The following is a 57,671-nucleotide window of genomic DNA, read 5'->3' on the forward strand; positions in this document are numbered from 1 at the left end:
CCTTCACGACGAACTGAAAGATAGGGTTTTAAGATACCTTGAATAAAGTGTACTTACACACTTTATTTGACAAACCCGAGCCCTCTTGATAAACAGCGAAAAATCGATCCATATTGCAATAGGTTCCATTGTACGTTGGTACTAGCCAGGTTCGTGGAAATTCTTCCAGCTGTTCAGGAATACTAGCCAGGTTGATCTAGATGCTGGCCAACTTCGTGGAAATACTGGCTAGATTTATACCGATACTGTCCTGCTTCATACTCTTACTGGCCAGATTCACTGAAATACTTGTTACTTTCTCAGAATACTATCTAGATCTACGCTTTTCCTATTCCTATTTCGGGTATTTACTATCTATGTTCTTGCAAATTTCGAAGTACTATCCGAGATTCAAACATACAATCCAGTTTCCCAAAATGCTATCCACTTCATATTCATACAATCCAGTTCTCAATATGACTATCTATTTCAGGTTTCATGCGCTCCGAAGTTAAACATATTTTTCTCCAACTCTTTACTCATCTTCCCCAACATAATGGATATATAAGTCTTCATTCGTCGATTTAAGCTTCAGGTCTTTTGGAATCTTTAAATAAAGATAATCGATTTCCATGAAACCGCCGTAGTCCGTCATGCCTTTACGTTCTCCAGAAAACTGAGTAATAACAAATTCTTTTTCATATATCGTAAATTTAAGGTCTTTCTCTTCCCATTTTCCCTTTACATGCATCGTGTCTTTTTCCAAAGTCACATTCAACGGTCGATACTCGTTCGTTATATCAATTCCCCCAACAACAGACTTCGAGTAATAGGTTCCTTCAATCATTCCGTCATTTTCAGTCTTCCTTTCCACAATCACCGATCCATCAAACCAGTCTTGATCTTCTATGTCGAGCTCTTTTCCACTGTATTTCCATTGCCATTCATTTTGGACATACCTAGAATCAACTTCATTCGTACGCCCATCAAATAGAGCATCAAACAATCGGTCCATTTCTTGATTCAGTTGTTCATCAGAGGACTGATTAAAATTGAGTTCTTTTTCACCGATTGGCAAAGCTTCAAAAATAAATACCGCGGCTATCAGCACAAGTCCATAGCCGATTAATAGCAGTTTTACGTACTGTTTATTTTTCAGGACATTCCGCTGCATTCCCTTGATTCCCCATATCAGAATACCAGCAAACCCTACAAGCACCAGTAAACCAGTCATGCCCATTATTTTCTGACCTCCATTCGATTCGAGAGGAACATAGATGCTGCAAAAAATAGAGCTGATAAGACAAGTACTTTAACAGCAAATAATAACAAAGATGATTCAGCAAAAATAAAATCAAAAACGATCTTTGCCAGTTTCACATTGCGGATTCCTGAATAAACGGCGAATCCGACAAAAAGCGTTGGCAGCAAAAAGATAAAAGCTTTATTCACCTGAACCATCATTCCGGTTAAATAACCAAGGGAAGCAAACAAAATCATATATAAAATGGCTGCGATCACAGCAATGAAAAATTCCGCAGGTGCTCCCATTAAGCTGGTTCCTGTACTATATTGGATATCCGTAACAAAGAAAATGATAATTTTTAGCAGGAAACCTGCCAAGACAGCTGCTGCCCCTCCTATAACACTCGCAGTCAGCAAAAATAATATATTCGCTAAATTGCTGCTTAAACGATTGGCCACGAAAGTAAAATCATCATACCTAACCGACTTTGTAGTGATCAGTATGCCAGTAATGAATATCCAAACCATCGTAAAAATAACAATTATATCGGCAGAATAATAAGAAACATCTATTGATATTCCCGTACTCGAGCTTGTTCCAGAAGAACTCATACCTCCGAGTGAAAACAGAAGGCTAATTAGATGAACCCCGACCATCGAAATAAATACACCCAAAAAAGCCCGCATCTTGAACTCATATTGTCTTTTTACGACATCAGACAAACTCATTTCGGTTAAAGACACTGTCAATTCCCCCTTTTTGTCTGCTCGTCAAATAAACGCACACATCACTTGCCGACACCTGAGACACTTTTATTCCATCAAGCTTCATTTGATTGACCTGCTCTTCGGAAAAATCATTTTTTACAACAGTAAAAGTCCGGCCAGGCCCTGCTTCCTTCTCATGAATGATTTCCTTATTCTCGCTCCATTTCGCAACAGCGGACATCTTTCCAGTAAGACCGACTGCCCACTCCTTCAGATCGGAAACAGACAAATGCAAACGAACTTTCCCATTATTAATCAGCAGGACATCTTCCAGCACATCCTCTATCTCGCTTAAATGGTGGCTCGAAACAATGATGGTCCGCGGATGGGCGAGATAATCCTTTAGCAAAGCCCGGTAAAAATCTTTACGAACTGCAGCATCCATTCCCGTCGTAGGCTCATCGAAAATCGTCAAAGCGCATCGGGACGCCAGCCCCAAAATCATATTGAATGTGCTCTTCATCCCTTTTGATAAGTTCCCATGATAAAAGTTAGGATTGAAAGAAAAGTAATCAAATAGTCCTTCCGCCAGTTTCTCATCCCATTTTTCATAAAAGCGCCCTGCTTCTTCCAATATTTCTTTTAAAGTAAGTGCTGGCGGCAACCCCATCTGATCATCTATGAAAATGCTATTGGCAGAGACCCGCAGATTGTTAAAAGGATTCTCCGAAAAAACTTTAATCGTTCCGGAAGTTGGATGAATGAAGCCGGAAATCAGCTTTAACAAAGTCGTCTTGCCAGCTCCGTTTCTTCCAACAAGCCCAGTCATTTTATTCTCACCAATTGCCAATGACAGTTGATCCAGTACCTGATGTCGTCCGTATTTTTTCGTCAGATCCGTACATTCGATGATATTCACGCTCTGCCCCTCCCCTTGTTCACTTCCTTAAGCATATCAATGAGATCGTTTTCCGAAACATTCAATCTTTCAGCTTCAAGCACAAGCTCCTGAATCAACCGTTTTAATGTCTCATTTCTTCGTTTGCTTATAACCTTTTCTTTCGCTCCTTCTGCAACGAACATGCCAAGCCCCCGCCTTTTATATAAAATACCTTCGTCCACCAATACATTCAGCCCTTTCGCGGCAGTTGCCGGATTAATATTGAACATATCTGCCAGTTGGTATTGGGAATACACTTTGTTATTCACTTTAAAACGGCCGCTAATAATCTCGTTCTCCAATGATTCCGAGATTTGAAGATAAATCGGCTTCGTATCATTCGGATCAATCAACATACACATCCTCCTCTCTGGATGGGTGCATTACTGTTGTAATGTAGTATATAATATAATATTAAAAATAGCAATAAGAAAAACGATGATTTTTGATGAACCATCGGTTTGAGTTTTCCACTGAATTTTTCGATAATATAGACATTTGCGTATAGATCTTTTAATATATTGATAATACCATGCCCTAAAACAGACATTCTTTGCGTGAAAAAGGTTTAGATTCATTGCAGGAAAGGGGCAGGAAGACGTACAAAATAGGAGATTCACAAGGAAACCCTATGACTATCGCGACGTTTCTTAAAAATCATGCCGAAAATAGGAGGAGATATTAGTACGCATGACCTTCTAAAAGTTTGCTTTCACTGGTTGAGAATGATTGAAACGAGGCTACAGTTGATTGAGATTTACAACCTTCATATGAAGCAGATTTCACAAGACTGATCCACATGGCCCCAATGCTTGGTGTAAAGCTAAGGAAATTCTAAAGAAAGAGGATGATCAAACATGAAGAAGAAGGGCTTGTACCGTGACTTTTTCCTGTTTTTCGATATTACCATAATGCTATTCATTTTAGCGGCATTGGGTATTTTCGTATGGTTCAAGGGCGATATATGGATTCTAGCTATCTACTTTTTTCTCGGACTAGTTGCGTACATGTTTACTGAATATGCAACTCACCGATTTCTTTTCCATCTTAAAGCACCTAAAAACCGGCTTTTTTTAATGCTCCTCAAACACCCTACATTACGACCACCACAAAGACCCCAATAATCTGAAACTTTTATTTCTGCCGCTCTGGTACACCCTTCCAAATCTCGTTATCGCTGCCAGCATCTTTTATCTTATCGAATCAACCTTAACAGGAGCTTTTTCCTTCCTTATGGGGATCATTGTTATGCTGCTTATTTACGAGTGGAAGCATTACGTTGCACATCGTCCCATTAAACCGATCACTAAGTTCGGGGTGTGGGTGAAAAAGCTCCACTTGCTGCACCACTTCAAAAATGAGAACTATTGGTACGGCGTCTCTACCCCTTTTGTGGATATATTGTTTGGTACGCTGAAGGATGAAAAGAAAGTCCAAACAAGTAAGACCGTCAGGGATTTGGAAAAAAGGGAGAAATCTTCATAACAACAGATTCATCCAAGAGAGATATTAATTTTATTCATCAAACGTTTGGTTTGTCCATTGCTCTTTTCTGTCGCTGTCGAAATAATAAGGAGGGACTGTTCCTTCCTCTCCCTGAGATTGAAAATAATTTTCCTCGACCACATATGATACCGACCTCACACCCGTTTCTCCATTACCTTCCCATGTCTCAGTAAAAACCACTAAATATTTCTCCTTCTCTAACTCAGATGCCTCTGTCTTCATCGTTACACGATAATCATTAATGGTTCCTTCCCTTTGGCCAATTTTATCCGGAAATGTCCCCAGTGCCCTTCCCTCATCTGTAGCGGCGATTTTCACTGCCGCTTCCTTTGTAAAAGGGGGTATTTTAGGTGAGGTGTATTCAAGAGTGACCCAAGCTATTAAGGATAACAAGAGAGGAATTAAAGCAATAAAATAAATTTTCTTTCGCTTGGAACCCTTGTTTACTATTAGCAAACGGTCGATGAGAGCATACAGCAAAGCAGCCGCCATTCCAATAATTGCAAAACCAACCTGTTGAAACAATAAACCACTAGCCGAACCAAATACAACATGTAATAGAACATACAACCATTGGTTTTCTTTAAACCATTTCTTTTGCGCATGTTCTAATGCTAGAGAAATCAAACTTCCATAAACCAAGATAATGGGGCAGCTATACATCAAAACCCCGTACGACCACCCTATGAATTGATTCCCTTTATGGTAAGGTCCGTCCACGCCTATGGAAATGGCGCCCATGACAAGAGAGAAAAACAAAGCCGTAAAGACTGTGGTCAATAATTTCCGCTTTAAGACTTCGGTGAAATTGCTTTCTGTCCTCATGCTATCGCTCCTCTGTTTAATTGGAGTTAGCTTTTTATTAATCAAACAATTGATTAGTGCGAGTACTACTATTTAATCCACCTTTATTGGGCAGCCGCTTCAACATATCATTCTTCAATCAAACAGTTGATTAATAACCCCTCATAATCATATTATTCGATAACACCCTGTCGTACTCCTGCTTAAACAGAGAGAGTTCTTTACTTTAACGCGTTAATTGGGCGGGGGTCAGACCCCTTAAAAAGACCTTTAAAAAGACCTTTAAAAAAACCGCCCTGACGGGCGGTTAGCTTAAGGGGTATTTTGTTTCCCCTGCAACTCTAAGATGATTTCACGTTTATATTCAATAAATTCTTTTGCTAATTGCATATCCCATTCACGGGGCTGCGGCAGTTCAACTTGGATTTCTTTCGCAATTTTTCCAGGTCGTGCCGACATGACATAGATTCGGTCTGACAAGTAGACTGCTTCATCTACGTCATGGGTGACGAATAATACACTGCACTTTTCCTCTTCCCAAACGCTTAGAAGCAGGTCCTGCATTTCTTTTCTCGTTTGAGCATCTAGTGCACCGAATGGCTCATCCATGAGCAGCAAGCTTGGCTTATAAACAAGCGCCCTCGCAATAGCCACACGCTGTTGCATCCCACCGGACATTAGGGAAGGATAATGGTTTTCAAAGCCTGCAAGACCGACAAGCTTCAGAAAATGCATAGCCATTTCTTTCTTTTGAGCCTTATTTAATGTGTTGTCTTTTTTCAATGCAAACGCGACGTTTTCCCATGCATGGAGCCAAGGCAGCAAGCTGTATTGCTGAAAAACAACACCGCGATCTCTTCCCGCTCCAATAATTTGTTTGCCGTCCAATTGAAGATCACCTGCGGTATATGAGTCCAACCCCGCCACCAGTCTAAGAAAAGTCGATTTCCCGCATCCCGAGGGACCTAGCAAGGAAACAAACTCTCCTGTTTTGATATTCAGGTTAACATCTTGGAGGGCAACGACTTCTTTTTTATTACTGATAAAAATCTTATTGATATCTTTGGCTGCTAAACGAACTTCTTCCATGATATCCCCTCCATCATTCTTTTACCTTAGCTGATTCCTTCCACGGGAATAAACGGCGATACAATAATTTGAACAACATATCCGTAATGAGACCAAGGAGCCCAATCACAAGAATTCCGAGAATGATCCGGTCCGTTGCAAGATAACGCTGCGCCTGCATAATCCGAAATCCGAGACCTTCGGAAGCCGCAACAAGTTCAGCAACAACAAGATAGGTCCATGCCCATCCCCATGTCGTCCGAAGTGTATCCATAATTCCTGGAAAAGCCGCTCTGAATACTATATCTTTGATAATCTCAAATTTTTTCAAACCAATGGTCATCCCGACTTCAACCAAGGAACGATTGACCGTTTTACAATTGTCGGCAATCATAATCACTTCTTGAAAGAATACACCCAGGAATAGGATAAAGAACTTTTGAGTATCAGTTGTGCCAAACCATAAAATGGATAATGGAATGAAAGCAACGGCTGGCATGTATCGAACAAGCCCGACAACCGGCTCCCAAATGGATTGCCACGCTCGAGATGTCCCCATCATGATTCCGATTGGCAAGGCGAACAATGTTGAAATGAAAAAGCCCATGAAAATTCTGTAAAAGCTGACACCGATATCTTTAAAAAAGATACCTTCTTCAATTTCCTCCAATGCCGCGCGGACTACGTCACTCGGAGATGGAAGGAAAAGGGGGTCTACGTATCCCCCATACGTCACAATGCTCCATACAGCAAATATAAAAAATACACTGATTGTTGAAATGATTGGATATCGCTTCATTTTGTACCAACTATTCCATATCAAATATTTCGTCTAAGTTGATTTCATTTTTCATGCTTCCGCCTTCAAGCATAAGCTTCTGAATGTTTTCCGCCGCCTTTTTCAATTCACCGGAGCTGACTTTTTCGGACTGTTCTTCACTATTGTAAAATTTCAGCCCACTGAGGATAGATGGCAATTCATCAGCAGAGATGCCGCTTCCTGTTGCCACGATTTTATTCCCCTCTTCTTCATGGTCTCTCCAATATTGAAGGGCTTCGTCCCATACTGCGCGTAAGTTTTCTTTTGCTTCAGGATTGTCTTCGAAGAATTTTGTTTTACCAACAACAATATCACTGATCAAACCAGGTGAGTTATCACCAGTATAAAGAAGATGCACTCCCTCATCCTTCTTCTTATCCAATACTTCTTTAATATATGGGGCATAAGTTACAGCTGTTTTTACATCACCCGAAATCATAGAAAGACCTGCCTGCGGAGCTGGCATAAATACCGTTTTAATATCATCCAGTGTCATGCCCTCTTCACTCAACGCCTGCTGAAGAAGAAGCTCTGACGTTGCACCCTCTTCAAAAGCAACCTTCTGCCCTTTAAAATCTTTGACTGACTGAATGTCTTTTGTAGCTAAGATAGCATCTGCATCATGGGATTCGTCCATGAAAATGATGGCTTTCATGTCCAGATCCTGGTTGGATTTCATCCGAATGGTTGTATGAGTTGCGAGGTTCGCTACATCCACTTTGTCAGAAGCAAAAGCCGCATTCATATCAGAGTCTTGTTCAAAGGAAACTGTTTCAATTTTAATGCCATGTTTCTCATCAATACCTTTTTCTTCAGCAATCCAGAACGGCCCGTTACCAACCCATGGCTGAACAGCCACTTTGATGGTCTGCGTATCTCCTTTTGCATTTCCGCCGTCATTTTCTTTTGCTCCTTTATTGGAGCTATTAGAGCATCCAGCAGCAATTAGCATGAAGATTGCGATGCTGATGGCTAGAATTCTCAACTTCATTTTACTTCCTCCTCATCTTTGAAAAAACTTTTTCGCTCTACCATACTAAAGTGTCAGTACGTCAACGATCGTTGAAAAAAGTCATTTGTCACCCTAAAGGGGTCAAAAAAACCAGTCCGCCGGACGTACTCCACTCCAAACGCACTAGCTCTATTTTAAATCAATTATGAGTATAAAGAAATAGCTTTTACCTGGTAGATAATGAGACAATTGTGGAACTTTTATGAACAACTAGGAGTTTGCTAATACAACGTAGATGGAAAGTGGCTTATCACCAGTATTCTCAATCTCTAACATCTGTTGATCTTCACAGTGAATAACATCCCTTTGCGAGGCAGAAAGTTCTTTTTCATCAATGATGAAAGTGCCCTCTCCTTCAACTATATACATATAAACATGTGCGTTAGGATGCGGATGTGGGGGGACTGACTGACCGGGCAAAAGATTCAAGACGAATGCATCAGTCTTTCCCTCTTGAAAAAGCGTCTTCCTGACAAATCGGCTTTCGTTGAACTCCTGAAATTCTTTCATGTTTTTTTGCATGAAAACAACTCCTGTCACAGATATCTGCCATCATTATATCAGATAGTTCTGATATAATGATGGCAGGTAGATTCGGAATCAAGAGAACACCTTTATAAGGAGATATATAGATGAATCATTTTACGGAAAAAGTGATAGACACCATCTTGCAAATTCCAGCGGGATGCGTTGCTTCTTACGGACAGATTGCAACCATTGCAGGAAATCACAGAGCTGCTAGGCAAGTTGGCAGAATTCTGCATTCTATGAGTGAGAAATATAATTTGCCGTGGCACCGGGTGGTTAATGCGAGAGGAGAGATTGTCCTTTTTAAAGCAGATATGCAGAGGAAGCTCCTTGAGCAAGAAGGGATAGAGCTAAATAAAAACGGCCAAATTGACATGAAAACATTCCGCTGGGAGGGACCTGCCGGAGAGGGTATGGACTGGATGCGGGGGTAAATACTCTATGGAACACGCTTACAAATTATGCTAGGATACTTGTAAACTACTATGGAGGTGGAATATATCGTTATCAAGCATAGAGGAAGATCGCTTTCTTTAGAAGGTGTACAGGCTTCTATCAAACGTCTGCACCCGAGACATGCAGTAATTCCTATTTTAACCACAAAAGAGTTTTCCCTCACAGTTGGCATTTCTGGTGAAATCAAGCTAGCTGAAACACTTCACAAACACTCATTCCCATTTGAACACAGAGTGATCCATGACCTTTCCTTAGTATCTGCTACTCCGTTTCAAATAGACTCTCTATTCCTAACCCCTTTTTATGCTCTTGTGCTTGAAGTGAAAAATATTGGAGGTCAATTGGAATTTAGGGACAACCCTCCCCAATTGATTCGAACTCGCGAGACAAGGGGGTCGATGGATTTGAAAGCCCAGCTTCCCAAGTAGAACGCAACGGAGACCTGCTCTAAGATTGGCTGAAGTCGAAAGGAATCGATATCCCTCTATTCCGAGCTGGCGTATTAGCGTATCCAAAACAGATTCTGGATCGGGCCCCAACAAAGACCCCAGTGCTATTCCCCAACCATGTTCCTCGCTATATTATGGATTTGCCCCGCAAAGAAACGTTGCTCGATCGAACAACGTTCAATTGGTTAGCTGAAGAGTTACTTGATCGTCATATCAACTATGTTCCAAGGCCTATCTGTGAAACTTATAATATTCCAAGAAAGGACATTCGGACCGGGATCATCTGTCTCAATTGCGGTGCGACCAAAATGGTTAAAATCAAAAGGAGCTGGCACTGTCGTTCATGCGGATGTCTCGATCATAAAGCGCATGAACGCGGGGTTAGGGAGGTTTCTTATAATCGGACGGGAATGAAAAATAAAGATTACAGGGAGTTTCTCGAGGTTAATATGAATATTGCTTCTAGAATATTATGTTCTATAAACTTAAGCAGCATCGGTTCCTGCCGCTATCGTAAATATACCTTATATTTTTATAAAAATGACTTATAAGAGAGTTGGAGCGCGCCATCGCCCCAAAAGGCCCGGCGCGCTCCAACTTTTCATATTCTAAGCATCGTCCACAATGATGTAGGTAGCATGGACAGGCCCATGGACGCCAACAACAAGGCTCATTTCGATGTCAGCAGAGTTGCTCGGCCCAGAGATGAAGTTGATACAGGAGGCGACGCTCTCCCCCGCTGCAATCCTCCTATCGATTTCGGCCGCAGCCTGAGTAATCCTCGGAACGATGGTGCTTTTTGGAATGACAGCAATGTAGTTCCTTGGCAAGAGACTCACGGAACGGCCTTTGCCATCGCTTGAAAAAAGGACGACTGTCGCAGATTCTGCAAGTGTGATATCGCTGAAAGTGATGCCGACATCAGCCTGCTCGGCTGCAGCAATACTCCCGGCCCGATCTTCAGAATTCCACTCACTCACCTTGTACTGCCCTAAAAATCCGTTCAATCCGAACTCTGCAAATCTTGGATCCTTCCACGTAACGATCGATTGACAATCATTTCGATCCAGCGCTTCTTTTAAAGCGGCTCCGAGCTCTGCCTTCTCCGTTTCAATGACCTCCGTGTAAACGAGGAGGCACTGATTTTTCAGGACTTCGACAAGTTCATCACTCGTCAAGCCGGAAAAAACCTCCCATTGAGGCTTGTACTCCCGATTGGGCCGGGCAGGCTTCTCCGTTACACGATCCCGTCCAAAACTATTAGCCAGCCGCTCAAGGAACTGCTCCCGATTGACAATTCGGTTATTAAGCTCGTCTTGTGTACTCATTCACCCGCCCCCTTTTTCCGTTCCTTATACAGATCACGGAATCGCTTTTTCCCGACGGAAGGCAGGTTTCGTGATTGCGTCCAGCCTAGAATTGGCTTCGGTCCGCCCTTTGACATGCCTGCAATCACTCCGCGTACAACCGTGGCGGATTTTGTACTAACTTTATAAAGCCGGCTGGAAGATGTGACCGTCCGGAACGTTTTCATCGCTATTTTTTCCCCTGCTGGTGCAAGTCCTTCTTCCTGAACGATTTGCTGACGATGCTTATAGAGCAATTCGTGCAGCGGTATGCGCACCGGGCATACTTCCGTACAGGCAGCACATAATGAAGAAGCATACGGAAGTTCTTTATATTCCTCGTATCCGCCCAAAAGCGGGGTCAAAACAGCTCCGATCGGTCCCTGATAAATTGAACCGTATGCATGTCCGCCGATATGGCGGTATACTGGGCACACATTGACACAGGCTGAACAGCGGATACAGTGCAAGGCCGATTGGAATTGCGTTCCAAGAATACCGGATCTGCCGTTGTCGACGATCACCAAATGGAATTCCTCCGGCCCGTCTGCCTCTCCTTCCAGCCTCGGCCCGCTCACAGCTGTTACATACGTCGAAAGCTTTTGCCCAACTGCGCTCCGGCAAAGTAGAGAAACCATTACTTCGAAGTCTTCCCACGAAGGAACCAACCGCTCCATTCCCATAACGGTGATCTGCGTTTTAGGCACCGTCGTTGAAAGCCGCGCATTCCCTTCGTTCGTCACGATACCGACCGTTCCCGAATTGGCAATGGCAAAGTTGCAACCGGTTATGCCGATATCAGCTGATAAAAACTCCTTCCGAAGCTGTTCGCGGGCAAACTGGGTGAGCTCTTCCGGCTCTTCGGTACCAGTGTATCCTCTTTTTTCTGAAAAAATATCCTTGACCTGCTCCCTTGTTTTATGAAGAGCAGGTCCGAGAAAATGGGAAGGGTGGTCATTATCTAGTTGAATAATGTATTCTCCAAGGTCCGTTTCAATGACCTCACAGCCAGCTTTTTCTAACGTTGGATTCAATCCAATTTCCTCTGTGACCATCGATTTTGATTTTACAATCTTTTTGGCCTGCTTTTTCCGAACGACTTCTTCAATGTAACGATTGGCGTCTTCAGCAGTTTCTGCAAAAAACACATGCCCGCCACGCTTTGCCACGTTATTACTTAACTCAGTCAAATAGTAATCAAGGTTGTCTATCGTATGCGAACGAATTTCTTCGCCTAGGTCGCGCCAGCGTTCCCAATCATCTAGCTCACTAACCGCCTTTAATCGGACAGATTGAAGCCGTTCCTGTGCAGACGGGACTGCCCTCTGTACATTCTGATCTCGGAGCGCTTCGTCCGCACGCTCGTCAAAGGCAGCATTACCGATTTTAATCCCCAATTAACTCTCTCCCTTCTATTCCAACATCCATCCTAGAGCCACCAAGCGCCCCATAAAAAAACAAGTGGCTACGCTTTTGTCTTATTTAAAATTTCAGCAAGGTGCATCACTTTGATTGGCAATCCTTCCCGTTTGATTCTTCCTCCAATATTCATCAAACATCCGCAATCTCCACCGACCAGCACATCTGCACCTGTTTCTTTAACATGCTCCACTTTTTCTTCCACCATAGCTGATGAGATGTCTCCCATTTTCACTGAAAAGGTTCCTCCGAACCCACAGCAATCCTGGCTCCGTGGTAAAGGCTCAAACCTAAGACCCTCCACATTTTTTAAGAGAGTAATGGGAGCCTCTTTCACCCCAAGCAGGCGGGTCATATGGCAAGATTTATGATAAGTGACACGCCCCTCAAAAGCTGCACCAACGTCTTCCAGTTTTAAAACATCTACGAGAAACTGGCCGAATTCGTATGTTTTATTCGCTAAAACCTTTGCCCGGCTCTCCCATTCCGCATCACCCTTGAAAAATTCAGGATATTCTTTGAACATATAAGCACAGGAGCCAGATGGTGTTACAACGTATTCCGAATCTGCAAATGTCGTTATCATTTGCTTCATCGCCTCTTTAGCATCCTCCAAGTATCCTGTGCTGTATGCAGGCTGCCCACAGCACGTCTGCGTTTCTGGGAAATCTACTTCACAGCCAAACCGTTCCAAGACTTCAACAACATCCATTCCAACTTCCGGGTAAAAAACATCTGCCAAACATGTAATAAATAATGAAACCTTCATCTTTTCCCTCCTATCACAACAGGTTTATCCCCATATACTTACAGAGAATAACTGTTAATAAAAAATTGGACTAACCTTCTATAAAACATGATAATGTAGCTCTGCAGGACTGTAAGCCAGGCGACAGGTGTTGGCCTCATGAGCAGCATGACGTGTTCCAGGAAGCTATCAGCAAAGAAAACTATTGAACTCCTGCGACATAGCTCATTCGAAAAAGTCATTGAAGCATGCACAACGTCCACATTGCTTCGTTTGCGTGGCGGCAAAAGACTCCTTCATAAACCTTGTAGCCTAACGCCTTGCGCTTTTCTAAAAGATTATCACGTTATTCAGCAACTATCCAACGGAAAAGCCCCGGAAGTATTTTCCCGGGGCTCCACTCCATCCTTCAGATACTAAACTTAAAAACCTTTCGACCAGCCAAAGATTTCCGACATTACCACTATGTTTCATTAGTATCCTAAGTAGGCAGCTTTGATCCGCTCATCGCTAAGCAGTTCCTGTGCTGGCCCGTTTGTTACCACACGTCCGGATTCCAACACATAGCCATAATCCGCTATCCGCAAAGCCTGACGGGCATTTTGCTCAACAAGCAGAACCGTTGTACCAGATTCATTGATCTCTTTGATGATTTTAAAAATCTCTGCAACAATAAGCGGTGCAAGACCCATGGATGGCTCATCAAGAAGAAGCAATTTTGGCTTGGACATAATAGCTCGAGCGATCGCCAACATCTGCTGCTGTCCGCCAGACATGGTGCCACCAAGCTGGGACTTTCTTTCCCGTAAAATAGGAAAACGCTCCATCACCATTTCTAAATCCGCCGACACCCCTGAATCCTTTCGGTGATAGGCACCCATCTCAAGGTTCTCAAGAACGGTCATGTTCGACAGAATACCGCGTCCTTCAGGTACTAGGGCCAATCCCCTTCGCAAAAGCTGATCGGGACGAAGCTTCGTGACATCTTTTCCAAGAAACTCAATCTTGCCTGTACGCGGCTTTAGTAATCCAGCAATAGTTTTCATTGTGGTAGTTTTTCCAGCACCGTTTGCCCCCAAAATGGTCACAATACTTCCCTGCTCCACTTCGAGATCAATTTCTTTAAGAGCCTGAATATTATCGTAAAAAGTACTAACGTTTGTGACTTTAAGCAAGGTCATCCTCCTCTTTCCCGAGGTATGCCTCAATTACTTCCTGGTTGTTCTGAATTTCTTTAGGCAACCCTTCAGCTATTTTCTTTCCGAAGTTCAATACGACAATCCGGTCGCAAACCCGCATGACCAGTGGCATATCGTGTTCAATCAATAGTACGGTAATGTTGAGCTTTTTGATTTTCTGAATCAGATCAAACAGCTCGTTCGTTTCTCTTTCATTCATCCCAGCAGCCGGCTCGTCAAGCAGTAAGAGCGATGGATCACTTGCCAGCGCGCGGGCGATTTCGAGGCGCCTCTGCTGACCGTATGCAAGGTTTTCCGCCAAAGTATCTACATGCTCGGCTAAATCGACTGTCTCCAATAATTGTCGCGCCTTTTCCTTTAAAGCTGCCTCTTCTCTTTTCTGAAAACTAGTCCGAAACACACTTCTGAGAACGCCTGAATCCAATCGGCAATGATTGCCGACCATCACATTTTCCAACGCGGTCATTTCAGGAAAAAGGCGGATATTTTGAAATGTGCGGCAGACTCCTTTTTTGGTAATTTCATGGGGCTTCAAATTTGTCAATTTCTCCCCTTGAAACGAAATTTGTCCACTGGAAGGAGGATACATTGCAGTAATCATATTGAACATGGTCGTTTTTCCGGCACCGTTTGGGCCTATCAAACCTAGTACTTCTCCCTTTTCGATGGAAAAAGATACATCTGTCAGTGCCTGGATGCCGCCAAAGTTTTTACTTATTTGATCAATCGCAAGTATCATGAAGCTTTCCTCCTTTTTCCGCGCCCCCGCTTTTTGAACCAATTGACTACTTTCGTATCAATAAGTCCCTGCGGACGATATGCCATCATGATGATCAGGAGCGCACCATATACCATGAAACGGTAATCGCTGATGAATCGGAGTGCTTCCGGCATGGCCGTCAAAAAGATGGAGCCGAAAATAGGTCCCCAAATGACTTCGCTGCCTCCAAATACCGCAAAGATCAATATTTCAACGGCACGATGGTACGCAAAGTCCGACGGGCTTATGTAAGCGGTGATATGTGCATATAATGCCCCTGCAAAACCTGCGATCATTGCTCCCTGTCCAAATGCGAGGATTTTATAATACGTAACGTTTACTCCCATCGCCTCAGCCGCTCTTTCGTCCATCTTGATTGAAGCATAGGCACGGCCGACTCTGGAATGTTCCTGTCTGATGAAGAAGGCGACAACTGCCACAACGATGATTAGTAAAATAAGAAAGACTGCAAGACTGATAAATTGGTTATTTTTAAGTCCTAGCATATCAGGTGTAAAACCAATGTCTTTACTAAAAGCAAGAACTTCTCGCCCTAAATGCGGGATACCTGAAATACCAACTGCCCCTTTTGTAAGGGACTCCCAGTTGATAAGAAGCACTCGAATGACTTCACCAAAACCAAGAGTGGCAATCGCCAAATATACTCCCTCAAGTCTAAGCGCCGGGAATCCTACAATCACCCCTACGATACACGCGAGGACCGCTCCTGCAACAATCCCAACAATCATCGGCATTTCATAGTTCAATGTCAATATCGTCGTCGTATAAGCCCCGATACTCATAAAACCTGCATGTCCAAGTGAAAGTTGTCCGGTTGAAAGAGTCACATACATGCTGACACCCAGTAAAATATTAATTAATACGAAAGATCCAACCTGTAAGTAATATGGATTAATAAATTCTAACATGTCCTCACCGCCTATCTCCTGACGCGGCCTTGCCAAAGATTCCTTGCGGCCGTACGATTAAAATAACAATAATGGCAACAAATGCGATAGCATCCCGGTAACCTGAATTCCCGAAAGCAACTACCATTGTTTCCGAAAGTCCCAGTATCAGCCCGCCAGCCATGGCGCCATTGACACTTCCCATTCCACCGAGAATAATGATAGCCAATCCTTTTAAACCAATAGATAGGCCCATTTGGGGTGCAACAGAGTTAAATGCTAGTCCAACGAGCACACCAGCGACCCCACCCATTGCCGAAGCAATGACTACAGTGAGGGTAATCATTTTTTTCGTATCTACTCCAAGCAAGCTGGCAACTTCTAAGTTTTCAGCACTTGCTCTTAATGCCTTTCCTGCTTTTGTCTTTGAAAGCCAGAATGACAGTCCCACCATCAAAATAATAGCGATGATAAATATAACAATTTGCACATAGTATACGGAGACTGATCCGACCTGAATACTCATCTCGGAAAGCTGCGTTCTGAATGGTTTATTTCCGGCACCAAATAAGTGATGCGCGAGGTTCTCCAAAAAGATGGATACACCAATTGTACTGATTAACGGTGCCAAGTGCGATACGCCTTTTTTCCCCCGCAGCGGACGAAGTGCTAAGCGCTCCATTAGATAACCTATTACCGCGGTTACAATGATGGCCGCAATGAAAGCGACATAAAGGGGCATACCTAATACACTTGTAACTAATACTCCCATAAAGGCTCCGAACATGAAGATTTCTCCGTGCCCCATATTAATGATATTCAACACACCAAACACGAGAGTATAGCCGAGAGCAACGATCGCATATATGCTACCGAGAGTCAGACCGTTGATTATCTGTTCAAGTAACAAATTATTTTTCCTCCCGTTTCAATTCTGATTTGATTTTTCGGCATACAAGCCCCCGTTCAGGAACGGAGGCTTAATCATCAAATTCGCCTTGGCGTATTTGCGCCCAGATTTTATTGAGCTTTCGCTCGATAAATTCCCTCTAAAAATCTGTGGCATCCGCCGGAGGCTTTAACTTTATTCAGCCGAGGTTTGTGCCCCCACTGAATGGAACATTCATCTCACCACTTACAGAAGTGAGAGACTTCTGCTGGATCAAGTTTACACTTACTCAAACTCTTTGAACTTTCCATCTTCAACAATTAATACTGTAGGCTCCATGACAATGTCCCCGTCTTTATCAAAAGACATTGTTCCAAGAATTCCTTCGAAGTCTTTTATTTCTGCCAAACCGTCACGGATGTCATCTGAATCGTCGCCGCCAGCTGTTTTAATGGCTTCAGCCATTAAGTAAAGTCCATCATAAGCTTGCGCAGCAAATTGGTCAGGGTCTTTTCCATAAGCGTCATTATATTTTTTTACAAAATTTTGTACTTTCTTATTATCTTTTCCAGCAAACCACGGTGTAGCAACAATAAGTCCATTGGCTGCATCTCCAGCAATATTGATAATTTCTGGTGAGTTGAATCCATTTCCACCTACAAATGGTACATCAATGCCCATTTTTCTTGCTTGGTCCAAAATCACGGCACCTTCATTGTAAAGTGCGGATGCAAGGACTATATCAGGTTTCAAATTTTTAATTTTGGTCAACTGTGCCTTATAGTCGGACTGTCCAATCTGGAACGTCTCAGTTGTCAAAACTTCGAGCCCCATATCTTCCACTGTTTTTTTCATGGTGTCATAGCCAGACTTCGTGAACACGTCATCATTTCCATAAATAAGTGCGACTTTTTTCGCACCATATTCATCAACAGCTTTTTTTACAGAAGCTGGAATTGCTACCGCCTCTGGAATGGAGTCACGGAATACGTAATCTCCAATCTGCGGGATTCCCTCTGCCGTTGTAGACGTACCCATAATCGGAATACCGTTCAAATCGGCTTCAGGTCCTACAACATTCATCTCTGTACTCAATGTTGGTCCTATAATAGCAGAAACATTTTCATTATTCATTAATTTCTGTGCAGCAGATAACGCTTGGTCCTGGGCTCCTGCAGAGTCTTCTATTAAAAGGTCGATTTTTACCTCTCCCTTTTCTGTCAGTTCTTCGTTAGCCAGCTTGAGTCCATTTGTGATGGCTTCTCCATAGCTTGCGCCAGAACCAGTCATCCAAGCAATAACCCCTACTTTTGCCTCAACCGGCTGGTCGCTTCCCTTATCATTATTTCCAGATTCTTTGCTTGTAGAGCTACCGCCTCCACATGCCGCAAGCAAAAAAGCGCTGAATAGTGCGACAAATGAGAATGTTCTTTTTAAAGACATCTTTCTTCCCCCTACTTTAATAAAATCATACATTTATTAATAATACACAATATTATCTGTAAATAATAGAGTTATTTACAAAAATGCTATTTATCAAAATTTATTACCTCTTAAACTAGGGTTGAAAGATTTCTCAGATGACTTTTTAGATTGGTGAAGCCCAACCTCTTGCCTAATGATGGGGAACAGGAGAAAATAGAGTTTGATTAAATGATTGAGGTGTTTATTGTTAATGCGCATATTTGTGTACATCATTATCTTTTTTTCTTTTTTTGATTTATTTTCACAATTACCCATCATGACACCGCTGGCGAGTTCACTCGGGGCTACACCATTTATAACCGGCCTCGTTGTTGGGATGTTTTCTTTCTCAAATATGATAGGTAATGTCACTTCAGGCATTTTGACAGACAAGAAGGGACCTTTCCTAATTCTCTTGTCAGGACTGCTTCTAACGAGCGTTTCCTTATTTTTATATCAGCTTGCTTTTGATCCGTTGTTATTGCTGTTTGTACGCTTTATCCACGGCTTGCACGCTGGTCTAATTGTCCCGGCAGCTTTTACATTCGTTGCTAACTCGACTGCCAAACATCAAAAGGGGAGGAGTGTAGCTCTTTCCGGAGCATTTATAGGCATGGCTGCCATCATAGGCCCAGCTTTCAGCGGCATTTTAGCCAGCAGGACAAGCGAAGTAGCAGTGCTGCAGACAACAGGAGTTGCCATGCTGATACTGGGAGTGCTTACCTTTTTCACTCTGAGGAAAAAAGCCATTTCCGTCCAAACCGCCGCCCGAAAAAGGACACAGCATCCCGTACACCAGCTATTCAGAAGCCGCCCGGTTATCAAAGCATTCGCAGGTGCTTTTTTCCTTATGTTTTCTCAGGGGGTACTTGCCTATATGCTCCCATTGAAAGTGGAGAATTTGGGAAACGATACGCAGATGAGCGGAATGCTGCTAAGTACGTTCGGCATTGTAGCAGTTTTAATTTTCATCCTGCCGACCAACCGTCTATTTGATCGTTTGAAGCCGATCAATACCTTAGTATTCGGCATGCTTACAATGTCTGCCAGTATGATTTGTATCAGCTTTTCCGAAACCCTGCCTCTTCTGTTTATATTCATGGCATTGTATGGTACTGGATTTGCCTTTCTCTTTCCTTCAATCAACTCTCTGCTCATTGAGTCGACGACAGAAGGAAATCGTGGGAAAGCATACGGTTACTTTTATGCTTTCTTTTCCATCGGAGTTGTTGCGGGTTCAAGCACTACAGGATTATTGGAACTCTCAGCAAATGGAGGGTTTTTGTTCACCGGGGTGTTACTTTTGACCTCAACAGCTCTTATTAAATTCATGAAAAATACAATTCCTGGTGGAGCATAGCGATCACTATTAGGGAAATACTATGGCAAAAGGAGGTTTCCCTAATGGCCAGAAACAATAAAATTTTAGTTCCTGAAGCTCGTGCGGGATTGGATCAATTAAAATCCAGGGTGATGAAGGATAAAGGATATCAAGTAAATCCAGAAAAACCGGACAATGTTAAATACGAAATCGCACGCGAACAAGGTATTCCATTAAAAGAAGGATATAACGGGCAATTGACTTCCGAGCAGGCTGGAAAAATTGGAGGCTCGATCGGAGGAAACATGGTCAAAGAGATGATTAAAATGGCCCAGGAACAGATGAAGAAATAAAGATAATCCGCTGTCCGAAAGGATCAGCGGATTAATGTATGAGTACACTTATTCCTATAATTTTGAGCTGGATTTTTTATTTAATATGAACAAACATGTAATAAGAATTAAATTAACAAGTAAAACGACAATACTGCCTTCGATTTTATAGATGCCTCCTGATATTAATGGGTTTCCTTGAAACGTACTGTTTAAAAGATTTGGATAATCACTTGTCAAAGAAACACTACCAAGAATAACCGCTCCAATTTGTATTCCAAATGAAATGAGCAATTATGGGTGCTGCTATTGTACCTGTGTATTCTAATAGCAATGTTACAACTATACTCATTGAAACAACATTAAGGTTGCAACAATTACATTATATTTTTGCTTCCATAATTGATATAGATAACCCCTCATCAACAATTCTTGCATTGCAACATTTAATAGTGATGCCAAAATCCAAATCCATACATAATCAACATTATTTTGACCTTGTATAATCATTGTTTTAGTAAGGAATAAGACAGCTATCACGCTTCCCAACCATAAGACACCTACTACAACACCTTTTAGAGAATTTATTAAAAACCTTGAAGTTATGGGGATCTTAATATTACCCTTTTCTATTATTGAAACAAAAATAACAGAAAATAAAACTACTAAAGCAAGTGGTTTAAATTCCCACCATAATCGCATGTATGCCTGATTATTTGTTTGTATATCAGGCATAGCGGAAATCAAAACGGCCCCCAATAAAAAAGATAACTGTTTTTAAAATGGTACCTATCAACTTTCTCATTTCTAATACCTTCCTATTGGCGAGGTGTTTTATTGAGTTACATATTTCACAGGTTGGGCCAACTATGAAAGATCGAAGGGATCAATTCAATGTTTCCCGTACAACTCCAATATCAAATGCGTCTTGGCGTATTTGCGCCCAGATTTTCACATTATCAGCCGGGGTTTGAACCTCACCCAACATGGATTCATTCTCACCACTTACAGAAATGGGCGACATCTGCTGAATAAAGTACATCTATACCTTGCTCATTAATACATCTGTTTGAAAAGAACAAATTCCTATTAAGTTCAAGATGCTAGTTATTTACTAACTATAACCCTTCCATTATAAGTACTTAATTTGATTAAGTTCTCACCATTTCCAAATACAGCATCTTTCCGATTAGGCTCGCCGAAAACATTCACCTTACCATTTCCCACCCTTATATCAAAAGTGGCATTCTCAGGTTCTTTGGTCGCTTGAATCTCAATTCTTCCATTATCTGTACCCAAATCAATGGGACGATCCAAGTTATCCGTTATTAAAGAGATGCGGCCATTGCTCGTTCGACCCGATATCTCTCCCTCCACATCTTCAAGATTAATTCTGCCGTTGTACAACCTTGTGGTGAATGAAGCCCCCTTTATATCTTTTGCATCAATTCTACCATTGGCTGATTTAGCCCTCACTGAGGAACCCTTGATATCACTTAGTTCGATCCTTCCATTATCAATATCAACAATAAGCTCTTCAGTCTCCATTCCTTCCACATGGACCCTGCCATTATTGTTTTTAATTTGCATGGAGTCATATTCCTTTTCGGGCAAGTAAACTTTTAGTGACAGGGGAGATGTAGGATAAAAATCAAAATGAATGAACTTCTGCTTGTTTTTTAATCGAACACGAAGTGTGTCATGGTTCACATCTACATCAAATGTAAATTTCTCGCCTTTCCCTACTTCACCTGAAAGCTCTGCGGTTGCAGTGGAATCCTTTGTTGGCAGGATCTCAATCCTAGAGCTGTTTGTGTTAACATCGATATTTGAAAAATTGCCTTGGACAGTTTTGGTTTCAGACACTTCTATACCTGTCATTTTGTTTTTGAAAGTAAGCAAACTGCCTGCAAAGCCAACAATCAAAAGGACCAAAGCAATGATTGAAACCTTTTTAATCATGTTTCAATCCCCCTTTTATAAGCCTAATATTAAACCTCAAATAACGGACAAAGCCATTGATGATTCCACGAGTAGCGAAATACATTCCTATTACGATGAAAAAGCCGATACCGGAAAGCATGAAAGAGAAAAACAGATCAAACCATTGAAAAGTCCCTGAAAAAATGGCCGTGCTCACCAAGAGAAGCAGCGGTGAAACGATAAAAGCTATTCCCGATACCCAACCGCCTGCAATCGCTCCAATCAATCCTATGAAAGGTCCGAGAACAATTACAAGGTTGAAAAAACTTAAACCAATAACTGCCCAAACCGCCCGAAAAACATTCCCGGTTGTTTTGGTTGCTTCCACTTTTTCAAGACGATGATTTACCAACAACTCTTTGGCAATCTGCCGCGGTGAACCTAGGGAATCCGCGATTTCCTCCTCTGTCTTTCCTTCTTCCTTACCGAGGATAAAATGCTCTTCAAAATCCTGTAAAATATCTTTGCGCTCCTCTTCAGAAAGCTTTTCTAAAGATGATTCCAAAATCCGCATAAACTGGTACTTCGTCATTGCCCAACACCTTCTTTGATCAATTGATTGACACCACTTGTAAACTCCTGCCACTCTTGAAGCAGACGCTCCAAATGTTCCCTTCCTTGGAGCGTGAGCTGATAATATTTTCGTGACGGGCCCTCTGTCGACTCCTTTAAATAGGTAGTAAAATAGCCCTCCTTCGTCAGGCGTCTTAACAGCGGGTATACTGATCCTTCAGATATAGCAATCTGATTGGAAATCTTTTGTACAAGTTCATATCCATAGCGGTCTTTTTTGTATAATAATGAAAGGACACAAAGCTCTAAAACACCCTTTTTAAATTGAACATTCATTATGGCCCACCTCATCTCTTCATTGCACACTACTAAATAATATATAGTACCTAGATAAAAAAATAACCCTTAGCTGCAATCCTAGGATATCACACGGTACTGTTTATTGCAAGGTACTGTATATAACATTCCTTAATAAAAAAATGCATGAGAGCATCTTCTGCTATCCCATGCATTTTTTCGATTTATTCGTCCAATCCCATTTCTTCTTTTACAACTTCCACAATGCGCTGAACAAATTGTTCACACGCTTCTTCGGTTGGAGCCTCTACCATTACCCGGACCAGCGGCTCTGTTCCCGAAGGTCTAACAAGAACTCTTCCGTTACCATCCATTTCTGCTTCAACTTGTTCAATGACAGTTTTCACTTTTTCATTGTCTGTCACGTGATGCTTGTCCTTCACTTTGACATTTACAAGCTTTTGCGGGAATTTCTGCATCTCTTTTGCCAATTCGGAAAGCGGCTTATTCGTCAACTTCATGATATTGACGAGCTGAAGACCGGTTAAAAGACCGTCGCCTGTCGTATTATAGTCCAAGAAAATAATATGTCCAGACTGTTCTCCGCCTAAATTATAATCATTGTTCTTCATTTCTTCCACAACATATCGGTCTCCTACAGCAGTTGGCACGCTGTGCATCCCATTCGCCTCTACAGCCTTATAAAAGCCGAGATTACTCATAACGGTAGAAACAACTGTATTCTGCTTCAGGCGGCCTTCTTCTTTCAAATGCTTCGCGCATATGTACATGATTTGGTCTCCGTCTACAATCTCCCCGTTTTCATCAATAGCGATAAGGCGGTCGCCATCTCCATCAAAAGCCAAGCCGATATTAGCCTGCTTTTCTTTTACAAAAGCTGCTAGACTTTCCGGATGAGTAGATCCCACTTCTTCATTAATATTCAACCCGTTCGGTGACGCACCCATTGTGGATGTATCTGCATCGAGGTCTGCAAATAAATGGGTAGCAAGAGCAGATGTAGCGCCGTTTGCACAATCAAGAGCTACATGAATATCGGTAAATTCCTCATCAACCGTCTGCTTGAGGAATTGTAAATACTTCTGACCGCCTTCAAAATAGTCGTTCACAATTCCAAGTTTTGCTCCTGTAGGTCGTGGAAGATGATCCTCATTTAAATCGAGCAACTCCTCAATCTGGGCTTCTTCTTCATCCGAAAGCTTAAAACCATCCGGCCCAAAAAATTTAATGCCATTATCAGGAACCGGGTTATGGGATGCCGAAATCATTACTCCAGCTTGGGCTCCAAGAGCTTTTGTCAAATAAGCTACTCCCGGAGTTGAAATAACACCTAAACGCATGACCTCTGCCCCGATAGAAAGCAAGCCCGCCACAAGTGCTCCTTCCAACATATGTCCGGAAATCCGGGTATCCCTTCCAATTAGAACTTTTGGGTGCTCCGCGCTTTTTGTTAAAACATAACCGCCGAAACGGCCTAACTTAAACGCCAGCTCTGGAGTAAGTTCCGCGTTGGCTACTCCTCTTACTCCGTCTGTTCCAAAATATTTACCCATTTCGATTGTATCGCTCCTTCGTTCAACTATGTTTAAACAGTCATTTAACAGAAATCACCTAATAAAGTTGCCTGTTATGTTTAAACAGTTCCTTTTTCCTTTATCCGTATCTTCGCTGTGTCTGTCGAAAGTTCCCACTTAACGTCTTTTGGTCCTTTTACTTCCAGATCCACTTCGTGATCTCCAGCTTGAAGGCCCTCTATATTCATAAATACTTCAAACGCGCCCTCTTGAGCTTTTTTCAGCTGATCTTTGCTACCTTCCATCTTAATGGATACAGTTCCATCCTCGGGCGACACAAATTCAACATCTAATCCTTCTGCCAAACCTTTGCTATCAATCGGAACTTCACTCAAATTTGTCTCTTCACTTTTTTTCCCTTTGTCCGTTACGACTTTAACTTTGACTCTTTCCGGAGTAATTTTATTGACGCCTTCCGGGTACTTGATCGGAACATCCAATATATCGTCCTTGTCCACCTTACTGACATCTACTTCAACTTCAATTTCATCAATTGATTTTAAATTATCTGTCCACCCGAAAATCATAACCTCATCCAAATCAGGTTCCATTCGCTTGATGACAGTACCGTCAGGTGGGAATCCGACCTGTTTGATTTTGAGTGGAACTGTCTTTCTCGGATTATTTACCGGGACAGTCACAGTTACATATTCAGGCTCCACAAACACATCAAGCTTGTTCAATTCGCGGTCAAGAACCGTCACTTTTGTGTCTCGTTCAATGGTGTCTGTAATCAAGCCTTTAGCATCAATGGACGCTTTAACATATGAGATCTTTTCAAGCGTCTCTTTTCCTGCGGTGATTTTGACTTTATTCGGTTCCACCGTCGGAAACTCCGCTTCAAAACCTTCTGCCAATATATTGTTATTGAATTCTGGCTCGACAACGAATTCCTCTGTCACCTTTTCTTGAATGGAGACTTCTACATATACAGGCTCGACCTGTACCTTAAGCTTTTCAGAGAAATTTTTATATAAAATGGGAACCCGATGGTTTCCAATGCTCAAATCAGATAAATCCACATAGACGGTAAAATCTCTTTGCCGCTTTGTCGCTTCCACAAACCTTCTTTGGCCTTCGATTGTTACCTTTACCGTATCGGGCACGCCTGTTACAACGAGATTTTCGGAATCATAGTATTTCTCCAATGGCACATCGGCGATGGTTTCAACCTCAGTGTTTTCCATTCCGTTAGGCCTGGATGCTCCGTTTTTGTTCCCCATATCCTGTACTGATAGAAACATAAGAAATGCAAGCGCCATGGCTACAATTCTTACGAACCAGGGGTTATCCATGAATTTATCCATCCTGATTCTTCCCCTTTCTTTTCCAAAGTGATGAGGAAGACTGCTTCGTCCATTCCTTTTCCAAAAGTTCTTTGAATTCTTCAGGAGACAGGTCTCTATAAAGTTCACCATGCTGTGTTACGGATACATGTCCTGTTTCTTCAGAAACAATGATCGTCAAGGCATCTGTTACTTCACTGATTCCTACCGCTGCCCGGTGCCTAGTACCGAGTTCCTTCGAAATGAATGGACTCTCAGAAAGAGGAAGATAACAAGCTGCTGCAGCAATCTGGTTTTTTTGAATAATAACTGCTCCATCATGCAATGGCGTATTAGGGATGAATATATTGATCAGTAGCTGCGAAGTCAAATTGGAATGAAGCGGAATTCCAGTTTCTATGTAATCGCCCATACCGGTTTCTCGTTCGATTGAAATCAAAGCCCCGATTCTGCGCTTCGCCATATAACTAATGGCATCGGTGATCGCAAGCACCTTTTGTTGCAATTCCTCCTCTTCCTGAACACCGCCTCTTGTAAAGATGCTTCCGCGCCCAAGTTGCTCGAGAGCACGCCTCAGTTCAGGCTGGAATATGATAATGATGCCAAGGAAACCCCAGGTAATAGCATTTTCCAAAATCCAGCTCAATGTATGCAAATTAAGGTATTCACTGACAAAACGGGCAATGATTATAACAAATATTCCTTTTAAAAGCTGTACCGCTTTTGTGCCGCGTATAATCATAAGAAGCTTATATATAACGTACCAAACGAGGAAAATATCTACTATGCGGGACAAGTAGTCCATAATCGAAAGGTCGGCAAACGGCATAATCTTTCCTCCATCTATTTTTTAAGCGCTGACATCATGTTGAAAACAAACCAATTATAACATAAAAATAATCCAGAGGCATTTGCCGATAATATGTCAAGGCAGCTTTTTTTTGGAAAAAGAGAGAAGGAAGTCCTACTGCCTTGTGAGAAGCTCAAAACACATTTTGATGGTAGGCTTTTTGCCACTACAACAAATCCATTTACGATAAGTTTCTCTGAATCTGCAGCTTTACGAAGCGGAAATTAAACGCCTCTTTGACTAAGGTGTATTATTGACATACCTACTACCCCTTAACCCTTCTCTCCTAGTATTCGACCGACTCAATACCATTTTTTGTCAAACCCACTTTTTAAAAAAGACTGCGTAAGCAGTCGGCATTGATATTATTTAAATAGTTGGCCTACCTTTTTCCCGCCTTCTTTCACCTTATACCAAATCCATTCAAATATTTCATCAATTTCATCTATATCACCCGTCACGTCCCCTGCAGAAGCCATATATTGATTTCCATTAATGACGGTGACATTCCCATCTATCTGGCCTTCAATTCTTATATTCCCATTTTTCACAACGAGGTCTCCTTCGACCACTTCTCCTTTTGGAACAATCACTGTATCATTTTCAACAATTATATTAGGTTTTTTCGTGAACGCAAATTTTTGGTCATCATTCCATCCACTGACGAGACTGCCTGCCATTAATATAAAGAATAACGACACAGCAATCAGCATAGGGTGATGCCTAAACCAACGTTTGAACCCTACAATATTTTTCTCTTTCGGGAGGCGATCCATGACCTGATTTGTAAAGTGAGCGGGAGCTGCAATTCGGGAGACACTCTTCACCAACGCTTCTGTTCTTTTCAATTCTTGAAAATGTGATTGACAGGCCTCGCAAGTTTGTAAGTGTTCCTTCAATTCACGTTCTTTATCTTGTGTCAGATCCCCGTCCATGTATTCCTGCATATAGAGAACGATCTCTTCTGAACAAGCCTTCAATTTCCTTCTCACCTTTCTCACATATTGTGCAATCTTTTGCGAAGTGCTTCCCTGCCGCGGTGAATTCTTGTCTTCACCGTTCCAAGCGGCATTTCTAACACTTCTGCGATTTCATTCAGTGAAAGATCATCAATGTACCTAAGAATAATGACCGATCTATATTTATCCGGCAATCGCAAAATTTCGTTTTGCACAATTTCCTGAAGTTCCAAAGTCTCAACTTCTGCATCAGGCGTCTTCCCTGCTGCTGCCAATTGTGAATATAAAGTCAATCCTTCTGTTCCTGCAATTTCAGCATCCAGAAAATAATCAGGTTTTTTCTTTCTTATCCGATCAATGCAAAGATTAGTAGCGATTCTATACAGCCATGTGGAAAACTTACGGTTCAACTGAAAGCTTTCGATATTCACATACGCTCGGACAAATGCCTCTTGAGCAATATCTTCAGCCTCATGCCGATTTCCAAGCATCCTGTAGCAAAGGGAACAGATTCTATCTCTGTATAGCTCTACGATTTCCCCAAATGCTTCCTGATCGCCTTTTAAAACTTGCCTGATTCTTTGATTCACCAACTTATCCATCTCATTTAACCCTCCCGCCAGCGCGGTTCTCTTTATATACGTCCCATTTAAAAAAAGGTTTCAAATTTAATTATGTTTCTATCATAACAAATTTTTACAGTCGTAAGTGGAATTGGTTTAATCTGTAGAAAAATGGTTAAACAGTTATTACTAACCACCTTGTGAGGGATCCATAATGGAAAGGAAACAGAAAGCACTATTAAAGAAAATCGAGGAAAGAAGGAAAGAGTTGGTCAAATTGGGGCTATCCCGATCATTTGCCGATGAGCGCGTCTTACGTTTAAGCGATCAATTAGACCAATTATTGAATAGATATCATTTAATTGAGCAGAAAAAGACAAGCAACGGTTCACAGTAGAGCTGTTGCTTGTTTTCCAAAGTCTTTTTCACAAAAGCTTTTCACCAAATAATGACCCCATCAACGCGACAGCAACTTCTGCTGTCTTATTTTTTTCATCCAAGATAGGGTTAACCTCCACAAATTCTGCAGAAGTAATGAGACCTGACTCTGCCAGCATTTCCATCGCCAAATGACTCTCACGATAGCTAATGCCGCCCAATACCGGTGTCCCTACACCTGGAGCATCATGAGGATCCAAACCGTCCAAATCAAGGGATAGATGCACACCATCTGACGTTTCTTTCAGGTAAGCAATCGTTTCTTCCATTACTTTTGTCATTCCCAACCTATCAATCTCATGCATCGTATACACCTTGATGGAATGCTTCTTGATTAAATCCCTTTCAGCCTGATCAAGATCGCGCGCCCCAATGATTACAACATTTTCAGGCTTCACCTTCGGATGGAAACCTCCAACATCGATCAGTTCAGGGTGTCCAAATCCAAGGCTTGCGGCAAGCGGCATACCATGAATGTTACCTGAAGGAGTCGTTTCATCTGTATTTAAATCTCCGTGTGCATCATACCAGATCACTCCCAAATTTTGAAAGTGCTTTGCCACACCTGCAAGCGTTCCGATTGCAATACTGTGATCGCCTCCCAGCACCAGCGGGAAGCGACCCTTTTTTATAATGGAATCTACACAGTCGGCCAAACTTGAGGCCGCCTTTGTGATCGCTTTCAAATTTCTTAAAGTGGGTTGACCATTCAACTCATCATTTATTTGATCTACAGGAATATCCCCAAGGTCTTCAACCTCATATCCTATGTTTTCCAAACGTTTAACAGCATCCGCGTATCTCATGGCACTCGGCCCCATATCAACGCCTCTTCGCATCTGTCCCAAATCCATGGGCACACCAACAACCGAAAATTTCCTTCTCATGGACTCGCTCCTTCACCAACATAATGCCTATATTCTATCCCGATAACAACAAATGACTCAACTAGACAAAAAAGTGAATATATATGCAGAAAAGCGGAGGGCGACGTTTAGCGACGTACTGACTGGAGTGCCTTCGACGAGATAAAGGAAACACGCGTAACGAAGTGGAGCGATGTTGACTTATCGTAGGAGAAGGCGCGAAGTCTGATAGGCGCTGGAGCCCGGAGCTAGACAAAAGAAAAGCGGAAGCGCCTTGTTTAGCCCCGACAAGCATAAGACGATTCCCGAGGAGGCAGCCTTTCAGCCACCACAGGGAATTGGCTTATGACCTCGAGGGGCTAGTAGGCGCTGGAGTTGGACAATACAGAAAGGCGAAGGGGCCTGTTCATCGACGTATTGACTGGAGTGTCTTGGACGAGATAAAGGAAACACGCGAAGCAAAGCGGAGCGATGTTGACTTATCGTAGGAGAAGGCGCGAAGTCTACTAGTCGATAGGCACCGGAGCTGGACAATACAGAAAGGCGAAGGGGGCCTGTTCATCGACGTATTGACTGGAGGGCATCCACAGGAGAACTATTTTTGATTTGTTAATTCATAAAAAAAACCTACGCCATGGCATAGGTTTTTCAAAAGGATGGAGCCTAGCGGGATCGAACCGCTGACCTCCTGCGTGCAAAGCAGGCGCTCTCCCAGCTGAGCTAAGGCCCCTCGAAATATAAAATTGAAAAAGTGAGCCATGCAGGATTCGAACCTGCGACCCTCTGATTAAAAGTCAGATGCTCTACCAACTGAGCTAATGGCTCTTGGCTGGGCTAGCTGGATTCGAACCAACGAATGACGGAGTCAAAGTCCGTTGCCTTACCACTTGGCTATAGCCCATCGTATAAAAACATATTTAGTATGTTACCCAAAATCTCATTTTATATTCCTAATCTATGTAAATGGTGGTGGGGGACGGATTCGAACCGCCGAACCCGGAGGGAGCGGATTTACAGTCCGCCGCGTTTAGCCACTTCGCTACCCCACCATCAAAAAAAGGCAAAATAAAAAAATGGTGCCGGCCAGAGGACTTGAACCCCCAACCTACTGATTACAAGTCAGTTGCTCTACCAATTGAGCTAGGCCGGCGTATTATGGTGGAGGATGACGGGTTCGAACCGCCGACCCCCTGCTTGTAAGGCAGGTGCTCTCCCAGCTGAGCTAATCCTCCAAAGTACTGAATGTACAAGTGCATGCGTTGTGTGCTCTTAGCATGCCATCCGCTGTTAAATCAAGATGAGCGCATTTAAAAATCAATGGTGACCCCTACGGGATTCGAACCCGTGTTACCGCCGTGAAAGGGCGGTGTCTTAACCGCTTGACCAAGGGGCCATTTATTAAGCACAATAAAGAGTATAAATAAAACGGATAAATTTGTCAACACATTTCAAGATTTTTTTCAGAAAAAGTTTTTCCTTGTCGTTTTTTATAGTTAAAAGTCGATTCTTCCCTGACCAAATAGTCGAAGAGCACATTTTTTATCTAAATCCTAACTATTCTGCACTTGGGACCTTTTACTACATAAAATAATAACCAGTATACACGGGGAGGTGCCTTTACATGGGTGCAGGTGTAGGTCACGGCGGTGGCTTTGCGTTTGTTGTTGTTTTGTTCATTCTCTTGATCATTGTAGGTGCTGCCTTCACTGGCGGCTGTGGCTGGTGGTAAGCTAAACCAAGTATTTCCCAAGAGAAATATGCCTGATTAGACAGGGCTCCCAACTATGGGAGCCCTTAATTTTTTAAAAAGCTTCCAGCCGGGCTTGAACCTGCGACCTAGCCTATGGCTAGGTTGAATAAATTAAGATATGAAAGTATTATACATCAAATTAATTTGCTGTAAACAAAAAATTTGCCGCTACCCTGCCTGTTTAGCAAGAAAAAACTATTCTAATGATTCGTAGAGAATTTTAAAAAATCAGGCTGCCAAAAGCCGAAGTAAATTCGAAGATTCAGTAGCCTAACATAGGGATTATACAGTTTTCTCCTTTTATAAGCTTCACTCACTCTTCTACTCCAATTGTTCTAAAATATCCTTAAAAGCTTCATCCAAATTGTCGTTCAAATCTTTATTTTTTTGTTCGAACTCTTCAAGATATAATCTATTGATATCGGTAATTTTTTGCAGGATTGTATCATGAGCCTCATTAAATGCATCTTTATCTTCAAAATATTCATCTGAACTATTCATTTTGTCAAACACATGCATCATCACATTATACTCGTCATCTTTTTTATTCATCCATTCTCGTTGTAGGTCATATATCGCGTCGCTCACCTTCCCTTTAGCGGTTATTGCATCGTCGATTGCTTCAAATTTTTGATTTTCCCATGCCTGAACAATTGCCTCAATTGATTTCATTGAATCAGCAAAGGCTTGTGTATCTGCCACATGGATGTATTGTCCTTGTCCCTGTTCAGCTATTTTCTTCAGTTCATGTTGACCATTCATATCGACATTGAATCCGATAACATTAATGATCGGTTCAATATTTGATTTTCTTAATTGTTCAGCTTCTTTTTCTGGATCTCCATCGCATGTTTCGACACCATCACTAATTAAATAAATAAAGTTTGTATTCGTCTCACTGGAAAAGTCCGCAAAATCTTGAGCTGCTTGTTTTAAGCTTTCTCCGATCGGAGTCCATCCCCCTGGCTCCATTCCGGCGATTGTCGCTTTAATTTCTGCTTTATTTCCTGAAGCAATCGGGTGAGAAAGCTTTGTTGCTGAACATTTCGCTTCATCACTCCTCTCTCCCCCTCCATATACGCGAAGGCCGATATTTACATTATCGGGCATACCATCAATCAGTTCCGTCAATTCCTTCTGCGCGATAGCCATCATTGTTTGACCCTGCATGGCATTAGCCATACTTCCACTCGCATCGAAGATAATAAGGACGTTTAACTGTTCTTTAAAGTCGATCAATTTACCATTGATCATCGGCTTTCCAAATGAATGAAGTGCCATTTCGTCAACAATAAATTGCGGATCTTTAAAATCTTCTGCAATTAAATAGTGAAACGCGCTGAACCAGCGATCAATAAAGCCAGGCTCATCCAACTGTTCTTTCGTAAAAGATGGCAAAGCATTGAATACCTCTTCCACTAACTCCTCTTCAGACAATGTTGTTTTTCCCGCTTGCGCAGCATAATTTCCGTTACCGCTAAATGGTCCGACTGGGTACGCAACAATTTCCTCAAATTTTGTTGGTATCGGTGGGACATCGTCTAATAATGTATCTGATTGTATTCCCATTGGTTCATCATTATTATCTTTTTCTACTTCTTTCAACGTAGTTTCACTTTCTTTTTCCTTGTTAGCTTTCTCCTTTTCCGCAGAAGCTCCTTCTTCGTTTTCAACTTCTTTTTCCACCGGGTCCGCCTTCTCGTTGCATGCTGCGAGTATCAGCATAAGCAGGACACCCAAAATAATCGGTATCGTTCTCTTCACCTTAAAAACCACTCCTTAAAATTTTGATAAAGTCTGTAAAACCTTTTTTATCTACGGATCAGCAGCACGATAGTTTCGCAGGCCCAATGAAATGATCCTTAGGGCCCAATTGTTGCCGGGTCCTTTGTCTCAATAGTCCCACCATCATAATTAATTTCTTCAATCGCTTCACCCATAGAATTGTATAGACTTTGTAGTTGTCTCTGCCAAATTAATAATGTAAAAAAATTACTTACTACCACATTTCGCCGTTAAAATATCGCCATTTTAATACCGATTAACTACTGGAAATAATAAAAGCGACTCCCGGATTTTCCGAGAATCGCTTTATATCAAAGATTTATTAGTAAGCTTCCAGCCGGGCTTGAACCGGCGACCTCATCCTTACCATGGATGCACTCTACCAACTGAGCTATGGAAGCATGGCTCCGCAGGTAGGATTCGAACCTACGACCGATCGGTTAACAGCCGATAGCTCTACCACTGAGCTACTGCGGAATATTTACAATATGGGTAAGCCAACTCTTATTATAATCATTTTATGAATAAATTCAAGAGTCTTTATTAAAAAAATGGATGAGGCTCATATAGTAAGTCTGTTTGATATATGTCAATATATTTTCATGAGTTTCTCCTCCCCATCTTCCCTGCAGGCAGTATATATTTCATGCATTCCCTATGACCTGCAACACGCTTAAACAGCGAAAAAAGTATTTTATACCTTTCTTCCATTGCACGTTTAACAATGTGCTCAATATGTTCATTTTTTAAGTCAAATAGAACCTCGTCCATTTCGCGTTTCAGCAGATAAATGATCTCTTCTTTCTCCTGCTCCGTAATCAGCATCCCATACATGACTACACCTCATCGATGATTTTAGTATTCATAGCTATCCCCAAATCTTCCGGCTTCATACCCATTTCTTTTTTAGACCTTTTAGTCATATGTATCAATAGTTCAAGCATAGATTGTACAAGGATGGAGATTGAAGGTGATAAAGTGAATTTTTTTGTAACGGTAAGTGGAAGAAGGATTAAACAGGGACTCCTTATTGTGATTATTTCTTTTTTCACCGCACTTTTTTACTTTTCCCAATCAATGATTCAGTTCCCTGTCTTATCTGCAAAAGATCAGTCAAAAGCGATTTATAAAGGCGAAAAAGGAGTCGCACTTACGTTCAATATTGGTTGGGGAGATGTTCAGGCTGAGCCGATTTTAAATGTACTGGAAGAAAAGGAAGTTCGCTCAGCTACTTTCTTCCTGTCAGGCGCTTGGGCGGAAAGGCACCCAGAGGTTGTTGAAAAAATAAAAGAGATGGGGTTTGAAATCGGGAGTCTCGGTTATGCATACGAAGATTACACCGAACTGGAGGATCAGGAGGTTGAGCAGGACATCGACAAATCTCTTGAAGTCTTCAAAAAGCTGGATATCAAAGAAGTGGAGCTTCTTCGTTCCCCAACTGGGCATTTTGATAAACGCACGCTCAAAATAGCTGACGACATGGGGTTGACTGTTGTACATTGGAGTCTAAATTCACATGACTGGAAAAACCCAGGAGTCTCGGCAATCGTCCAAAATGTCAGCAAAGCAAAAAAAGGGGATATTGTTTTACTCCATGCATCTGACGCAGCGACTCAAACCGCTAAAGCCCTGCCGGAAATACTTGCCCTCATCAAAAACAAGGATGATCTGGTGACTATTTCTTATATGATTTCCAACGGAAAGGTAAAAACAACCTTAATACCTTAAAAAAGCGAACCTCAGGTTCGCTTTTCTTATTGGCGGGAAATAACTTTTCCCTTAGGATTTCACTGACTTATTTCCAGACATATTCTTTTTCGCTTCAAGCCTGCGGGCCCTATCCTCTTCCGATAAACGGTTATATTTAGGGAGAATCAATAGCTGGTAGATATTGCAAGCGATTAAAGGGAAAATTACTAAAAAGAGCCACCCCTCGTCATTCGCATTCAAAACAGGGAGCCATTCCAAAATAGTAATAACTACCATGAAAAACAAAGCGGAAACAAAGGTTGTCCTCGATGTCGCCTTTGCTTTGAAAAAGGCAGTAATCAAGCCGACAACCAAGATAAGGGTAGCCAGTCCGATATAAGGAAGAATGCTTTCCCCTTTACCTGCAAACGACTGAAAGCGGAGGTAAACCAAATCAAAAAGCACGATAATAATAAGAACGATTTGAACGGCATTCCATAAAGAAATGGAGCGGAATAACCCTAAACCAAACTGATGGATAAATAAATAGGCAAAAAAACCGACCTGGCTTACAACACTGAATGTAAAACCAACACCTACAAGCCAAATAAATGTTGAAATAATGGCTCCTATATTCATTTCTGTAAAATATGGCTGGAATTCACTCCACCGGATCAGAAAACCAAATATCCCGGTAATGATTCCCCCCAAAAAAAGTGTCGAAAAGAAAAAGCGCAACCAATTTCGGATTGTCACGGACCTAATCCTCCAATTATTATTCTTGTCTACCCGATTTTATCAACCTTTTTTCAAAAAAGCCATTGCTCGGGTAAATGTGCATAAATTCTTCACAAAGTCCCATATTAAAAATACGGAGAAACATTAAGAAAGGGGGAATGATCCTGCTGCTCCTCGTCTGCTCATTGTTGCTTGCCGCCTGCGGGGGGAAAGATGTAGATGTTGGACAGCCCGACTATGACCAGACGAAAAAAATGATCGTAGATATTTTAAAAACTGATGAAGGAAAAAAAGCTGTCAAAGATATCATGACAGATGAAGACATAAAGCAAGAGCTTGTCATGGATCAAGCCGCTGTCAAAAATACAGTAGAGAATACTCTCACCTCTGAAAAAGGACGGGAATTCTGGAAAAATTCCTTTGAAGACCCGAAGTTCGCTGAATCCATGGCCAAAAGCATGAAAAAAGAAAATGAACAGCTTCTGAAATCATTAATGAAAGATCCGGAATACCAAGGAATGCTTATGGATATCTTGAAAGATCCAGTGTTCCAAGACGATTTAGCCCAAGCACTTAAAAGTAAAGAATTCAGAGAACAAATGCGTGAAGTAGTAACAGATACGCTTGAGAGTCCGCTTTATAAAGCCAGATTAGAGGAAATCGCCCAAAAAGCTGCCTCGGAGAAAAAAGGCAGTAAAAGCAGCGGGAACGAAAAGAAACAGAACAATGAAAACACCCCATAATAGAGAACTGCCCTAAAACAAAAATCAGTCTGACGAAAAACAAAGCGTTTCGTCAGACTGATTTACTTTAAGAGCTTTATCAAATTCGCTTTGGCGTATTTCCGCCCAGAGTTTATCGAGTTCTCAAAATCTGCAGCATCCACCGGAGGCTTTCACTTGATTCAGCCGACGTTTGAATCCCCACTGATTGGAACACTAATACGCATTCATCTCACCACTTACAGGAGTAGGAGATTCCTGCTGAATGAAGTTTAAACAGCCCTTTCTCGTTGAAGGCAAAGCATTTTATTTCTCCAATTCATGAATGACATTTTCTGCAATTTCTCGATAAATCTGTCCCAATTTATGTGCTTCATCATAAATGGACGGTGCAAAGTCGTCTTCATTCCAATCAGGCTGCTGAAGCGGAAGCTTTCCAAGAAGCTCTGTGCGAAGCTCTTCTGCTAGCTTCTCTCCTCCACCTTGTCCAAAAACGTATTCTTTCTCGCCTGTCAACTTGCTTTCAAAATAAGACATATTTTCAATAACACCCAAAATTTCATGGTTCGTCCGAAGCGCCATTGCCCCGGCACGTGCTGCGACAAATGCGGCAGTTGGATGTGGTGTTGTCACGATGATTTCCTTCGTGCTTGGCAGCATCGTATGGACATCCAGGGCTACATCTCCCGTTCCCGGAGGTAGATCAAGAAGCAAGTAGTCCAAATCTCCCCATTCAACTTCAGTGAAGAAATTGTTGAGCATTTTTCCAAGCATCGGGCCACGCCATATAACAGGAGCATTGTCCTCCACAAAGAACGCCATAGAAATAACCTTTACACCGAACCGGTCCACAGGAAGGATCTTTTTCCCTCTAACAACCGGCCGCTCAGTAATCCCCATCATGTCTGGGACACTAAATCCGTAAATATCAGCATCAACAAGCCCAACCTTTTTACCAAGACGCGCCAATGCCACGGCCATATTGACAGAAACAGTTGACTTGCCAACACCGCCTTTTCCACTGGCAATCGCGATAAATGTTGTTTTGCTGTCAGGAGAAAGCAAGCCTCCTGCAGTCTCATCAGGCATATCTCCAGCTGTGCGGTGTTTCTCCAACTCTTCTTCTGGAAGATCAGTGAATCTGATTCCAACCGTAGCAGCTCCTGCATCTTTTAAAAGCTGTACGACTTTGGATTGAAGTTGCATCTGTTCCGGGGTTCCGGTCTTAGCCAACGCAATTTTTACACTGACATGCTCCTTCTCCTCTTTGATCTTCACTTCTGTAATCCCATTTGTTTCCTCTAACGTCTTATGTAAAAGTGGGTCTTTTAATTCTTTCAGAATATTGAACACCTGTTGTTCAGTAACCAATTTTCGCACCGTCCTTTATCGAATTGAACTTTTGATTCAGTATACCATATTCGTACTACTTTCTATGAAAAGACGCTCCATAACGAAAGAGAAGAAAATGTAAAAATCCACTATGAATAGTGGATTTCGCAAGCTTTCACAAAAACGATTCTACCTAGACCTTTCCCTACATCTTAATCTTTTATCTTTTCTTTCGTGAAATACCTCATAACCCCCCGATAAATCCCCGCTGCCACTTTTTCTTGATAATCATCTTCCTTTAAAGCAGCTCGCTCCCCTGGATTGGATAAAAAACCAATTTCAACCAAGGCCGCCGGCTTTTTGGAGTGTTTAATCAAATATATATTTTCAATTATCTTCGCTTGACGATCCGTGTTTTCTAGGCTGACAATCAGCTCTTCCTGAATCAATTTGGCTGCTCGCTTATTTTCTACTAAATGGGGAGAATAGAAGGTCTGCGCACCCTTCCATTTTGGAGAAGGAATGGAATTTAAATGGATACTTATAAATAAGTCCGCCTCAGATTCATTAACCAATTTGAGCCGTTTTTTCAAATCAGCCGTTTTTCTTTTACTGAGCCCCTTTATATCCGGATCTGCCAAATCGGCATCAGTTTCCCGTGTCATCAAAACAAGCGCCCCCTGCGCCTGCAGATAATCCCGCAGTTTAAAAGCTACCTCAAGGGCGATGTCTTTTTCAAGCGCTTCGCTGTCTCCAGCCCCTCCATCAGGGCCGCCATGTCCCGGGTCTAGATATATTACTTTTCCAGTCAGCGGGAGATTCCAAGTGTCAAATGAATCCCTCGGAATGAATTGATATTGGACAATTAAAAACATGAGCGCCGCACCGATGATGAAAAAAATAGTCTTCGTTTTCTTTCGCATGCGATCTTCCCCTTTGCCAAGGATTCCTCACAAAAGCATATGGGACAAGATCAGCATTTAGAACAAAATAAGGGCAAGAGCACCCCCTTGAAAAGTTTACTCATTTTAGGAAAATCAAGCGAAGATCAGTCTGTTAATATTCGCATCCTTCCTTTTAGTTGACCATAAATCAGTAGTACATCCCAAAAATGAAAGGCTGCCAATCTCCGGTTCAAATTGCAAAAAACGCATGAAACAGGATGGTACCGACCCGATTTTGAAATCCCATTTCATGCGTTTTATTCATTTTGAAAACCTTTGTTTAATCCAGCTCTTCAGGAAACAATAAGTTGGAATCCCGGAAATAATTCTCAAACAGCTCATTGGATACCGGCTTACTGAACAGATACCCCTGCCCCTGGATGCAACCGCCTTTGTTTAAATGTTCAAGCTGTTCTTTGCTTTCAACTCCTTCGGCGATCACACTAATGTTCAAAGTATCTGCAAGCGTCAAAATAGCGTTGACAATCGCTTTGCTTTCGACGTTTTGGTGTATATCCCTTATAAAAGAAGAATCTATTTTCACTGTATCAACAGGCAAATGCTTGATATAGGTGAAGGAATTGTAGCCCGTACCAAAATCATCTACTGAAATCTTAACGCCAAAACCACGAATCTCCTCCAAAATGGCTGCGGCATTTTCAAGATCGGCAAAAATACTCTCGGTGACTTCAAGTTCCAGCCACTTCGGATTAAGCCCTGTTTCATTTAAAACTTCAATTACTTCATCCAGCATGCCTGCTTGTTCCAGTTGTCGGACTGAGACATTCACTGAAACGGCTACTTTCGAATAACCCATATCTTGCCACTTTTTGTTCTGTTTGCAGGCTTCACGGAGTACCCACTCTCCAAGCGGAATGATTAACCCTGTTTCTTCCGCAATCGGGATGAATTTGTTAGGCGGCACTTTGCCCAAGTCCGGATGGTTCCAGCGAACCAAAGCTTCCATACCAACCAAATTCCCATTGGAGAAATCGATTTTCGGTTGATAGTCCAAATAAAATTGTTCCTGTTCAATTGCTTTTCTCAATTCGACTTCCAGTAAGATACGCTCCAAGGATTTCTCTTCCATATCGGCGTCAAAGAGGGCATAACCGCTTCTTCCTCGTTCTTTCACTACATAAAGAGCTGTGTCCGCTCGCTTTAATAATTCATCAGCGTTTTTTCCATTTTCGGGATAAATAGCAATTCCAATGCTGCACGAAAGGAAAATATCCTTCTCAAAAATGTCTACCGGTTTCTCAAAGCTCTTTTGAATTCTTTCCACCAATGACCTTACATCCGCTTCATCTTCAATATTGTCAAGAAGAACCGTAAATTCATCCCCGCCAATTCTCGCCACAAAATCGGTTGATCTGAGTGATTGTTTGATGCGCTTTGCTGCTTCCATGAGGATGTAATCACCGGCATCGTGGCCCCAAGAATCATTCACATATTTGAATCGATCCAAATCAATGAACATGACAGCCACTTTCGACGGCCTTTTTGTTTTAGCAATTGTCTTTTGGAGCTCATTCATAAACAATCTTCGATTCGGCAAATCTGTCAATGTATCATGAAAAGCCAAATGATATATTTTCTGTTCCGATTTTTTCCGTTCAGTTATATCTCTTGTGACAAGCATTACTTTCCTGATATCACCGTTATCGTTCAAGATGACATTCATCTTGGCCTCCACACAAATACAGTTGCCAGAACTAGTTTTCAAACGAAATTCAACCTGAGAATTGACTTCCTTCTTTTCCCAGAGCTGATCTATTGTCTCCTTTACTTCTTCCTGATCTGTTTCGTATACCAGGTCAAAGATGGTTCCATCTCTAATTTCATCCAAATCGTATCCCAGTAACGTAGCATGGGACGGTGACAGATACAAAAGATTTCCTTCTATATCAACTGTCGCGATTAAGTCTGAGGAATTTTCAGCAATAAGACGGTATCTCTCTTCACTTTTTCTGATTTTTTCTTCCATTTCCTTTCGGGAAGTGATATCATTCCGAATCGCAACATAACGGTGAGGTTTACCCTTTTCATTTAAAAAAGGGACGATGGTCGTATCCACCCAATAAAATGAACCGTCCTTTGCCTTATTACGGATTTCACCTTCCCAGACTTGACCATTTCCAATGGTCGCCCACATATTCTTGAAGAATTCTTTTGAATGGTAATTGGAATTTAAAATCCGATGATCCTGACCGACTAATTCACTGTGGCTGTATTTTGATATTTTACAAAGTAAGTCATTTACATAAAGGATTTTTCCCCGTTGGTCGGTGACCGCAACAATTGAAGACTGATCCAATGCATATTTGATATAGGCTAATTCCTTTAAGACTTGTTCAAGATCCGTCGGATCGGATAATTCATAGTCATGAAGGTAAAGCTTCGATACCTCTTCAACTGCCGAACCTGATTTATCCATTTTACTTCTCCTCCATAAATGCTAAAAGTGACTGAACTCCCATAAAAAAAGCTCCTTATTTTCTATGTTCTATCATAGCATGACGGGGCGAAATCTGGATACTTCTTCCTAGTCCCTAGGAATCAAATCCAAGAGGTCCCATTCACAATCTCGTCATATAAAAAATAGTCAGAAGTGATAACTCCTGACCAAGTTATTTCCATGTGAATCTCTGTTTCAAATATCCCTGAACATCAGCTATTATTACGATATCCGCCTTCGTTGATTTAAAAAATCCTTACCTACCTGCCAACGCACTCGTCAGATGGCTGGAGCGGGTCCAACGACTTTTTTGGGGACTTTCTTATAAAACTTTATTTAAAAAAGCTTTGGTTCGATCCGATTTAGGTTCCGTAAAAATTTGAGATGGGACATCCTCCTCAACTATGATACCTCCGTCCATAAAAATAACACGGTCAGCTACCTCCCTGGCAAATCCCATTTCATGTGTGACCACTACCATTGTCATGCCCTCAAATGCCAACTGCTTCATCACTTCCAACACTTCTCCAACAAGCTCAGGGTCAAGAGCTGAAGTCGGCTCATCGAACAGCATAATTTTCGGCCGCACTGCAAGGGCACGTGCAATAGCCACCCGTTGCTGTTGCCCCCCTGATAATTGTCTTGGATAGCTATTTGCCTTATCAGCAAGTCCGACTTTTCCAAGTAGCTCCATAGCAAGAGCTTTTGCCTCCTCATTACTGATTTTTCGTATTTTTTTCGGTGCCAAAGTAATGTTTTCCAAAACCGTCTTATGAGGGAACAGATTAAACTGTTGAAAAACCATTCCTACTTCCGTTCGTACTGCATTGATATCTGTTGTGGGGTCTTTCAAGCGATGTCCATTGATGACAATTTCCCCATCCGTCATTTCCTCCAGCATGTTTAAACAGCGTAGAAAAGTGCTTTTTCCTGAACCGCTCGGTCCAATGACGCAGACCACTTCCTGCAGCTCAATCTGACAAGTAATCCCCCTTAATACCTCAAGATCGCCGAATGTCTTATGCAAATTGTTGACTTCTATCATTATGTTTCCAACCTTCTTTCAAAAAAGCGTAACACCATTGATAAACTAAAAGTGATGACTAAATAAAATAGAGCTACTGTTGTATAAATTTCCACTGCATTAAAGTGGTTGGCTGCAATCAAACGCCCTTGAAAAATCAGTTCGGGAACAAGAATGACAGATAATAAAGACGTATCCTTGATACTAATAATAAATTGGTTCCCAAGTGGCGGGATCATCCGTTTAAAAGCCTGCGGCCAAATAATATGGAGCATCGTCTGCTGATGATTCAACCCAAGAGACCGCCCTGCCTCCATCTGGCCTTTATCTATTGATTGAACAGCCCCCCGTACAATCTCAGCTATATATGCCCCTGAATTAACAGCAATAACAATAATCCCTGCTGTGATAGAGTCGAGGTTTTTTCCGATAACCAAAGGAAGGGCAAAGAAAATCCAGATAGCCTGAACAAGTACAGGAGTACCTCGGATAACTTCAACATACAAAGTGGAAATCACGTAAAAGAACTTATTCTTAGCCACTCTTCCGATTCCAAATAATGCCCCTAAAGCAAAACCGATGAGAAGCCCCACAACTGAAATGAGCAGTGTGTAATACAAACCTTTTGTCAAATCCGGCAAGAATTCAATGACACCTGCCCAATCAAATCTACCAATCAATTACTTCACCTCTTAATAGAAAAGCGTCGGAAGCCCAGTCAGACGACGAACTCACCAGCTTCATACCATTTTGTAACGCGGTAAAAAACAACTTGCTAGCTTGTGACCTCAAGCCGATGACATCTAGACTTAAAAGCGCCACCTTTTGTGGCGCCAAAGCGAAACTAAGTGCTAACTTCTACGAACAAAAGGGTGTAACAAAAGTCGGTTACACCCTTTCCTTCAGAATCATGACCTATTCAGGCTTTTCACCAAACCACTTTTCATAGATGTCATCATATTTTCCATTCTCCTTTAACGTAGCCAAAGCTTCGTTAACCTTGCTTACAAGTTCATCCTGACCCTTAGCAAAGGCAATACCGTACTGCTCAGCTTGATATAACTCGCCAACCAGTTTCAAACTATCTTCCCCTTTGGTCTGGATGTAGTAAGCAACATTTGGAGAGTCATAGAGAACCGCGTCGGCACTTCCATTTTCAACAGCCAAATACACCTGATCCAATTGCTCGAACTGGCTGGCTTCCGCTCCCTCAATATTCTTTTTAATATAATCAGCGCTTGTAGATCCGAGTCGTGTTGCAACTGTTTTCCCCTTTAAATCCTCTATACCGTTAATGTCTTTATTGTCGACGGAAACCCCGATTCTGAGACCTGCATCATAATAAGGGTCACTGAAATCAACCGTCTTTTTACGGTCATCTGTAATCGTGATCCCAGCAATGGCAATATCAAAAGAGCCCGTCTGCAACCCAGGGATAATGCCATCAAAATTTGTCGTTTCCAACTTAATTTCAAAGCCGACCTCATCAGCAATCGCATTAATCAATTCAATATCGAATCCGACATATTCTCCATTTTCTTTAAACTCGAATGGTACAAAAGAAGTGTCACTAGCTACTGTATATGTATCTTTTAATCCACTCTTTCCACTGTTCTTGCTTTCTTTACTGTCACTGTCTGAACCTCCGCCTGTGCTTTCGGATCCTCCTCCGCATGCAGCCAGAACAAACGCCAGTGTAAGTAACAGTATCCCAAAAAGACCTCTTTTCTTTATTCTCACGAGACATCCTCTCCCCTTTCTCCATTGTAAGCACTTACATAATTAAGCTAACTATAACAAAGATTACTTTTTTAGAAAAGTTCATATTTTCCTTAAATTATAGGATTATTTGTCTTATCAAGCCTTTCATGACTCTTTAGAGCCATAATGCTTGCTATTATTCCGAAATACGAGTGGAGGCTGATGATTGTAAAACTGCTCATTTCAAAAGTCTTCCTACAGTTACAAAAGTCCCTATTTTTCAATAAATAGAGTCCATATTCCCGTTCAATACATCTCGTAATACATTTGTTACACAACTGAAAAACAAAGTCACAATTTGTCGTGGTATGCTATATCTATCATAAACAAGAAAATGTTGGAGTTTCAGGGGGAAAGTGCTAGAATGACGATGTTAAAAAAAGCTTTAGTTTCATTATTCGCCGTTATCACATTTGCAGCAGTGATCACTCAACCTATAGATACAGCTAGTGCGGCAGCCAAACCATCAGGTTCAGCAATTGTAAAAGAAAGTAAAAAACATTTGGGTGTTCGCTATTTGTATGGCGGAACAACTCCAAAAGGATTCGACTGTTCAGGATTTACTTCCTACACATTCAAGAAAAAGAAAGTCAAGCTTCCAAGAACAGCAGCTGAACAATATAAAAAAGGAAAATCCGTTAGTAAAAAGAATTTAAAAGCCGGAGACCTTGTATTCTTTAAAACTACTTCAAAAACAAAAATCTCTCATGTTGGGATTTACGTAGGAAACAACAAATTTATCCATTCTGCGGGAAAAGGTGTTTCCGTTACATCTATCAATGATCCGTACTATTGGAAATCTAAATATGCAGGTGCAAGAAGGGTATTATAATTCCCGTCTTTCATTAAAACAGACAGCGAGAATCATCGCTGTCTGTTTTAATGAAAAGATCTATTAAATCTACTCTTTAGCCGATTGGCAGCAGTTTTCAGCTGTCTTTGACTAGTTTGATAGCTTGGACCAAATTTAAGATAGATACCTCTCCTATTTTTGAGCTTTGCAGCGATACAAGCGGGGACAGTTTCCACCCACTTTTTCATAAAAAACAGACAGCATTTTTACATTGCTGTCTGTTTTCTTATCTATTAAGCTGTATAGCCTCCATCGACTGGAAGGTTAACACCTGTAATATAGACCGATTCATCAGATGCCAAGAATAATGCCGCATTGGCAACATCTTCAGCATATGCAAAACGTCCAAGCGGAACGCGGCTCAGAACCTTGTTTGCATTGGCTTCCATATCATCGTCTTCATCACGAGCTAAAAATTCCTTCAACATTGGGGTTTCCGTGAATCCCGGGCAAACGCTGTTGACACGGATGTTATGTTCTCCCAAGCTCATGGACAATGCACGAACCATGTTGCTTACGCCTCCTTTTGCTGTTGAATAAACAGGACTAAAGTAAGAGCCTACAAGGCCTGAGATAGACGAAGTGAAAATGATCGAACCACCATGATCTTTCATAAACGGCAGAACGTATTTTGTTAAGAAGAAACCACTTTTCACATTCAAGTCCATAGCAAAATCAAAACCATCTTCTTCTACTTGATCGACACCACTAGGCCCTGGTGTTCCCGCATGATTCCATAAAATATCAATCTGTCCATATTTATTAGTGATTTTATCAATAGTCGCTTTGATATCTTTCACACTGGTCATGTCTGTACGGAAAAAGTGAGCTTTGCCGCCGCTAGCTTCGATTTCCTTAACAACAGCCTGTCCACTTTCTTCATTGATATCTAAAATATTAACAATAGCCCCTTCTTTGGCGAATAACTTCGCTCCCGCTTTTCCCATTCCAGATGCTCCTGCAGTAATAATCGCTACTTTGTTTTGTAATCTCATAAGATGAACTCCTCTTTTCTATTATTTTGTTAAAAATGTACTCAACCATGGCACGTATAAGAGAATGATCGTTGCTACAAGCAAGGCCCCCAAATAAGGCATCGACCCTTTGATGACAACGCTCAGCTTTTCCTTAAAATGCCCGCTAACAACAAACAGGCTTAATCCAACAGGCGGTGTAATCTGAGAAATCATCATGCAGGCAATCGTCAATACACCAAAATGAATTGGATCGTACCCTAAGGCAACTACGGCTGGATATAAAATCGGTATTGTAATATATAAAATCGGCACAGCATCCAAGAACATCCCAAATATAAGGAATAGGACAAGGATTAACAGCATGATCAGCCATCCAGGCAGTGCCAGTTGAGACACATATTCTGTAATTTGCTGCGGAACATGCGCATAAGTCAAAGCTGTTGAGAACATGTTTGCTCCACCGAGCAGCAAATAAATGACAGTGGTTGTCACCATAGAGCTAACTAAACTTTTTTGAATATTTTTCTTGGTAAATTCTTTTCTATTAAATAAAAAGCTAATAATCAAAACATAGATAACCGAAACGGCTGCCGCTTCAGTCGGCGTAAATATTCCTGAATATATTCCTCCTAATACGATGACCGGCATTAACAATGATGGGAGAGCAACAATAAACGATTTAAAAATCTCCGGTGCACTGCTGCGTTTTTTCCTTTCCGTCTTGTCCTTAACACTGACAATGATGGCAGTGACAATCAATAAAGCTGCAATGACCAGTCCTGGAACAATACCGGCAAGGAAAAGCTCGGCAACGTCTATCTGGACCATTGATGCATAAATGATCATATAAATACTCGGCGGAATCATTTGGCCTAAGGTTCCAGCAGAAGCTACAACTCCCATACTGTTCTCCTTGGAATAGCCGAGCTGAATCATTTGCGGAATCATCATGGATCCGACGGCAACAACTGTAGCAGTCGCGGAACCTGACAGAGCACCAAAGATTGTTGCTGTGATAACGGCTGCTGCTGGCATTCCACCGGGCAAATGGCCAATCAAATGGTTAACAAAGCCTATCATTTTGTTGGCTGTCCCCATATAGGTCATTAAGTTACCAGCAAATAAAAAGTATGGAATTGCTAGTAATATCCACTTATCCGTTGCAATCAAAAATTGCGAAATGATCGCTTCCAACGGCAAGTCCAGAAACACAAACATCAGAATACCGCCACTTAATCCCAGTGAAAGCCAAATAGGTGCACCAACGATTAATAAAATGAAAAAGATAATAAGTCCAATCAGTAACATATTCGTACCCCCCTCCTAATTCGTCTCCGCTCGAAAAAGATTAAAGTCAATCAACATTTGCAAAAGAGCATAGACACATCCGAAAAACATACCGGCTACAATCGCAAATGCTGGTATGACCATCAGCATTTCACCAGAAAGTGTCATTAAATTCATGTTGTAAATGGAAGACATCCAAATGATGCCGGCATAAAATAGAATGACAAATGCAATAAACAAAATGATTCCAATTAGAAACTCCACAAGATATTTGCTTTTTCTGGATAAACGATCCTCAAGAAGAGACATTTTTATATGTTCATTCTTTTTAATTAAGGGGCCAACGTACGCAAACACCCCATAGACGATGGCGTAACGACAGATCTCTTCCAATAGTTGATAAGAAATCCCGAACTGGTACCTCAAAATAACTCCAGCAAAAGCCAGTACAACACTGATAATCAAGCACAAGACAGCTATGATCTCCAGCGCTTTATCCAAAAGTCTTGTCGAGTTCTCCAGTTTCTCGATTCGATTCATATTTTCATCTCCTTATACTCCACATCAGTTATCATCTCTCAACCTTTTCGCTTCTTTTATTAGCTCTTTAGCTCTAGGTTCACTTTTCATAAAGCTATCCCAAACAGGCTCAGTTACTTTCTTCCACTCTTCTATTTCTTCAGGTGTCGGATAATAGGTTTTAATTCCCTGCTCACTTTCAAGCCTTTCATTGACATCGGCAATTTCCTTGCTAACGGTGTCATAAGCATATTGCTCAAGGTCTTTTCCAGTTTCCACAAGAATCTCCTGAAGATCTTCCGGCAAGGATTCAAATTTCTTTTGTGACATCATGACAGGCATTAGGTAATTAACGAACGGATAAAGAGTTTGCGTTTTAACAGGAAGTTTATTGTCATACAAATACAGCGGAACAGTGATTAATCCATCTACCACACCCTGCTGTAAGGCAGTCGGGAGCTCTGTCCCCGGTATAGAAATACCACTGGCTTTAATCGCTTTCAAAGTCTGCGGGGCTACTTTTCCGCCTGGTGTACGCAATTTCAATCCATCTGCACTTGCTGTATCTGTAATCATCTTGCTTTCATCTGCGGTCCATAAAGTAGCGTATAAATCCGTGGAATCAAGTGAAAGGATCTTTAATCCTTTTTCTTCTGCCATCTTAGCTATTAGACGGCCACCTTTTTCACTATCGACAAATGCTTTCCGGCTATCCATATACACCTTGGGATCTTTCGGATCATAATCAAATAAAAATGGTAGATCAAAAAAATACCAAATGGGATCAAAGCTTCCCGCTATTGAAGTGAGAGAATGCGTCATGTCTATCTGCCCCTGCAAAATACCCGGTATTTCCTGTTCAGATGGCATCAATTGTGAATCCGAATAGATTTCCAACGAAAGGCGCCCATCACTTCTTTTTTGCAACTCCTCATCAAACCAGACCATATATTGATGATGGAGCGTGGCCTTTTGATAGGGATGTGAGACTCTTAAAACGTAGGAATCTTTATCCTTTGAACCGCTTCCATTTGAAGAACAAGCTGTCATTAAAAGCATAGATACTAGGAAAAAGACGAATAGCTTATATTTTTTCATTGTTACCTCCATAAATTGAATATTTTTACTTCTATATCAAAACCTTAACTCCGAGCGTTCCCTCCTCAGCCAGCAGAATGTTTGTCGATTCCTGTAAAAACGCTATCTTAATATATAGCAAATAGCATGCCAACTCATTAAATCTTGATTTTATTACGATTTATTGAAAATCAGTCCATTGATCGGTGAAATAATTCACCATTTCTTCAAAAAATACCTGAAGGAATCGCCAAAAAAATTTTTCTTATTGATATATAATTGGATGGTGAAATAATTCAGCAGTGTTTGAAAAAATTCACCACACAAAATTAAAGGATTTAAAAGGAGTGGAATTCTGGATGACCGTCCATAATTCATCGTTGGATGATCAGGCCTCCGCACTTGACCACTATAAAGACTTAGCTCATAAATTGGAAACAGTCATTGAATTCTCCACAGATGGCATTTATGTGGTAGACCGTTATGGAATTACTGTTCTGGTCAATCGTGCATATGAGGAAATGACCGGATACCAAAAAGCGGACCTGATTGGAAAAAGTGTATTAGACCTGACGGAAAGAGGATATTTCGATCGCTCTATTTCCGAGCTCGTCTTTAAAGAAAAAAAGCAGCTATCCATTGTTCAGAAAATCGGAAATGAGGAGAAACTTGGCGATAAGAAAGAGGTAGTAGTAACAGGCAGTCCTGTATTTGATGACGATGGGGAATTATCTTTAATTGTCATCAGCGTCAGTGACATCTCAGAAATTAGTAAAATGAAGCGTGAACTGACAAAAGCAATGGAAACGGCCGAATTGAACTCTCACCGTTTCGCTGTCCATACAGAGTTCGAAAAGAACCAAACCATTGTTTTCAAGAGTCCACAAATGAAGCAGGTATACGAAAAAATTCAACAGGTAGCCCCATTCCCCACGAGTATTTTACTGTCTGGGCCTTCGGGTGTGGGTAAGGAAATGCTCACAAACTTAATTCACCATTTTAGTCAGAGGAAAGACAAGCCTTTAATCAAAATTAATTGCGGAGCAATTCCGGAAAATCTCTTGGAATCCGAATTATTCGGTTATGAAAAAGGATCTTTTACCGGCGCGAGACAGGAAGGAAAAGCCGGATTGCTGGAGCTTGCTGATGAAGGGACAATCATGTTTGATGAAATTGGTGAGATGCCGCTTGCTTTGCAAGTAAAATTACTTCGGGTTATACAAGAGAAACAAGTACGCCGAATCGGGAGCAACAAGACAAAGGATCTAGATATACGGATTATTTCTGTAACAAACAAAAATTTGGAGCAACTTGTGAAACAAGGCTTATTTAGAGAGGACTTGTATTATCGTCTAAACGTTGTTTCCATAGATGTACCGCCCCTTTCGGAACGTCCAGAGGATGTTCAGGAATTACTCAAGTACTTTTTTTCCTATTTCTCGAAGAAGTACCACATTCAAAAAGAAATTGCGTACGAAACTATCCGATATTTGACATCCTATCATTGGCCGGGAAATGTGCGGGAATTACGAAATATGGTTGAGAATTTATTTGTTTCTACTTCGGAAGCAACCCTCGAACCCTATCACCTTCCCTTCCGGATCACCCAGGTTGAGCAAGACTCAAAAGAGGTCCCATTAAAGAAAATGGTCCAAAATTACGAAAAGAAATTGATTATGGATGCTTTGCAGAAAAAACAATCCCTTCGCCAAACAGCAAAGGAACTGGGCATTCACCATACAACATTACTGAAGAAGCTGCAGAGTTGGGGGATAAGATAAGAGCGAACAGCTTATAAGAAAAACACAAGCGGGGACATTACCACTAGCATGTTCCTGCTTTCTTATTGCTATTTCTGCAGGAGTGCCCAGTGACAATTCATTGGTCTTTGCTTTTACATTGAACCTTTGCGGATACCTATTATGAAACAGGCTTCTTCTGATTTTTTGATAATCCCACTTTGTGAAAAATGTTCATATTCCCCTTTACAAATTTCGTGTCCCGAAGTATAATAATGTAGTTGGTTACCTAGGTAAATATTAGAGGTGATGCCGATGAATCCTGTAATTCATGAAATTTTTCAAAAGACGCGACTGCTTACCAAAGAGCTTAACACTACATTGAAAAAACACGACTTGTTCGCTTCCCAGTGGACAGTCCTTTATTGCGTTTATCAGTATGGAGAAATGCCGCTGACAGACATATGTAAATATCTGAATGTAGAAGCACCGACAATCACTAGGACAGTCAAACGCTTAGAAGAACTTGGCTGGCTCAAAACATGTGCAGGGAGGGACCGCCGCGAAAAAATGGTCCGGCTGGCTGAAGAAGCAGAAACTCGATTGCCTAATATTAAAGATTCCATTGAGCAGTTTGAAGAACGGACAATGGAAAAATTGACCAAAAAAGAGCAAACCGTGTTAATGGAGCTCTTGAAAAAATTAGATATGGAAGGAAGATGATAGTTTGCCGAAATCGCAATCCATTTGGACAAAATCATTCATTAGCTTGTTCTGCACGAATCTTTCTGTTTTTATCGTGTTTTATGGTTTAACGGCGACACTGCCGCTATATGCAACAGGGATTTTAAATAAAACAGATCAAGAAGCTGGTCTGCTCATGTCAATCTTTTTACTTTCCGCTATCATCGTTCGGCCGTTTACCGGAAAGATTTTAGACTTGGTCGGAAAGAGAAAAATGCTTCTGATCAGCCTCGTTTTATATTTGCTTTGCACAGTTCTATATTATTTCGTCAATCCATTCAGCTTGTTACTTGCCTTGCGCTTTTTGCATGGAATTGGATTCAGTATTGCAACCACCGCATGTGGGGCCATTGCAGCAGATATCATTCCGCCTGCACGCCGCGGTACAGGGCTTGGCTATTTTACCATGTCAACGAACCTCGGGGTTGTCCTAGGGCCGCTCATTGCCTTGTCTCTGATCCAAGCCTACTCCTTTGACATGCTGTTCATTATTCTCAGCCTTTTAATGGTAACAGGGTCGCTTTTTTCCTTGATCGTCCCTGCCCATAAGCAGCAGAACGGCGCCAAGGTAAAAAGAGGGATGTCTTTTAACGACTTGTTTGAAAGAAAGGCTGTGCCTGTAGGGTTTCTTGCTTGCCTGACCGGCCTTTCATATGCGAGCATCCTATCCTACTTATCCATTTATGCCCAAGGGAAAGACCTGTTGAGTATGACTAGCAGCTTCTTCTTAGTCTTTGCCGCTGTCATGCTACTTGCAAGACCGTTTACTGGAAGATTGTTTGATCTGAAAGGGCCTCAATATGTCTTGTACCCCGGATTAATTTTATTCATCGTCGGACTGGTTATGCTCGCCTTTACCAATTCGGCTACTACCTTTTTACTCGCGGGAGGTTTCGTTGGACTTGGCTACGGCTCTTTGGTACCAAGTATGCAGACGCTCGCCATCCAATCTGCTCCTATCGAACGAAGTGGCTATGCTACCGCTACCTTTTACACTTTCTTTGATGGTGGAATCGCTTTGGGATCGTATATTTTCGGAATCATTGCTACAGCTAAAGGGTACCAATCAATATACCTGATTTCCAGTGTACTTGTTTGCTGTGTCTTTCTATTGCTCATGGTTTTAAAACCAAATAAACAAGACAAGAAAACAGCGGACGCCGTAAAGAAAGTGGAGAGCTTTTAAGGAACGGACCAAATATAGCCATCCTATGGTTGAGAACAAAATGCAAAGAGACAGCGACCCATTTGAGTCGCTGTCTCTTTTTTAATCAAATAAAGGATACACCAGGCAACCTCACAGTTCAGGTAGTCGGCAGAACGACTTCCTCTGACGGGAGTGATTGCCAGGTACTACCATTCTGACCTTCTAGGGCCTTGCAAGATGCTTTAACAATAGCTAGAATTTTCTCCATGGCTGCATATTCTTCGCCTTTTAACTTTACAAAGTAATGCATGGGAGGAATCATTGTCCAGATAAAGCAACCTGGAAATGGGATCAGATTAACTGTTAATCGTTGGTCACTTATCACAATATTGACCTGTTCAAAATCAACTGTTCGAATAAGGGATTTTAATTCTGTATAATCATTTAAAGTCGAGTTCAGTGACGTAATTTCTTTATTCTTGGATTTCCATTGTTTTTTATAATGATCCCACATAATCTCTTCATCGTCCATATTGATTGGAAAAGAGTAAGAAACCTGTAGTTTATAAATTTTGCTGATCCACGACTTTTGCAACAAATAACGAAACGACCATACATCCTCAGAATGCCTTATTTCATAGTGAAAAGATTTTACTTTCGTTTTTGGCTGTTTTACTTTAAAGTCTTCGACGAGGGCGGAAAAAATCTTTTCTGCTCTTGAAGAAACATTTGCCCCGATGTTTACCTTCAAGAAGGCCTGAACCCCGTTGAATATCGGAAGATATCTAAGATTGGATCTTAACTCAATATGCTGGAACCTGAATCGAAATAACCAGCCTTAACTGGAACGCCCCCTTCCAAATTGCGATTGACAGGGGGTTTTTCTTTATTGATTTTGGTAGTCGCGGCCTCATCCAGCCAAGATTGACACTACCATCAAAAGCAGTCATGAATAGCAATCTTTCGCACGATTCTTCACCCCTATTTCTATTCCTACTCATGTCGGTCCCAAGGCTTAAATTTTGCAAATGGGCAACTTAATAAGAACCAAGAACTGCAAACCACCCTGTCAGAATTTGTTGATTAGGTTTATCTTGAATAAGCACCTGACTGCCTGTTAAACTTGTCATAGATTCATAAAGTAAGGGAGAGTGGAGTAGAGATGAGCATAGTTCAAGAAAAAGGTTATTTTGGCCAGTTCGGAGGCAGTTTTGTACCTCCAGACTTGCAGGAAGTAATGGATCACTTAGATGCACAATTTGAAAAGTATAAAGATGATGAGGAATTCATCCGGGAATACAATTATTATTTAAAAGAATATATAGGCAGGGAAAACCCGTTGACTTTTGCTGAGAGATTAACGAAGGAGCTCGGCGGTGCAAAGATTTATTTGAAACGGGAAGATTTGAACCATACAGGCGCCCATAAAATCAATAATGCTCTCGGTCAAATTTTACTTGCCAAACGCATGGGCTTGAAACGTATTATTGCTGAAACTGGAGCGGGTCAGCATGGTGTTGCTACAGCAACCGCTTGTGCAATGTTTGATATGGATTGCGTCATCTATATGGGAGCTGAAGATACAAAAAGGCAGGCTCTGAACGTATTCCGCATGGAATTACTGGGTGCCAAAGTTGTTGCAGTTGACAAAGGACAAGGGCGTTTGAAGGATGCCGTGGACGAAGCATTAGGTGACCTTGTACAAAACTACAAAGATACTTTTTATTTGCTTGGTTCTGCGGTCGGCCCTCACCCTTACCCAACGATTGTAAAACACTTTCAATCAGTGATTAGTGAAGAGTCCAAGAAACAGATTGTTGAAAAAGAAGGTAAATTGCCTACTGCAGTTGTCGCCTGCACCGGCGGCGGGAGCAATGCGATTGGAGCCTTCGCCCATTATATCGATGAAACTGATGTGCGTTTGATCGGTGTTGAACCAGACCAAGCGCCATCTTTAACAGAAGGCATTCCTGCCGAGCTTCACGGATTTAAATGTCTAGCTCTCATCGACGATGAAGGCAATCCGAAACCAACTTATTCGATTGCAGCCGGTCTAGACTACCCTGGTATTGGTCCTGAACACAGTCATTTGAAGGAATCTGGGCGGGCAGAATACCACACAGTTACAAACGAAGAAGTCCTGGAGGCATTCAAAATACTCTCGAAAAAAGAAGGAATCATTCCAGCACTTGAAAGCGCGCATGCCATAGCATACACATTAAAATTAGCTCCAACACTGAACAAAGATGACATCATCATCGTCAACTTGTCCGGCCGTGGAGACAAAGATGTACAGCAAGTATTTGAGATGGAGAATCATCAATAATAGGATTCCCTATTGCTTGCAGAGAAAGAAGTGACTTTCTCTGCAAGCTTTTTTATTTTGGTCTCCAATACAGATCAAGATTGCATAATTTCAAATAAAAAAGTAAGCAGACGTTGAGATCGGGCTTAGTACCCGTTCTTTACTGATTTTAGTAAAAGTGGACGCTATAATGCGGCCATTTCAAAGGTAGAAGAAATGCCGTGGCTTCCCTAACAGCCTTTTCAGCATTACTGATCAAAAGAAGTTTTCTTCTATCAAACTTTTTTCTGATAGACTTTTTCTCCACCCAAATACGTTTCTTTTACGGCCATGCCGCTAATTTCTGCTTTGTCCACCTGCAAAATATCTTTTTCTAGGACGATGAAGTCGGCATGAAACCCTGGAACAAGCCGGCCAACGAATGGGATTCGGGCAACTTCCTGTGAAGCTTTCGTATATAGTTCAATCGCTGTTTCAATCGAAATGGCCTGTTCCTGCCCGATATCCCACCCATTATATGCCTTCCTGTTCACGGATGCTCCCAGTCCAACAAATGGATTTACTGGATCATCCCATGCTGTCGCTGGTGCATCTGATGAAAATGCCAATTGAATCCCCTTTTCCAAAATGGTTTTAACCGGATAGGCATTCCCGGAGCGCTCTTCCCCTAAATTATTGAGGTAGCTTTCGATTTCAGCAAATAAAAAGATAGGCTGAGTTACAAAGGCAATTCCAGATTCGGCCGCACGCTGTAATGCCCTTACCGTCGGTAGTGAGGCATGTTCAATCCGAACCGAAGGCGCTCCCTCCAGCCAGTCCGCCCTCTTGAAAAAAGTATCTACGACCTGATCAATGGCCTGTTCACCCATCGCATGAACAGCTAGTTGGATACCATATTTTTTCGCCGCTTCTCCTGCTTTGAGCAGTTCCTCTCTGCTGGTTGTGGAAATGCCAGCGTTTTCGTCGTCCCCGATAAACGCCGGATGAACCCAAGCCGTCTGCCCAGAGATGCTCCCGTCCGCAAATAGTTTTATACCAGCAATGTAAACAGCCTGTTCCCTGTCAAAAAGAGCCTGATCATTAAAATCAAGCTGTTGAAACTCGTCCCAATTGTAGTAAAGAGCCGCTCTTTGCTTCATCCCTTTTTTAGCAGCAGCTTTATATATTTCAAAATGATCGATGGGCCTATGATCCGCCATCATCTCAGTAATACCCGTTATTCCCTTCGCAAGAAATGTGTCGCTGTATTCCGCCAAAGCTCCCGCTTTTTCTTCAAGACTTTTCACTGGCATCTTATTTTTCACAAGATCTCCTGCACTCTCACGAAGCACTCCGGTCGGTTCCCCATACTCATCCCGGTCAATTTTTCCACCTGGTGGATCTGGAGTATCCTTGGTTATCCTCGCAATTTCTAATGCCCTGCTGTTCACTGAAAGGATGTGAGTACATGTTCGGGTTAAGACAATTGGAATATTTCGGGTAGCCTGATCCAAATCATGCCTGTTCGGTGTCCTTCCCTCTTCTAGTTTTCCCTCATCATACCCCCATCCTTCTATCCAAGAATCAGGGCTCTGTGCCTCACTTAGCTTCTTCAACGCTTGAACCATGCCCACAATTGAAGTCACACCTGGTGACGTGCAGGCAAGCTGCCTTGATGTTTCAGCAAGCATTAAAGGATGCAAGTGAGCATCAATAAATGCCGGGAGTACTCGACGTCCTTGCAAATTAACTTTTTCCCCCATTACAGAAGGCATATCCTCCTCTTTTCCAATCCAGGAGACTTTTCCCTTACAGATAATCATGGCATCCGCTTCCCTATTTTGCCTATCTGCTGTGAAAATTTTACCGTTTGTAAAAATCCGGGTAAAACTCATAGTTACCCACCTCCATGAATGCACAAAGATTCTATGTTCATCTATTATAACAAAAAGCGATGGCTTCAAATGCGGGCAATCCAAAGCAGTATAACCTACAAATCAAAGTTTGCAATTCTTTCAAAATCCACTACAATATAGATTAGAAATTAAATCGGCGTACCAAGGGGAGCTTTTTGCTGAGAGTGGACTCGTTCCGGACCCTTTGAACCTGTTAGATAATGCTAGCGCAGGGATGGTATATTGACGGCAATGATATTTTCATTGCCTTGTTCCCCTATGGTTACGATCGGTTAACACATCATAGGGGGTTTTTTTATGGTAAGAGGAAAGATGTCATTACGTGCGTTGATTGAGGTGGCAATTTTTGCGGCATTTGCAATGATGCTGGATATGATCCCATCGATCCAAGTTACTCCGGCAATCAAGTTTTCAGTTGCCATGGTACCTATTTTTATCGTTTCACTTCGCTGGGGAATAAAGGCTGGGTTTGCTTCTGGTTTTTTGTGGGGATTACTGCAAATTGTGACAGGGGAGGCTGCGGGACAAATATTAACCCCTCTCCAAGGACTGATTGAGTATTTTATTGCATTCAGTTTTATTGGCGGGGCTGGATTGCTTGCGCCTGCTGTCAAAAATACCTTGCAATCTGAAAGAAAAATCACACTGATCTTGTTATTATTTTCCGCTATATTTATAGGCGGTTTTGCAAGATATATTTGGCACTTCATTGCCGGAATTATTTTCTGGGGTCAATATGCACCTCCGGGGCAATCTGCTTTTCTGTACTCGCTCATAGCAAACGGGACTTCCTGGCTTGCCTCTTCACTCGCTTGCTTCATTGTAATCGCATTGCTTGTCACAACAGCCCCTCGCTTACTGCAAGTTAAATAAAGAAATAATATAGGAGCTTTTCATCCCCCTTAGAGACATTAATCGTAAAAAGTCTTTCAAGGGGGCTCAAAGTTCCAAGTTGATCTTAAACAACTGAAAGAACTCCCATCAACAACAAGCTTTAATGAGCCCGGGCCTTAAAAAAACTCTCAGCACTAGCTGAAATTTTCATTTGAGTTTAATTAAAGTCGGACTTGCAAGCCGGCTTCTTTTAGAGATGTATTTTGGAAATAAGGGAGTGATTAAATGAGTCATTACTTAAAGGATGAGATCTCGTATTTCGACAAGGTTAATTCTATAATTAAGCTAAACAAAGGCTTCTCCGATGATGAGAAGTATGTAATTAATGACCACTATCTTTTAAGAGTTTTTCCTCATGACGAATTAAATAAAAGAAAAGAAGAATTTGAAACTATCAACAAGTTGGGGAAATATTCTAATCTTATACCTAAAGGTTTAGATTTTGGTTCTTTAGAAAAGAGCGATAGGGCTTATATGCTCCTCACGTACCTTCCTGGAATCGATGCAGAAGTTGCCCTGAAGAATTTAACCGAGAAAGAACAGTACTCAGCAGGTTTTTTAGCAGGAAAAGAGCTGAAGAAATTACATAAATTATCAGCACCCTTAGATCATCCATCATGGTTTTCATTGAAGAAGAACAAAAGTGATAAATATTTGACGGAATTAAAGGCAATAAATCTTGATGAAAAGCTAAAGGAATTGCTTGAATCTTACATAAAACACCATGAAAATTTAATGAAAGATCGACCAAACAAGTTTCAACATGATGACTTTCATCCG

57 protein-coding genes, 9 tRNA genes, 2 pseudogenes and 1 riboswitch (1 of these 69 running past the window's edge) are annotated in these 57,671 nt (G+C 41.6%); of the genes and pseudogenes, 16 read left to right on the top strand and 52 right to left on the bottom strand.

Annotated features, from left to right (window positions below):
• Positions 1-514: 514 nt before the first annotated feature.
• The 4 genes from H9631_RS11515 to H9631_RS11530 are packed head-to-tail and all read right to left on the bottom strand — an operon-like array spanning position 515 to position 3,228.
• Positions 515-1,219, bottom strand: coding sequence for a hypothetical protein (locus H9631_RS11515; RefSeq protein WP_191812922.1), 705 nt, complete (start codon positions 1,217-1,219; stop codon positions 515-517).
• Complete coding sequence (locus H9631_RS11520) at positions 1,219-1,968, bottom strand: hypothetical protein (protein ID WP_191812924.1); 750 nt, start codon at positions 1,966-1,968, stop codon at positions 1,219-1,221. The genes H9631_RS11515 and H9631_RS11520 overlap by 1 nt, the downstream gene beginning before the upstream one ends.
• Positions 1,940-2,851, bottom strand: a complete 912-nt coding sequence (locus tag H9631_RS11525; RefSeq protein ID WP_191812925.1) for an ABC transporter ATP-binding protein — start codon at positions 2,849-2,851, stop codon at positions 1,940-1,942. Before H9631_RS11525 ends, H9631_RS11520 begins: the two co-directional genes overlap by 29 nt.
• Positions 2,848-3,228, bottom strand: a complete 381-nt coding sequence (locus tag H9631_RS11530; RefSeq protein ID WP_191812927.1) for a GntR family transcriptional regulator — start codon at positions 3,226-3,228, stop codon at positions 2,848-2,850. Before H9631_RS11530 ends, H9631_RS11525 begins: the two co-directional genes overlap by 4 nt.
• A gap of 501 nt (positions 3,229-3,729) precedes the next feature.
• On the opposite strand from H9631_RS11530, the pseudogene H9631_RS22860 reads away from it, so the two are divergent.
• Positions 3,730-4,357, top strand: a pseudogene (locus H9631_RS22860) (sterol desaturase family protein).
• A 30-nt stretch (positions 4,358-4,387) separates the two neighbouring features.
• Here H9631_RS22860 and H9631_RS11540 read toward each other — a convergent pair.
• The 5 genes from H9631_RS11540 to H9631_RS11560 all read right to left on the bottom strand — a co-directional run bounded on the left by H9631_RS11540 (position 4,388) and on the right by H9631_RS11560 (position 8,604).
• Positions 4,388-5,203, bottom strand: a complete 816-nt coding sequence (locus H9631_RS11540; RefSeq protein ID WP_191812929.1) for a hypothetical protein — start codon at positions 5,201-5,203, stop codon at positions 4,388-4,390.
• Positions 5,204-5,494: 291 nt separating this feature from the next.
• Positions 5,495-6,271: an ABC transporter ATP-binding protein gene (locus H9631_RS11545; RefSeq protein WP_191812931.1), complete on the bottom strand. Its 777-nt coding sequence runs from the start codon at positions 6,269-6,271 to the stop codon at positions 5,495-5,497.
• Between the two features lie 13 nt (positions 6,272-6,284).
• Positions 6,285-7,049 carry an ABC transporter permease gene (locus tag H9631_RS11550; RefSeq protein WP_191812933.1) on the bottom strand — a complete coding sequence of 255 codons (765 nt, stop codon included), beginning with the start codon at positions 7,047-7,049 and terminating at the stop codon, positions 6,285-6,287.
• A gap of 10 nt (positions 7,050-7,059) precedes the next feature.
• Positions 7,060-8,061, bottom strand: coding sequence for an ABC transporter substrate-binding protein (locus H9631_RS11555; RefSeq protein ID WP_191812935.1), 1,002 nt, complete (start codon positions 8,059-8,061; stop codon positions 7,060-7,062).
• Positions 8,062-8,292: 231 nt separating this feature from the next.
• On the bottom strand, positions 8,293-8,604 hold the full coding sequence (locus H9631_RS11560) for a cupin domain-containing protein (protein WP_191812937.1): 312 nt from the start codon (positions 8,602-8,604) through the stop codon (positions 8,293-8,295).
• 110 nt (positions 8,605-8,714) lie between these two features.
• Between H9631_RS11560 and H9631_RS11565 the strand changes: the two genes are divergently transcribed.
• Positions 8,715-9,044, top strand: a complete 330-nt coding sequence (locus H9631_RS11565) for an MGMT family protein (RefSeq protein ID WP_191812939.1) — start codon at positions 8,715-8,717, stop codon at positions 9,042-9,044.
• Between the two features lie 51 nt (positions 9,045-9,095).
• Positions 9,096-9,494: a nuclease-related domain-containing protein gene (locus tag H9631_RS11570; RefSeq protein ID WP_191812941.1), complete on the top strand. Its 399-nt coding sequence runs from the start codon at positions 9,096-9,098 to the stop codon at positions 9,492-9,494.
• Positions 9,495-10,123: 629 nt separating this feature from the next.
• Here H9631_RS11570 and H9631_RS11575 read toward each other — a convergent pair.
• From H9631_RS11575 to H9631_RS11610, 8 genes are all read right to left on the bottom strand, one after another.
• Positions 10,124-10,843, bottom strand: a complete 720-nt coding sequence (locus H9631_RS11575) for a LutC/YkgG family protein (protein WP_191812943.1) — start codon at positions 10,841-10,843, stop codon at positions 10,124-10,126.
• Positions 10,840-12,258: a LutB/LldF family L-lactate oxidation iron-sulfur protein gene (locus H9631_RS11580; protein WP_191812945.1), complete on the bottom strand. Its 1,419-nt coding sequence runs from the start codon at positions 12,256-12,258 to the stop codon at positions 10,840-10,842. The genes H9631_RS11575 and H9631_RS11580 overlap by 4 nt, the downstream gene beginning before the upstream one ends.
• Before the next feature lie 68 nt (positions 12,259-12,326).
• Entirely contained in the window at positions 12,327-13,049 is a 723-nt protein-coding gene (locus H9631_RS11585; protein ID WP_191812947.1) for a (Fe-S)-binding protein, read from the bottom strand.
• 452 nt (positions 13,050-13,501) lie between these two features.
• On the bottom strand, positions 13,502-14,203 hold the full coding sequence (locus H9631_RS11590) for an ABC transporter ATP-binding protein (RefSeq protein WP_191812949.1): 702 nt from the start codon (positions 14,201-14,203) through the stop codon (positions 13,502-13,504).
• Positions 14,196-14,966, bottom strand: a complete 771-nt coding sequence (locus H9631_RS11595; RefSeq protein ID WP_191812951.1) for an ABC transporter ATP-binding protein — start codon at positions 14,964-14,966, stop codon at positions 14,196-14,198. The genes H9631_RS11590 and H9631_RS11595 overlap by 8 nt, the downstream gene beginning before the upstream one ends.
• A complete protein-coding gene (locus tag H9631_RS11600; RefSeq protein WP_191812953.1) occupies positions 14,963-15,916 on the bottom strand; it encodes a branched-chain amino acid ABC transporter permease in 954 nt (317 codons plus the stop codon). The genes H9631_RS11595 and H9631_RS11600 overlap by 4 nt, the downstream gene beginning before the upstream one ends.
• 4 nt (positions 15,917-15,920) lie before the next feature.
• On the bottom strand, positions 15,921-16,805 hold the full coding sequence (locus tag H9631_RS11605; RefSeq protein ID WP_191812955.1) for a branched-chain amino acid ABC transporter permease: 885 nt from the start codon (positions 16,803-16,805) through the stop codon (positions 15,921-15,923).
• Positions 16,806-17,069: 264 nt separating this feature from the next.
• Positions 17,070-18,227 carry an ABC transporter substrate-binding protein gene (locus H9631_RS11610; protein WP_191812957.1) on the bottom strand — a complete coding sequence of 386 codons (1,158 nt, stop codon included), beginning with the start codon at positions 18,225-18,227 and terminating at the stop codon, positions 17,070-17,072.
• A 232-nt stretch (positions 18,228-18,459) separates the two neighbouring features.
• Here H9631_RS11610 and H9631_RS11615 point away from each other — a divergent pair, with 232 nt between their 5' ends.
• Together H9631_RS11615 and H9631_RS11620 are read left to right on the top strand one after the other, a co-directional pair.
• Positions 18,460-19,608, top strand: coding sequence for an MFS transporter (locus H9631_RS11615; RefSeq protein ID WP_191812959.1), 1,149 nt, complete (start codon positions 18,460-18,462; stop codon positions 19,606-19,608).
• A gap of 44 nt (positions 19,609-19,652) precedes the next feature.
• Positions 19,653-19,922: an alpha/beta-type small acid-soluble spore protein gene (locus H9631_RS11620; protein WP_191812961.1), complete on the top strand. Its 270-nt coding sequence runs from the start codon at positions 19,653-19,655 to the stop codon at positions 19,920-19,922.
• Between the two features lie 226 nt (positions 19,923-20,148).
• Here the strand turns inward: H9631_RS11620 and H9631_RS22340 are convergent.
• The 10 genes and pseudogenes from H9631_RS22340 to sigW form a co-directional block, all read right to left on the bottom strand.
• Positions 20,149-20,636: pseudogene (locus tag H9631_RS22340) on the bottom strand (CPBP family intramembrane glutamic endopeptidase).
• Between the two features lie 151 nt (positions 20,637-20,787).
• Positions 20,788-20,943 (bottom strand): hypothetical protein, encoded by a 156-nt coding sequence (locus H9631_RS11630; protein WP_191812963.1) that lies wholly within the window; start codon positions 20,941-20,943, stop codon positions 20,788-20,790.
• 65 nt (positions 20,944-21,008) lie between these two features.
• Complete coding sequence (locus tag H9631_RS11635; protein ID WP_191812965.1) at positions 21,009-21,863, bottom strand: DUF4097 family beta strand repeat-containing protein; 855 nt, start codon at positions 21,861-21,863, stop codon at positions 21,009-21,011.
• Entirely contained in the window at positions 21,856-22,416 is a 561-nt protein-coding gene (locus H9631_RS11640; protein ID WP_191812967.1) for an HAAS signaling domain-containing protein, read from the bottom strand. Before H9631_RS11640 ends, H9631_RS11635 begins: the two co-directional genes overlap by 8 nt.
• Positions 22,413-22,733, bottom strand: a complete 321-nt coding sequence (locus H9631_RS11645) for a PadR family transcriptional regulator (RefSeq protein ID WP_191812968.1) — start codon at positions 22,731-22,733, stop codon at positions 22,413-22,415. The genes H9631_RS11640 and H9631_RS11645 overlap by 4 nt, the downstream gene beginning before the upstream one ends.
• A gap of 185 nt (positions 22,734-22,918) precedes the next feature.
• Positions 22,919-24,268 carry a phosphoglucosamine mutase gene (gene glmM / locus H9631_RS11650; RefSeq protein ID WP_191812970.1) on the bottom strand — a complete coding sequence of 450 codons (1,350 nt, stop codon included), beginning with the start codon at positions 24,266-24,268 and terminating at the stop codon, positions 22,919-22,921.
• An 80-nt stretch (positions 24,269-24,348) separates the two neighbouring features.
• Entirely contained in the window at positions 24,349-25,596 is a 1,248-nt protein-coding gene (locus H9631_RS11655) for a CdaR family protein (RefSeq protein ID WP_191812972.1), read from the bottom strand.
• Positions 25,589-26,404 carry a diadenylate cyclase CdaA gene (gene cdaA, locus H9631_RS11660; RefSeq protein WP_191812973.1) on the bottom strand — a complete coding sequence of 272 codons (816 nt, stop codon included), beginning with the start codon at positions 26,402-26,404 and terminating at the stop codon, positions 25,589-25,591. The genes H9631_RS11655 and cdaA overlap by 8 nt, the downstream gene beginning before the upstream one ends.
• Positions 26,405-26,790: 386 nt before the next feature.
• Positions 26,791-27,405, bottom strand: a complete 615-nt coding sequence (locus H9631_RS11665) for an anti-sigma factor family protein (RefSeq protein WP_191812975.1) — start codon at positions 27,403-27,405, stop codon at positions 26,791-26,793.
• 17 nt (positions 27,406-27,422) lie between these two features.
• On the bottom strand, positions 27,423-27,986 hold the full coding sequence (sigW, locus tag H9631_RS11670) for an RNA polymerase sigma factor SigW (RefSeq protein WP_191812976.1): 564 nt from the start codon (positions 27,984-27,986) through the stop codon (positions 27,423-27,425).
• A 175-nt stretch (positions 27,987-28,161) separates the two neighbouring features.
• Here sigW and H9631_RS11675 point away from each other — a divergent pair, with 175 nt between their 5' ends.
• Positions 28,162-28,344, top strand: a complete 183-nt coding sequence (locus H9631_RS11675; protein WP_191812977.1) for an aspartyl-phosphate phosphatase Spo0E family protein — start codon at positions 28,162-28,164, stop codon at positions 28,342-28,344.
• Between the two features lie 28 nt (positions 28,345-28,372).
• Here the strand turns inward: H9631_RS11675 and rocF are convergent, their stop codons facing one another.
• The 8 genes from rocF to H9631_RS11715 form a co-directional block, all read right to left on the bottom strand.
• Positions 28,373-29,272: an arginase gene (gene rocF / locus H9631_RS11680; RefSeq protein WP_191812978.1), complete on the bottom strand. Its 900-nt coding sequence runs from the start codon at positions 29,270-29,272 to the stop codon at positions 28,373-28,375.
• Positions 29,273-29,908: 636 nt separating this feature from the next.
• Positions 29,909-29,981 (bottom strand) — tRNA-Ala (locus H9631_RS11685).
• A 22-nt stretch (positions 29,982-30,003) separates the two neighbouring features.
• A tRNA-Lys gene (locus H9631_RS11690) sits at positions 30,004-30,076 on the bottom strand.
• A gap of 1 nt (position 30,077) precedes the next feature.
• A tRNA-Gln gene (locus tag H9631_RS11695) sits at positions 30,078-30,152 on the bottom strand.
• 63 nt (positions 30,153-30,215) lie between these two features.
• Positions 30,216-30,300, bottom strand: a tRNA-Tyr gene (locus H9631_RS11700).
• A gap of 25 nt (positions 30,301-30,325) precedes the next feature.
• A tRNA-Thr gene (locus H9631_RS11705) sits at positions 30,326-30,401 on the bottom strand.
• A gap of 6 nt (positions 30,402-30,407) precedes the next feature.
• Positions 30,408-30,483, bottom strand: a tRNA-Val gene (locus H9631_RS11710).
• 86 nt (positions 30,484-30,569) lie between these two features.
• A tRNA-Glu gene (locus tag H9631_RS11715) sits at positions 30,570-30,644 on the bottom strand.
• Between the two features lie 228 nt (positions 30,645-30,872).
• On the opposite strand from H9631_RS11715, the gene H9631_RS11720 reads away from it, so the two are divergent.
• Entirely contained in the window at positions 30,873-30,980 is a 108-nt protein-coding gene (locus H9631_RS11720) for a YjcZ family sporulation protein (protein ID WP_191812979.1), read from the top strand.
• 342 nt (positions 30,981-31,322) lie between these two features.
• Here the strand turns inward: H9631_RS11720 and H9631_RS22720 are convergent, their stop codons facing one another.
• The 4 genes from H9631_RS22720 to H9631_RS11740 form a co-directional block, all read right to left on the bottom strand.
• Positions 31,323-32,765 (bottom strand): vWA domain-containing protein, encoded by a 1,443-nt coding sequence (locus H9631_RS22720; protein ID WP_191812980.1) that lies wholly within the window; start codon positions 32,763-32,765, stop codon positions 31,323-31,325.
• A gap of 349 nt (positions 32,766-33,114) precedes the next feature.
• A tRNA-Thr gene (locus H9631_RS11730) sits at positions 33,115-33,187 on the bottom strand.
• 1 nt (position 33,188) lies between these two features.
• Positions 33,189-33,263 (bottom strand) — tRNA-Asn (locus tag H9631_RS11735).
• Between the two features lie 123 nt (positions 33,264-33,386).
• Entirely contained in the window at positions 33,387-33,620 is a 234-nt protein-coding gene (locus H9631_RS11740) for a hypothetical protein (RefSeq protein WP_191812981.1), read from the bottom strand.
• A gap of 144 nt (positions 33,621-33,764) precedes the next feature.
• On the opposite strand from H9631_RS11740, the gene H9631_RS11745 reads away from it, so the two are divergent.
• Positions 33,765-34,514: a polysaccharide deacetylase family protein gene (locus tag H9631_RS11745; protein WP_191812982.1), complete on the top strand. Its 750-nt coding sequence runs from the start codon at positions 33,765-33,767 to the stop codon at positions 34,512-34,514.
• A gap of 51 nt (positions 34,515-34,565) precedes the next feature.
• On the opposite strand, the gene H9631_RS11750 is transcribed toward H9631_RS11745, so the two are convergent.
• On the bottom strand, positions 34,566-35,231 hold the full coding sequence (locus H9631_RS11750) for a KinB-signaling pathway activation protein (RefSeq protein ID WP_191812983.1): 666 nt from the start codon (positions 35,229-35,231) through the stop codon (positions 34,566-34,568).
• Between the two features lie 140 nt (positions 35,232-35,371).
• Between H9631_RS11750 and gerD the strand changes: the two genes are divergently transcribed.
• Entirely contained in the window at positions 35,372-35,956 is a 585-nt protein-coding gene (gerD, locus tag H9631_RS11755) for a spore germination lipoprotein GerD (RefSeq protein WP_191812984.1), read from the top strand.
• Positions 35,957-36,241: 285 nt separating this feature from the next.
• Here the strand turns inward: gerD and H9631_RS11760 are convergent, their stop codons facing one another.
• From H9631_RS11760 to H9631_RS11785, 6 genes are all read right to left on the bottom strand, one after another.
• Complete coding sequence (locus H9631_RS11760; protein WP_191812985.1) at positions 36,242-37,306, bottom strand: Mrp/NBP35 family ATP-binding protein; 1,065 nt, start codon at positions 37,304-37,306, stop codon at positions 36,242-36,244.
• A gap of 173 nt (positions 37,307-37,479) precedes the next feature.
• Positions 37,480-38,190 (bottom strand): N-acetylmuramoyl-L-alanine amidase CwlD, encoded by a 711-nt coding sequence (cwlD, locus tag H9631_RS11765; protein WP_191812987.1) that lies wholly within the window; start codon positions 38,188-38,190, stop codon positions 37,480-37,482.
• Positions 38,191-38,491: 301 nt separating this feature from the next.
• Positions 38,492-40,648: a sensor domain-containing protein gene (locus H9631_RS11770; RefSeq protein ID WP_191812989.1), complete on the bottom strand. Its 2,157-nt coding sequence runs from the start codon at positions 40,646-40,648 to the stop codon at positions 38,492-38,494.
• Positions 40,649-40,991: 343 nt separating this feature from the next.
• Complete coding sequence (locus H9631_RS11775) at positions 40,992-41,714, bottom strand: amino acid ABC transporter ATP-binding protein (protein WP_191812991.1); 723 nt, start codon at positions 41,712-41,714, stop codon at positions 40,992-40,994.
• Positions 41,714-42,373 carry an amino acid ABC transporter permease gene (locus tag H9631_RS11780; protein WP_191812993.1) on the bottom strand — a complete coding sequence of 220 codons (660 nt, stop codon included), beginning with the start codon at positions 42,371-42,373 and terminating at the stop codon, positions 41,714-41,716. Before H9631_RS11780 ends, H9631_RS11775 begins: the two co-directional genes overlap by 1 nt.
• Before the next feature lie 235 nt (positions 42,374-42,608).
• Positions 42,609-43,427 (bottom strand): glutamine ABC transporter substrate-binding protein, encoded by an 819-nt coding sequence (locus H9631_RS11785; protein WP_449727655.1) that lies wholly within the window; start codon positions 43,425-43,427, stop codon positions 42,609-42,611.
• A gap of 391 nt (positions 43,428-43,818) precedes the next feature.
• On the opposite strand from H9631_RS11785, the gene H9631_RS11790 reads away from it, so the two are divergent.
• Entirely contained in the window at positions 43,819-44,286 is a 468-nt protein-coding gene (locus H9631_RS11790; protein ID WP_191812997.1) for a C40 family peptidase, read from the top strand.
• A gap of 254 nt (positions 44,287-44,540) precedes the next feature.
• On the opposite strand, the gene H9631_RS11795 is transcribed toward H9631_RS11790, so the two are convergent.
• The 4 genes from H9631_RS11795 to H9631_RS11810 are packed head-to-tail and all read right to left on the bottom strand — an operon-like array spanning position 44,541 to position 48,188.
• Positions 44,541-45,302: an SDR family NAD(P)-dependent oxidoreductase gene (locus H9631_RS11795; RefSeq protein ID WP_191812998.1), complete on the bottom strand. Its 762-nt coding sequence runs from the start codon at positions 45,300-45,302 to the stop codon at positions 44,541-44,543.
• A 21-nt stretch (positions 45,303-45,323) separates the two neighbouring features.
• Positions 45,324-46,592: a TRAP transporter large permease gene (locus tag H9631_RS11800; RefSeq protein ID WP_191813000.1), complete on the bottom strand. Its 1,269-nt coding sequence runs from the start codon at positions 46,590-46,592 to the stop codon at positions 45,324-45,326.
• 15 nt (positions 46,593-46,607) lie between these two features.
• Positions 46,608-47,111, bottom strand: coding sequence for a TRAP transporter small permease (locus H9631_RS11805; RefSeq protein ID WP_191813002.1), 504 nt, complete (start codon positions 47,109-47,111; stop codon positions 46,608-46,610).
• A 24-nt stretch (positions 47,112-47,135) separates the two neighbouring features.
• Positions 47,136-48,188: a TRAP transporter substrate-binding protein gene (locus H9631_RS11810; protein WP_191813004.1), complete on the bottom strand. Its 1,053-nt coding sequence runs from the start codon at positions 48,186-48,188 to the stop codon at positions 47,136-47,138.
• A gap of 338 nt (positions 48,189-48,526) precedes the next feature.
• Here H9631_RS11810 and H9631_RS11815 point away from each other — a divergent pair, with 338 nt between their 5' ends.
• From H9631_RS11815 to H9631_RS11825, 3 genes are all read left to right on the top strand, one after another.
• Positions 48,527-49,948 carry a sigma-54 interaction domain-containing protein gene (locus tag H9631_RS11815; protein WP_191813006.1) on the top strand — a complete coding sequence of 474 codons (1,422 nt, stop codon included), beginning with the start codon at positions 48,527-48,529 and terminating at the stop codon, positions 49,946-49,948.
• Positions 49,949-50,221: 273 nt separating this feature from the next.
• The gene (locus H9631_RS11820) at positions 50,222-50,629 is read left to right on the top strand and encodes a MarR family winged helix-turn-helix transcriptional regulator (RefSeq protein WP_191813008.1); all 408 of its coding nucleotides are present in this window, start codon (positions 50,222-50,224) and stop codon (positions 50,627-50,629) included.
• A gap of 4 nt (positions 50,630-50,633) precedes the next feature.
• Positions 50,634-51,836: an MFS transporter gene (locus H9631_RS11825; RefSeq protein ID WP_191813010.1), complete on the top strand. Its 1,203-nt coding sequence runs from the start codon at positions 50,634-50,636 to the stop codon at positions 51,834-51,836.
• A 118-nt stretch (positions 51,837-51,954) separates the two neighbouring features.
• Here H9631_RS11825 and H9631_RS11830 read toward each other — a convergent pair whose 3' ends face one another.
• The gene (locus H9631_RS11830; protein ID WP_191813012.1) at positions 51,955-52,548 is read right to left on the bottom strand and encodes a DUF3156 family protein; all 594 of its coding nucleotides are present in this window, start codon (positions 52,546-52,548) and stop codon (positions 51,955-51,957) included.
• Between the two features lie 411 nt (positions 52,549-52,959).
• On the opposite strand from H9631_RS11830, the gene trpB reads away from it, so the two are divergent.
• Positions 52,960-54,123, top strand: a complete 1,164-nt coding sequence (trpB, locus tag H9631_RS11835) for a tryptophan synthase subunit beta (protein WP_191813015.1) — start codon at positions 52,960-52,962, stop codon at positions 54,121-54,123.
• A gap of 254 nt (positions 54,124-54,377) precedes the next feature.
• Here trpB and H9631_RS11840 read toward each other — a convergent pair whose 3' ends face one another.
• Positions 54,378-55,976 (bottom strand): amidohydrolase, encoded by a 1,599-nt coding sequence (locus tag H9631_RS11840; protein WP_191813017.1) that lies wholly within the window; start codon positions 55,974-55,976, stop codon positions 54,378-54,380.
• 155 nt (positions 55,977-56,131) lie between these two features.
• Positions 56,132-56,229: riboswitch (TPP riboswitch) on the top strand.
• A gap of 65 nt (positions 56,230-56,294) precedes the next feature.
• Here H9631_RS11840 and thiT point away from each other — a divergent pair.
• A complete protein-coding gene (thiT, locus tag H9631_RS11845; protein ID WP_191813019.1) occupies positions 56,295-56,870 on the top strand; it encodes an energy-coupled thiamine transporter ThiT in 576 nt (191 codons plus the stop codon).
• Positions 56,871-57,116: 246 nt separating this feature from the next.
• Positions 57,117-57,671: the 5' portion of an aminoglycoside phosphotransferase family protein gene (locus tag H9631_RS11850; RefSeq protein WP_191813021.1), read on the top strand. Its footprint extends 351 nt past the window's final position; 555 of the gene's 906 nt are visible here — the first part of the coding sequence; the start codon lies at positions 57,117-57,119; its stop codon lies beyond the right edge, outside the window.

Source organism: Bacillus norwichensis, assembly GCF_014836955.1.
GTDB classification, from domain to species: domain Bacteria; phylum Bacillota; class Bacilli; order Bacillales; family Bacillaceae_C; genus Siminovitchia; species Siminovitchia norwichensis.

Excerpts from the sequence above, each read along its gene's own strand:
- H9631_RS11515 (WP_191812922.1), bottom strand. The coding sequence starts at position 1,219 with ATGGGCATGACTGGTTTACTGGTGCTTGTAGGGTTTGCTGGTATTCTG.
- H9631_RS11530 (WP_191812927.1), bottom strand. The coding sequence starts at position 3,228 with ATGTTGATTGATCCGAATGATACGAAGCCGATTTATCTTCAAATCTCG.
- H9631_RS11540 (WP_191812929.1), bottom strand. The coding sequence starts at position 5,203 with ATGAGGACAGAAAGCAATTTCACCGAAGTCTTAAAGCGGAAATTATTG.
- H9631_RS11545 (WP_191812931.1), bottom strand. The coding sequence starts at position 6,271 with ATGGAAGAAGTTCGTTTAGCAGCCAAAGATATCAATAAGATTTTTATC.
- H9631_RS11550 (WP_191812933.1), bottom strand. The coding sequence starts at position 7,049 with ATGAAGCGATATCCAATCATTTCAACAATCAGTGTATTTTTTATATTT.
- H9631_RS11555 (WP_191812935.1), bottom strand. The coding sequence starts at position 8,061 with ATGAAGTTGAGAATTCTAGCCATCAGCATCGCAATCTTCATGCTAATT.
- H9631_RS11560 (WP_191812937.1), bottom strand. The coding sequence starts at position 8,604 with ATGCAAAAAAACATGAAAGAATTTCAGGAGTTCAACGAAAGCCGATTT.
- H9631_RS11565 (WP_191812939.1), top strand. The coding sequence starts at position 8,715 with ATGAATCATTTTACGGAAAAAGTGATAGACACCATCTTGCAAATTCCA.
- H9631_RS11570 (WP_191812941.1), top strand. The coding sequence starts at position 9,096 with ATGGAGGTGGAATATATCGTTATCAAGCATAGAGGAAGATCGCTTTCT.
- H9631_RS11575 (WP_191812943.1), bottom strand. The coding sequence starts at position 10,843 with ATGAGTACACAAGACGAGCTTAATAACCGAATTGTCAATCGGGAGCAG.
- H9631_RS11585 (WP_191812947.1), bottom strand. The coding sequence starts at position 13,049 with ATGAAGGTTTCATTATTTATTACATGTTTGGCAGATGTTTTTTACCCG.
- H9631_RS11595 (WP_191812951.1), bottom strand. The coding sequence starts at position 14,966 with ATGATACTTGCGATTGATCAAATAAGTAAAAACTTTGGCGGCATCCAG.
- H9631_RS11600 (WP_191812953.1), bottom strand. The coding sequence starts at position 15,916 with ATGTTAGAATTTATTAATCCATATTACTTACAGGTTGGATCTTTCGTA.
- H9631_RS11610 (WP_191812957.1), bottom strand. The coding sequence starts at position 18,227 with ATGTCTTTAAAAAGAACATTCTCATTTGTCGCACTATTCAGCGCTTTT.
- H9631_RS11615 (WP_191812959.1), top strand. The coding sequence starts at position 18,460 with ATGCGCATATTTGTGTACATCATTATCTTTTTTTCTTTTTTTGATTTA.
- H9631_RS11620 (WP_191812961.1), top strand. The coding sequence starts at position 19,653 with ATGGCCAGAAACAATAAAATTTTAGTTCCTGAAGCTCGTGCGGGATTG.
- H9631_RS11630 (WP_191812963.1), bottom strand. The coding sequence starts at position 20,943 with ATGTACTTTATTCAGCAGATGTCGCCCATTTCTGTAAGTGGTGAGAAT.
- H9631_RS11635 (WP_191812965.1), bottom strand. The coding sequence starts at position 21,863 with ATGATTAAAAAGGTTTCAATCATTGCTTTGGTCCTTTTGATTGTTGGC.
- H9631_RS11640 (WP_191812967.1), bottom strand. The coding sequence starts at position 22,416 with ATGACGAAGTACCAGTTTATGCGGATTTTGGAATCATCTTTAGAAAAG.
- H9631_RS11645 (WP_191812968.1), bottom strand. The coding sequence starts at position 22,733 with ATGAATGTTCAATTTAAAAAGGGTGTTTTAGAGCTTTGTGTCCTTTCA.
- glmM (WP_191812970.1), bottom strand. The coding sequence starts at position 24,268 with ATGGGTAAATATTTTGGAACAGACGGAGTAAGAGGAGTAGCCAACGCG.
- H9631_RS11655 (WP_191812972.1), bottom strand. The coding sequence starts at position 25,596 with ATGGATAAATTCATGGATAACCCCTGGTTCGTAAGAATTGTAGCCATG.
- cdaA (WP_191812973.1), bottom strand. The coding sequence starts at position 26,404 with ATGCCGTTTGCCGACCTTTCGATTATGGACTACTTGTCCCGCATAGTA.
- sigW (WP_191812976.1), bottom strand. The coding sequence starts at position 27,986 with ATGGATAAGTTGGTGAATCAAAGAATCAGGCAAGTTTTAAAAGGCGAT.
- H9631_RS11675 (WP_191812977.1), top strand. The coding sequence starts at position 28,162 with ATGGAAAGGAAACAGAAAGCACTATTAAAGAAAATCGAGGAAAGAAGG.
- rocF (WP_191812978.1), bottom strand. The coding sequence starts at position 29,272 with ATGAGAAGGAAATTTTCGGTTGTTGGTGTGCCCATGGATTTGGGACAG.
- H9631_RS11720 (WP_191812979.1), top strand. The coding sequence starts at position 30,873 with ATGGGTGCAGGTGTAGGTCACGGCGGTGGCTTTGCGTTTGTTGTTGTT.
- H9631_RS11740 (WP_191812981.1), bottom strand. The coding sequence starts at position 33,620 with ATGTATGGGATGCTGATTACGGAGCAGGAGAAAGAAGAGATCATTTAT.
- gerD (WP_191812984.1), top strand. The coding sequence starts at position 35,372 with ATGATCCTGCTGCTCCTCGTCTGCTCATTGTTGCTTGCCGCCTGCGGG.
- cwlD (WP_191812987.1), bottom strand. The coding sequence starts at position 38,190 with ATGCGAAAGAAAACGAAGACTATTTTTTTCATCATCGGTGCGGCGCTC.
- H9631_RS11770 (WP_191812989.1), bottom strand. The coding sequence starts at position 40,648 with ATGGATAAATCAGGTTCGGCAGTTGAAGAGGTATCGAAGCTTTACCTT.
- H9631_RS11775 (WP_191812991.1), bottom strand. The coding sequence starts at position 41,714 with ATGATAGAAGTCAACAATTTGCATAAGACATTCGGCGATCTTGAGGTA.
- H9631_RS11790 (WP_191812997.1), top strand. The coding sequence starts at position 43,819 with ATGACGATGTTAAAAAAAGCTTTAGTTTCATTATTCGCCGTTATCACA.
- H9631_RS11795 (WP_191812998.1), bottom strand. The coding sequence starts at position 45,302 with ATGAGATTACAAAACAAAGTAGCGATTATTACTGCAGGAGCATCTGGA.
- H9631_RS11800 (WP_191813000.1), bottom strand. The coding sequence starts at position 46,592 with ATGTTACTGATTGGACTTATTATCTTTTTCATTTTATTAATCGTTGGT.
- H9631_RS11805 (WP_191813002.1), bottom strand. The coding sequence starts at position 47,111 with ATGAATCGAATCGAGAAACTGGAGAACTCGACAAGACTTTTGGATAAA.
- H9631_RS11810 (WP_191813004.1), bottom strand. The coding sequence starts at position 48,188 with ATGAAAAAATATAAGCTATTCGTCTTTTTCCTAGTATCTATGCTTTTA.
- H9631_RS11815 (WP_191813006.1), top strand. The coding sequence starts at position 48,527 with ATGACCGTCCATAATTCATCGTTGGATGATCAGGCCTCCGCACTTGAC.
- H9631_RS11820 (WP_191813008.1), top strand. The coding sequence starts at position 50,222 with ATGAATCCTGTAATTCATGAAATTTTTCAAAAGACGCGACTGCTTACC.
- trpB (WP_191813015.1), top strand. The coding sequence starts at position 52,960 with ATGAGCATAGTTCAAGAAAAAGGTTATTTTGGCCAGTTCGGAGGCAGT.
- H9631_RS11840 (WP_191813017.1), bottom strand. The coding sequence starts at position 55,976 with ATGAGTTTTACCCGGATTTTTACAAACGGTAAAATTTTCACAGCAGAT.
- thiT (WP_191813019.1), top strand. The coding sequence starts at position 56,295 with ATGGTAAGAGGAAAGATGTCATTACGTGCGTTGATTGAGGTGGCAATT.